A 57,534-nucleotide genomic window follows, 5' to 3' on the forward strand; every position below is an offset into this window, starting at 1 on the left:
CCGGCAGCGTCACCGACATGCTGGCCAAGTTGGCCGAGGGCATCGCGGTCGACGGAATGGAGGCGCTGCTGCCGGTGATGGCGGGCTCGGCGCCCGAATGCCGGGCGGCCAGCGCCGCGGCCCGTTCCCGGACGTCGTCGGTCAGCAGCAGTTCGCGGCAGGCCACCGCGATGACCGTGTCGACCTCGATCTCGGGAATGGAGCGCTGGTCGGCGACGGCGAACATCCGCATCTCGCTGACCTCGTCGCCCCAGAACTCGACGCGGACCGGGTGTTCGGCGGTCGGTGGGAAGACGTCGAGAATTCCGCCACGGACGGCGAACTCGCCCCGCCGGCCCACCATGTCGACCCGGGTGTAGGCCAGCTCGACCAGCCGGGCGACGACATCCTCGAAAGCGATCTCCTGCCCCACGCTCAGGGTTACCGGCTCGACCAGCCCCAGCTGTGGCGTCATCGGCTGCAGCAGCGAGCGCACCGCCGTCACCACCACTTGCAGTGGCGGGCCCAGCCGTGCGTCGTCCGGGTGGGCCAGCCGGCGCAGCACGGTCAATCGGGCGCCGACGGTGTCGACGCCCGGTGAGAGCCGCTCGTGCGGCAGGGTCTCCCACGACGGGAAGGCCGCCACGGCATCGCCGAAGACGCCGCGCAGCTCGGCGGTCAGGTCATCGGCTTCGCGCCCGGTCGCGGTGACTACCAGCAAAGGACCCGACCGCGCCAGCGCACTGGCGACGAACAACCGTGCGCTGGCTGGACCCACCAGGTGAAGCTCAGCCGGTCGTTCGGCCGCGCTTTCGATCAGCTGCTGGAAGGCCGGCGCGGTGAGCGCCAATTCAACGAGCCCCGCGATCGGGGGTTCTGGGCGAGCAGGCCCCGGTGCGGTCATGATGAATCCATTCTAGGGGCGCCAAGATTCGTCAATTTCGAGCCCGGCGCCGTCAAGGGGTCGTAAGGAAAACCCCGACCGCCTCGGCGCGGGCGCACCGTGGACTCATGACATTGCTGGACATCCTGCCGTCCATCGGTGACGCGGCGCCCCCGCTGTGCGCCGGCGCCGGACGCCACGCCCCGGCCGGCGTGGCCGACGAGGCCGATTTCCGGGAGCGCGCCCGCCGTTGGCGCAAAGCGCTGCGGGGTGCGCGCGTCGTCTACTTCGGCCGGTCGCCGCTGACCGCCGAGGTCGCGCGCTTCGTACGCGAACAGGGCCTCGGCATCGGCGTCCGCTCGGACGGCGAGCTGGCGGTCGCCCTCGCCGCGGGGACGGACCCGGCACGCATCGTCGCGCACCCAGGATCGCCCGAGTTGTTGCGCGACGCGGTGGGCGTCGGCGTCGGGCGCATCGTGCTGGACTCGCCCATCGAGGCTCCCCACGTCGCCGGCCGGGCGCGGCGCGGGCCGGCGCGCACCACCTTCGACCTGGTGGGCCTGCACTGCCGGCCGGATCCTTCGGCCACCCGGGCCGGCGCCGCGGCCCGCTACGACGAGGCGATCCGCCGGACGATTGCCGCCATGGCGGACGTCCGCGCCCGGCACGACATCATCCTCACCGAACTTCACTTGGGTGGTGACCAGGCCGACCCTTACGTCGTGGGCGGATCGGAACCCGGTGCCGACGAGCTGGCCGCCATCATCGAGGACGCGCTCGACGAGGCCTGCGCCGCAGAGCATTTCCCCCGGCCCGTCGTCGCGGTGGGTGTGACGCTGACCGCATGAACCCGCCGGGCCGAGCCCCTACTGGTCCTGCAGCCTGGGGTCGGCCTCCAGATGGGTCAGCCCGTTCCACATCAGGTTGACCAGGTGCGCGGCGACCACTTCTTTCTTGGGCTCGCGGGTGTCGAGCCACCACTGCGCCGTCATCGACACCGAGCCCACCAGCGCCTGCGCGTACAGCGGCGCCAGCTCCGGGTCCAGGCCGCGACGCGCGAAGTCGCCGGCCAGGATGGAACTGACCTGGCTGACGGCGTCGTTGAGCAGGCTGGAGTAGGTGCCGGAGCTGATCGCGGCCGGCGAGTCGCGGATCATGATCCGGAAGCCGTCTGTGCGCTCCTCGACGTAGGTGAGCAACGCCAGCGCGACCCGTTCGACGCGCACCCGGGACCGGTTGTTGGTCAGCGACGAGGTGATGCCGTCGAGCAACGCCGACATCTCCCGGTCGACGACCACGGCGTACAACCCCTCCTTGCCGCCGAAATGTTCGTAGACGACCGGCTTGGACACGTTGGCGCGCAGCGCGATCTCCTCGATCGAGGTGCCCTCGTAGCCGCGTTCGGCGAACAGCGAGCGTGCGATGCCGATGAGTTGCTGTCGGCGCTCGCTGCCGGTCATCCGCGCGCGCGGCGCGCGCACCTCCTTGTCCGGCTCCTTATCGAGAACAGCCACGTCAATCAGCGTATAGCGTCGACAGGCCCGAAAAGCCGGTGTATCACTCGGCGCCGCGGTCGGCCCGCACACCGTCTAAAGTCTTGGGTTGGCGCGGTCTGCCGCCCGGTCCGTCGTGGTGTAATCGGCAGCACCTCTGATTTTGGTTCAGATAGTTCAGGTTCGAGTCCTGGCGACGGAGCACGGCTCGCGAGTGTGGGGCCTATGGACGAATTCGCGGCAGTTTCCATACCTAGGGCCCACAGTCGGCGAGTCGACCTAGGCGAGTCGACATAGGCGCCAGCCCTGGGCGCGGTCTTTGCGTCAACATCAGATGAAGTGCCACGCTTGACGGCGTGTCGTCCTACGGAGACGGCGTCCCCGCCGGGGTTGAGGAGAGTTGATGGCGTCTCGTGGTGATACCGCGGTCCTGGTGCTCGCGGCCGGGCCCGGCACCCGGATGCGTTCGGACACCCCCAAGGTGCTGCACGAGATCGGCGGGCGCAGCATGCTGTCGCACCTGCTGCACGCCATCACCAAGGTCGCGCCGCAGCACCTGGTCGTCGTCCTGGGCCACGATCATCAGCGCATCGCGCCGCTGGTGGCCGAATCGGCCGACGCCCTCGGCCGTGGCATCGAGGTCGCCCTGCAGGACCGGCCGCTGGGCACCGGCCACGCGGTCCGCTGCGGGCTGTCCGCGCTGCCCGACGACTACGCCGGCGTGGTCGTCGTCACCTCCGGCGACACGCCGCTGCTGGACCCCGACACCCTGGCGGGCCTGATCGAGACGCACAACGCCGGGGCTGCCGCCGCGACCGTGCTCACCACGACCCTGGACGACCCCACCGGCTATGGCCGCATCCTGCGCACCCAGGACGACGAGGTCACCGCGATCGTGGAGCACGCCGACGCAACGCCGTCCCAGCGGGAAATCCGCGAGGTGAACGCCGGGGTCTACGCCTTCGACGTCGCGGCGTTGCGCTCCGCGCTGAGCCGGCTGAGCTCCGACAACGCCCAGCAGGAGCTCTACCTGACCGACGTCATCTCGATCCTGCGCGGGGACGGGCGGGCCATCCAGGCCCAGCACGTCGACGACAGCGCCCTGGTCGCCGGCGTCAACAACCGCGTGCAGCTGGCGCAACTGGGCGCCGAGCTCAACCGCCGCCTCGTCGCCGCCCATCAGATGGCCGGGGTGACCATCGTGGACCCGGCGACCACCTGGATCGACGTCGACGTCACGATCGGGCGCGACACCGTCATCCACCCCGGCACGCAGCTGCTGGGGCGCAGCCAGGTCGGGAGCCACTGCGTCGTCGGCCCCGACACCACACTCACCGACGTCACCGTCGGCGACGGTGCGTCGGTGGTGCGCACGCACGGCACGTCGTCGTCCATCGGTGCGGGGGCCACGGTCGGCCCGTTCACCTATCTGCGGCCCGGCACCGTGCTGGGCGACGAAGGCAAGCTCGGGGCGTTCGTCGAGACCAAGAACTCCACGATCGGCACGGGCACCAAGGTTCCGCACCTGACCTACGTCGGGGACGCCGACATCGGCGAACACAGCAACATCGGGGCGTCGAGCGTCTTCGTCAACTACGACGGCACGTCCAAGGCCCGCACCACCGTCGGCTCGCACGTGCGCACCGGGTCGGACACCATGTTCGTCGCCCCGGTGACGGTCGGCGACGGGGCGTACACCGGCGCGGGAACCGTGGTCCGCGACGACGTCCCGCCGGGCGCGCTGGCCGTGTCCGCGGGCCCGCAGCGCAACATCGAGGGCTGGGTACAGCGCAAACGACCGGGCAGCGCGGCCGCCGAGGCGGCCGAGAAGGCGGCCCGAAAACCGTCCGGGGCCGTCGAAGGGAAATCCGAGCCCGAACAGACACCGTGATGTCGGTTTCTGGTAACCCGGCCACTTTTCCGTACGATTCGCTACGTACGATTGGCCATCCACTTTTGATCCGAACGGCGAGGGCAGTGCGTTGAGCCACGACTGGACCGACAACCGCAAAAACCTGATGCTCTTCTCCGGCCGTGCGCACCCGGAGTTGGCCGAGCAGGTGGCAAAGGAGCTCGACGTCCACGTCACCGCTCAGACGGCGCGCGAGTTCGCCAACGGCGAGATCTTCGTGCGGTTCCACGAGTCGGTGCGCGGGTGCGACGCGTTCGTCCTGCAATCACATCCGAATCCGGTGAACAACTGGCTGATGGAACAGCTGATCATGATCGACGCGCTCAAGCGGGGCAGCGCCAAGCGGATCACCGCGGTCATGCCGTTCTACCCGTACGCCCGGCAGGACAAGAAGCATCGCGGCCGCGAACCGATCTCGGCGCGGCTGGTCGCCGACCTGCTCAAGACCGCGGGCGCCGACCGGATCGTGACCGTCGACCTGCACACCGACCAGATCCAGGGATTCTTCGACGGGCCGGTCGACCACATGCGCGCCCAGAACCTGCTGACCGGGTACATCCGCGACAACTACCCCGACGGCAACATGGTGGTCGTCTCCCCCGACTCGGGCCGGGTACGCATCGCCGAGAAGTGGGCCGACGCATTGGGTGGCGTTCCACTGGCCTTCATTCACAAGACCCGCGATCCGCGGGTGCCCAACCAGGTGGTGTCCAACCGGGTCGTCGGCGAAGTGCAGGGCAGGACCTGCGTGCTCATCGACGACATGATCGACACCGGCGGCACCATCGCGGGCGCGGTCAAGTTGCTGCGCGACGAGGGCGCCGGTGACGTGATCATCGCGGCCACCCACGGCGTGCTGTCCGACCCGGCCGCCGAGCGGCTCGCCGCGTCCGGCGCGCGGGAGGTGATCGTCACCAACACGCTGCCGATCGGCGAGGAGAAGCGTTTCCCCCAGCTCACCGTCCTGTCCATTGCGCCGCTGTTGGCCAGCACCATTCGCGCCGTCTTCGAAAACGGCTCCGTGACGGGGCTTTTCGACGGGGACGCCTAGATGGCTGTACAGCCTGCCGAAGCCGTCATCTACCACAATCCCCGGTGCAGCACCTCCCGTAAGACGCTGGATCTGTTGCGCGACAACGGCGTTGAGCCGACGATCGTCGAGTACCTGAAGACCCCGCCGTCGCGCACCGAACTGGCTCGCATGATCAGCGATTCGGGGATCGACGTGCGGACCGCGGTACGCAAGAAGGAATCGCTGTACGCAGAGCTCGATCTGGCGGATGCGACCGACGATGAGTTGCTCGACGCCATGGCCGAGCATCCGATCCTGATCGAGCGGCCGTTCGTCGTGACGGCGAAGGGCACCCGGCTGGGCCGGCCGGTCGAGAAGGTCCGCGAGATTCTGTGAGGCGCGCGTGCGCGGCCGCGGCCATTGCGCTGACGCTGCCCGCGGTGGCGTGCGGCCCGAAAACGCCCGACTATCAATCGATCTGGTCGACGACTCCGACGACCACGACCACCACGACGCGGGTGGCGAAACCCGTCCCGCTGTCGCAGTATCTGCAGAACATCGGCGTGACCGGCCAGCAGGTCGCGCCGGGCAACCTGCCCGACCTGACGGTGTCGATCCCGACTCCCTCGGGCTGGACGGCGGCGAACAACCCGCACATCGCGCCCGAGACGGTGATGATCTCCAAGGGCGGCAAGTATCCGACCGCCCGGCTCGTAGTCTTCCTGCTGCGCGGCGACTTCGATCCGGCCCAGGTGATCCAGCACGGTAACGACGACGCTCAGCTGTTCGAGAACTTCAAGCAGCTGGACGCCTCGTCGACGCCCTACAACGGCTTCCCCTCCTCGATGATCCAGGGCAGCTACGACCTGGACGGCACGCGGCTGCACAGCTTCAACCGGATCGTCATCGCGACCGGGTCTTCGCCCGCCCACCAGCGGTATTTGGTTCAGCTCACCATCACCGACCTCGCCAACGAGGCGGTCGCGCAGTCCACCGACATCGAGGCGATCATGCGGGGGTTCGTCGTCGCCGCGAAGTGATTTCAGACCGCCGGGCTTCGCCGAGATTGCCACCACGGTCGTGATCGCCGCCGCAACCACCGCCGCGGCGGCAATCTCGGCGCGATCCCGCTGAGCCGGCCGGATTAGGCTCGTCAGCCATGACCAACTGGACCGCCGCAGACCTACCCTCGTTCGCCGGGCGCACCGTCATCGTCACGGGCGCCAACAGCGGGCTGGGCGCGGTGACCGCCCGCGAACTGGCGCGGTGCGGCGCGACGCTCGTCATGGCCGTCCGCGACGTCCGCAAGGGCGAGAAGGCCGCGCTGCAGATCCGGGGCTCCCACACCGGCCCCGTCGAGGTGCGCTCACTCGACCTGCAGAACCTCTCTTCGGTGCGCGAATTCGCCGGCGGGGTCGACAAGGCCGACGTGCTGATCAACAACGCGGGCATCATGGCCGCCCCGTACCGGCAGACCGTCGACGGCTTCGAGAGCCAGATCGGCACCAACCACCTCGGGCATTTCGCGCTCACCAACCTGTTGCTGCCCAAGCTCACCGATCGCGTGGTGACCGTGTCGTCGATGGCGCACTGGGCGGGCCGGATCAGCCTCGACGACCTGAACTGGAAGACGCGGCGCTACTCGCCGTGGCTGGCCTACAGCCAGTCCAAGCTCGCCAACCTGCTGTTCACCAGCGAGCTGCAGCGCCGGCTGGACGGGGCCGGTTCCGCGCTGCGCGCGCTGGCCGCCCACCCCGGCTACTCGCACACCAACCTGCAGGGGGCCTCGGGCCGCAGGCTGGGTGACGCGATGATGTCGGCGGTCACCCGGATCGTCGCCACCGACGCCGACTTCGGGGCCCGCCAGACGTTGTATGCCGCGTCGCAGGACCTTCCGGGCGACACGTTCGTCGGGCCGCGGTTCGGGCAGACCGGCCGCACCCAGCCGGTCAGGCGCAGCCGGCGGGCACAGGACCGGGCGATGGCGACGGCGCTGTGGGGACTGTCGGAGCAGCTCACCGGCACCGAATTTCCGCTCTGAGGTGCGCATGCGCTAACCTGACCGGGCGTCACGGCGAGGGTGGCTGGCCAGCCAGCACCGTTATCGACGGAGACCGACGAACTGTCGCGACCCTGGCCGTGCCCACACTCAGGCACCGAGCACACAGGAGCGACACGATGGCCAAGTCCGCGGGCAACCAACTCACCGCCACGGTACGAACCGAGACCGGCAAGGGCGCGTCCCGCCGGGCCCGCCGCGAGGGCAAGATTCCCGCCGTCCTCTACGGCCACGGCGCCGAGCCGCAGCACCTGGAGTTGCCGGGTCACGACTTCGCGGCGGTGTTGCGCCACGCGGGCACCAACGCGGTGCTGAGCCTGGACATCGACGGCAAGGAACAGCTGGCGCTGACCAAGGCGCTCGACATCCACCCGATCCGCCGCACCATTCAGCACGCCGACCTGCTGGTCGTGCGCCGTGGCGAAAAGGTGGTCGTGGAGGTCAACGTCGTCATCGAGGGCGACGCCGCACCCGGCACCCTGGTCACCCAGGACACCAACACCATCGAGATCGAGGCCGAGGCCCTGTCGATCCCCGAGCAGCTGACGGTGTCGGTGCAGGACGCCGAGCCCGGCACCCAGTTCGCCGCCGGGCAGATCGAGCTGCCGCGGGGCGTCAACCTGATCTCCGACCCGGAGATGCTGGTGGTCAACGTGGTGGTCGCGCCGACCGCCGAGGACCTCGAGGAAGAGGGCGCCGGCGAGGCCGCCGCGGGCGCACCCGCCCCGGCGGAAGAGGAAGCCGGCGAGGCCACAGATTCCGGGGCCCCCGCGGGCGAGTCCGAGTAGGCGGACCGCAACGTGGCCGAGCCGTTGCTGGTGGTCGGCCTGGGCAACCCCGGAGACAACTACGCCCGCACCCGGCACAACCTCGGGTTCATGGTCGCCGACCTGCTCGCCGACCGGTTGGGCTCGAAGTTCAAGGTGCACAAGCGGTCCGGGGCCGACGTGGTCAGCGGTCGACTGGCGGGGCACTCGGTGCTGGTCGCCAAGCCGCGCTGCTACATGAACGAGTCCGGCCGCCAGGTCGGGCCGTTGGCGAAGTTCTATTCGGTGCCGCCGGCCGACATCGTCGTCGTCCACGACGACCTCGACCTCGACTTCGGCCGGATCCGGCTCAAGATCGGCGGCGGCGAGGGCGGCCACAACGGCCTGCGCTCGGTGGCGTCCGCGCTGGGCACCAAGGAGTTTCAGCGCGTCCGCATCGGGATCGGCCGGCCGCCGGGACGCAAAGACCCGGCGGCATTCGTGTTGGAGAACTTCTCGGCCGCCGAGCGCGCCGAGGTCCCCACCATCTGCGAGCAGGCGGCCGACGCCACCGAGTTGCTGATCGAGCTGGGGCTGGAGCCGGCGCAGAACCGCGTCCACGCCTGGTAGAGCCGCCCCTAGGTGACCAGGGTCGCGGAGTGCGACCGGCGCAGCTTGCCCGACGGTGTCTTCGGGATGGTGCCCGGCCCGAGCACCACCACGTTGCGCGGCCGCATGTCGACCTCGGCCACCACCTCGCGGGCGACCTGGTGCTCGATCCGGCGCACCTCGGCCGGGTCCTGCCAGGCGTTGGATTCGACGGCGACGGCGAAGGTCTCGCGTGAGTGGCCGGCGTCCAGGCGCACCGCCACGGCGCACCCGGGCCGCACCCCCTCGACACGGCCGGCGGCCCGCTCGATGTCGGTCGGATAGATGTTACGGCCCGCCATGATGATGACGTCCTTGACGCGGCCGCACACCACGACGTGGCCCTCTTCGGTCATGTAGCCGAGGTCGCCCGTGTCGTACCAGCCGTTCTCGTCCTGCGCCGGGATGAAGCCGCCCATGGTCAGGTAGCCGGGCGTCAGCGACTCCCCGCGCAGTTCGATGACGCCGACGCCGCGTGGCGGCATCACGTCGCCGTTCTCGTCGATGATGCGCGCCTCGAGGTCCTGCAGCAGCGGGCCGAGCGTGGCCAGCCTGCGGGTGTTGCCCTTGGTGGCGGGCACGGCCCGGCGCAGCGCGGCCAGCAGGTCGGCGTCGACCTCGTCGACGACCAGCCCGGCGTTGCACTCCGAGAACGACACCGCCAGCGTGGTCTCGGCCATGCCGTAGGCCGGCAGGATCGCCGAGGGCCGCAGGCCGAACGGCTTACCCGCGTCGAGCAGGTCCTCGACGTCGGCGGGTTCAACCGGCTCGGCGCCCGACAGCGCGAACCGCAGGGTGGACAGGTCGAAGTCGCCGGGCTTGGCGTTGCGGCGCAGCCGCTTGGCGAGCAGCGCGTAGGCGAAGTTGGGCGCCGCGGTCATGGTGCCCTTGTACTTGTCGATGAGCTTGGCCCACAGCAGCGTGTCGCGCAGGAAGTCCATCGGCGTGACCTTGACCAGCTCCGCGCCGAAGTACATCGGGATGGTCAGGAAGCCGACCATCCCCATGTCGTGGAAGCAGGGCAGCCAGCTGACCATGACGTCCCTGTCGACGTCGTACTGCGCGCCGATGAACATTGCCTCGGCGTTGGAGTAGATGTTGCGGTGGGTGATCTGGACGGCCTTGGGAGACCCGGTGGAGCCGCTCGTCAGCTGCATCAGCGCCAGGTCGTCCTCGCCGACCTCGATGGGGTCGACCGGATCCGAGGCCAGCAGGTCGGCGACGGTGAGGACCTTGATGCCCTTCTCCTCGAGCACGGGGATGGCCACCAGGAAGGGCTCGGAGACGATGACGGCCCTCGCCTCGATCATGCCGATGACGTTCATCGTGTCTTCCGCCCACACGGCCAGGTCGGTGCGCGGGGTGGGCTGGTGCAGCATCGTCAGGCTGGCGCCGCGCATCCACAAGCCCTGCGCCGTCGGGGCGATCTCCACCGGGAAGCCGGCCAGCACACCGACCGCGTCGCCCAGCCCGATACCGGCGGCGGCCAGGCCGCCCGCGATGCGGCGGGCGCGCTCGTGGACCTCGCCCCAGGTGTGGCGGACCGGTTCGTGGGGTTCACCGGTGACCATGCCCGTCGTCGCGTTGCGGGCATTGCGGTACATCTTCTCGGTAAACCTGCTCACACAAACCTCCTCGGTTCCGGCGCTCGCCACAACGCCCGGGATCTCATATTCCGCTCCCCGGGTAACGCTTGGGAGCAGGCACGCAAACACAGTCGGGCGGCAGTTAGGTCTCGAATCGGCGATGGGTCGACGGCCAGGCATCCGGCCATCCGGTCGGCGCGAATCGAGCCCCGAAAACGCCGGTGGGCCCGAAGTATCAGTCGTCCGCCGGAAACCCCGGCGGACGACGAAAATAAGTGTTCTTGCTCAGCGCTACCCGTCACCGCGGATTATCTTAAACTCCTCTTAGGGAACAGCCCAAACGAATGCCCGATTTGGGGCGATTTTCACACTTCGGTGGGGGCGGGCACGACCCGCGCGCCGGCCACCGGCCCGCTGGCGACGCGCACCGTGCGGCAGACTCCCACGCCGGACACCTCGGTGCCCACGTCGACCGCCGAGGCCGCCGAGGAGCACAGGAAGGCGCACGTCGGGCCGGAGCCGGACACGATGCCCGCCAGGGCGCCGGCCTCGACCCCGGCGCGCAGGGTGCGGCGCAGTTTGGGATTGAGGCTAACCGCGGCGGCCTGCATCTCGTTGCCCAGCAAGGACGCCAGCTGGTCGGCGTCGCCCGCGGCCAGCGCCGCCAACACCGGTCCGGGCCCGGCAAGCCGCGGCGGGTGCCCCGCCTCCCGCAGCCGGTCCAGCTCGGCGAACACCGCCGGCGTGAGCAGCTCGCCGTCGGCGAACGCCAGCACCCAGTGGAAGGTGTTCCGGGACAACACCGTGGCCAATTCCTCGCCGCGGCCGGTCCCCAGCGCGGTGCCGCCGTGCAGCGCGAAGGGCACGTCGCTACCCAGCCGTGCGGCGAGCATCCGCAGGTCGCGGCGGGGCACGTTGAGCTCCCACAGCGAGTTCATGGCGACCAGCACGGCCGCCGCGTCGGCGCTGCCGCCGGCCATCCCACCGGCCACCGGGATGGATTTGTCGATCATGATCGAGACGTCGGGCGCCCGGCCCACGTGCTCGGCCATGAGTTCGGCGGCCTGCCAGGCGAGGTTGCGCTCGTCGGTCGGCAGTTTGTCGGCGCCCTCCCCGACGACCTCGAGGGAGAGCACGTCGGCGTTGCGGACCGTCACCTCATCGAGCAGGGAGACGGCCTGGAAAACGGTCGTCAGCTCGTGGTAGCCGTCCTCGCGGCGGTCGCCGACCTCCAGATACAGGTTGACCTTCCCGGGCACCCGGACGGTGACCGACCCGGTGGGCACCCACTGGGCGGCGGTGTTGCCGTCAGTCATCGTCACCCATCGCAGCAGACTATCGCTGCGACCGGCCGACTACACGCATTCGCCACCCGGAAGAAGCCGCAGTCAGCTCGGGGACGGCTGCTGTTCGGCCGCGGGCGGGCCGGGCGCGGGCGCGGTGCCGGAAGATTCGGTCGATCGCCGCAACAGCCGCACGAAGTCGTCGATCGACAGCGTCTCGCCACGGCGGGCCGGGTCGATGCTGGCGGCCAGCAGCCGGTTCGCCGACTCGTTGCCCGAGCCGGCCCACTCCGCGAACGCGTTGCGAACGGTCTTGCGCCGCTGCGCGAACGCGATGTCCACCAACTGGAATACCTGGCGCCGGAAGGCTTCGTCGGTGGGCCACTGCGCAGTGGCGTAGCGGTCGATGCGAACCAGTCCCGAGTACACGCGGGGAATCGGCCAGAAGACCGTCGGCGACACCATGCCACACCGCCGAACCGTTCCGAAGAAGCGGACCTTGACGCTGGGCACGCCGTAGTCCTTGCCGCCAGGCTCGGCGGCCAGGCGTTCGGCCACCTCCGCCTGCACCATCACCGTCACGGTCCGGATGGACGGGAACTCGGCGAGCAGGTGCAGCAGCGCCGGGACCGCCACGTTGTACGGCAGGTTGGCGACGACCGCGTTGGGCGCGGCGGCCAGCTCGTCCGGCCGCAGGGTCAACACGTCACGGTTGAGCACGGTCAGCCGCTGGATCTCGCTGTTCGAATGCTCGGTGACGGTCTGCGGCAGGCGGTCGGCCAGCACCGGGTCGATTTCGACGGCGGTGACGGTGGCGCCGCGGTCGAGCAAGGCCAGCGTCAGCGAGCCCAGGCCGGGGCCGACCTCGAGGACGTGGTCGGCCCGGCCGACCCCGGAGGTCGAGACGATCCGGCGGACCGTGTTGGCGTCGTGGACGAAGTTTTGACCGAGGGATTTCCGGGGCCGAAAATCAAGTTCTTTGGCAAGCCGCCTGATCTCGGTGCGACCGAGCAGCCGGATGGTCAGTTCGCACCAGCTCTTCCGCTGCACACCGGCCAGGCGCCCCAGCCCTGGCGCTGGCGGGTCACCTCGGCGACCGCGATCTGTTCTTCTCGGGTGGCCAGGTCCGCGCGCGAGGCGAAGCGCAGCCCGCCGTTGCGCTCCCAGGTGCCCTGGTCGAACTGCACGCCGCCGTAGTAGCCGTTGCCGGTGTTGATCGCCCAGTTTCCGCCGGCCTCGCAGCCCGCGATCGCGTCCCAGATGGATCCGTTGGTCACCGGTGGGACATCGGTGCCGGGCCTGGTGCCCACCCGCACCACCGCCTCACGGGCCGGGGTGATCACCGTGTTGGCGATCGGCAACCGCCCGGTCTCGACGCCGTTGACGGTGGCCACCGCGAAGGTGACGTCCTGGGTGCCCGGGGCGCCCGGGTCTTCGACCACCTGGCGGCTCATGTTCATGTCCGGGTCCTCGACCCGGCGGGCGTTCGGCGGCAACGGCATCCGCTCGGTGACCCGCTGGATCCGGTTACGGGTCACCTGGATCTCCATGCCGTCGACGATGGGCGACGACGCGCTCGGCACCGCCTGATCGCCCTCGAGCAGCGGCGCGCCGGCGGCGCTCAGCAGCCCCGCCACATTCGGTGCGGGCAGGTGGACCGTGCGGGTCGCGCCGCCGTCGTTGATGCGGACGGTCTTCGCGCTGACGACGGGCAGGGCCATTCCGGCCAGCGGGACCCGGCTGCCGCGGGAGGCCGCGGCCGGGGCGGTGTCGGTCATGGCGAGTTGGGCCAGCGCCTCGTCGACGGTCGACGCCGTCGTCCACACCTGCTTGGTGTCGCGGCCGTCCAGCGAGATCTGCAACGGCCGGCTGCGGCGCAACACGATGTTGGCGGCGTCGTGCACCTTGACGTCTCCGGCGGGGTACAGGTCGTCACGTTCGTCGACGGGGAAGCCGTTCTCCTGCACGATGTCGATCACCCGCGACTTCATCGTCGTGACCCGCATGGCGATTCCGTCGACGGTCAGCGTCACCGTCTTGCACGCGGAGACCGCGAATCCGCCGGCGAACGCCAGGACTACGAGCAGCCCTCCGACGACAAGCCGCAACATCGGCGACGGGCTCTGATGAAGTTTTGTTAATACAGTCAACGTGCGTCTATCCCGACCACAGCAAGCACTCCAACGACCTAATCAGCACCAAACGACAAATTAGGGCCCGGAGGCCCCACCCTTTCGATCACAAGACGGTAACGAACCGGCCAATGTTGAGCAACTCCTGCGCGACTTTGTTACCGCGATCGCGCCGGTCCGCGGGTCAACCGGGAGGCAGTCCGTAGATCCGGCGGGCGTTGTTCGTGGAGGCCAGCGCCAGCTCTTCGGCCGGACGACCTACCAGTTCAGCGACCGCCCGCACAGTATAAGGAAGGCAGTACGGCTCGTTGGGCGACCCGCGGTAGGGATGCGGCGTCAAGAAGGGCGCATCGGTCTCCACCAGAAGCTGCTGCAGGGGTATCAACGGAATGGCGTCCCGCAGCTCGCGGGCGTTGCGGAAACTCGCCGTCCCGGACAGGCTGAGCAGCCACCCGGCGTCCACGCATCGCCGGGCCATCGCGGCGCCCGACGAGAAGCAGTGGAAGATCACCGCGTCGGGGGCGCCCTCGGCGGCCAACACGTCGAGCACCTCGACATCGGCCTCGCGGTTGTGGATCATCAGCGGTTTTCCGCACCGCTTTGCCAGGTCGATATGCCAGGCGAAGGCGTCGCGCTGCGTGCCCGGCTGCGCGCACCCGTCGAGGCGGCCGGGCCAATACAGGTCCAGCCCGGTCTCGCCGACGGCCACCACCCGCGGATGCGCCGCCAGTCGTTCGATCTCGGTACGCGCGTCGTCGTCCAGCGCGTCGGCGCGGGTCGGATGCAGTCCCACCGCGGCGTACACCCGCGGATCCCATTCGGCGGCTCGCGTCACCCAGCGCGCCGAATCCAGGTCGTCGGCGATGGTGACCACCGCGCCCACCCCGACCGCCGCGGCGCGGTCCACGATGGCGCGCACGTCCCCGGCGTCTCGCGCGCCGCAGGCGTCGAGGTGGGTGTGGGCGTCGATGAGGGGCGCCAGCGGTTCAGGCGCGGGCGGCGCTTCTCGTTCACCAGAGCGGTTGGAACTCACGGCCACACAATAGGGTGGACTCTCGATGAGGCCCTACTACGTCACCACGGCGATCACGTACCCCAACGGTGATCCGCACGTCGGGCATGCCTACGAGTACATCGCCACCGACGCCATCGCCCGGTTCAAGCGGCTGGACGGGTTCGACGTGCGATTCCTGACCGGGACCGACGAGCATGGCCTCAAGATGGTCGAGACGGCCGCGGCCGAGGGCATTCCCACCGCGGAGCTGGCGCGGCGCAACTCCGACGCGTTCCAGCGCCTGCAGGAGCGGCTGAACATCTCGTTCGACCGGTTCATCCGCACCACCGACCCGGACCACCAGGAGGCCTCCAAGGCGATCTGGCGGCGGATGCAGGCCGCCGGGGACATTTACCTGGACACCTACTCGGGCTGGTATTCGGTGCGCGACGAGCGGTTCTTCGTCGAATCCGAGACCGCGATCGTCGACGGCACCCGGATCGCCGTCGAAACCGGCACCCCGGTGACGTGGACCGAGGAGCAGACCTATTTCTTCCGGCTGTCGGCGTATGCCGACAAGCTGCTGGCCCACTACGACGCCAACCCCGATTTCATCGGGCCCGAGGCGCGCCGCAACGAAGTCGTCAGCTTCGTCTCCGGCGGCCTGCGGGACCTGTCGATCTCGCGCACCTCCTTCGACTGGGGGGTGAAGGTGCCCGAACATCCCGATCACGTCATGTACGTCTGGGTCGACGCACTGACCAATTACCTGACCGGCGTCGGCTATCCGGACACCGAATCCGAGCTGTTCCGCCGTTACTGGCCGGCGGACTTGCACATGATCGGCAAGGACATCATCCGGTTCCACACGGTGTACTGGCCGGCATTTCTGATGTCAGCCGGGATCGAATTGCCGCGCCGGGTTTTCGCGCACGGCTTTCTCCTCAACCGCGGCCAGAAGATGAGCAAGTCGGTGGGCAACATCGTCGACCCGGTCGCCCTTATCGACACTTTCGGCGTGGACCAGCTCCGCTACTTCCTGTTGCGGGAGGTGCCGTTCGGTCAGGACGGCAGCTACACCGAAGACGCGATCGTCACCCGGATCAACTCCGACCTGGCCAACGAGCTCGGCAACCTGGCCCAGCGGTCGTTGTCCATGGTGGCCAAGAACCTCGGTGGGGTCGTCCCCGAACCGGGCGAGCTGACCGCCGCGGACGCGGACCTGCTGGCAACCGCCGACGGGTTGCTGGAGCGGGTGCGCGCCAGCTTCGACGGGCAGGCCATGCATCTGGCGTTGGAGGCGATCTGGCTGATGCTCGGCGAGGCCAACAAATACTTCTCGGCCCAGCAGCCGTGGGTGTTGCGCAAGAGCGAGTCCGAGGCGGATCAACTCCGGTTCCGGACCGTGCTGTACACCACCTGCGAGGCGGTCCGCATCGCGGCTCTGCTCGTCCAGCCGGTGATGCCCGACTCCGCCGGCAAGCTGCTCGACCTGCTCGGGCAGCCGGCGGACCGGCGGGCGTTCGACGCCGTCGGCGCGCGCCTGGCCCCGGGCACGAAACTGCCGCCGCCCACGGGCGTGTTCCCCCGTTACCAGCTTCCCGAAGGCGGGTGAGCGGCCCCGGACACCGAAACGTGGTGGCCGGAAAAGAGGTGGCGCGCGGACCGGCGCATCCGCATCTGCGCAAAGGCCTCGTGTATAGCCTATGTTATGCGCCATAATCGGCCGGTGGAGCGACGACGTAATCGGCAGCACGCTGACTCGCCGATGACGGCCTTGAAGCAGTTGCCGGCATTGGTTGTGCTAGAGCGGATCCCGATCCCCGTGCTGGCCATCGAGAACGACGGCCGCATCCTGTTTTCTAACGCCGCGTTCGCCGAGATGATGGGTTACGAGCCGGAGGAGGTGTTGTCGCTCCGGTTCCACCAGATCTTCCATCACGCACCGGACTCGGATTCGTTGTTATCGGTCGTTCACTCGCTGGCCAACATGGTCGTCGAGTTGGCCCACAAGGACGGCTCGGTGGTGCGCGCCCTGATGAGCAAGTCGGCGGCGATGCGGGCCGACGATCAGTTCGTCCTCGCGGCCTTCCAGGACCTGACCGAGCAGTTGTGGAAGGAAGACCGCTAGCCGCGTCGAGCAGGTGCCGGCGGACCGACGGCGAACTTCTTGACGGCCGCACGCCCGGTCCGTGACAGCGATAAAGCTAACGGCGCCGCCGTAATTCGCGCCTGGTGCGCCACAAGATCACCCCGCCGCCGACGATGGCGACGGCGATCCAGCCTGCGCCGAACCACCACAGCCAGCCGAGGTCGGAGTGGCCCTGCGATGCCGCGGCCGGACCCGCCGCTGGGGTGTGCTCGACGGTCACCGGATCCTGCCCCCCAGGTGCGGACACCACCGCGACGCCGTTGAGCCGTTGCCAGCGTTTGTTATCGCCGTTCAGCCATCGGAGCAACTCGTCGAGCTGCGCGGGCGCCCCATTGGACGTCGCCACCAACAGCGACCTGCCCCGGTTGAAAACCGTTTGGAGAGAGGCGAACCGGAGATCGGGGTCCAGCGTGATCTTGGCGGGCTTGCCGTCGGATTGGACGGCGTTGACGGTGATCGGCCCGCTGGGCCCCGCGGACACGGGGAGCGCGACGTTGGAGTGATTCCATCCGTCGGCGGCGATGACGATCGCCGGGTCCGACGAGTCGATCGCCTGTTGCACACTCGTAACGGTGGTGTAGAGCGGTACGGAGCTGATGCGCTGCAGGCCGACCACGAGGCTGATCGCACGCACCGTGTCGCTCATCGAGTGGGCCTCGATGCCCACCTGCGTCCGGGGCATCAACGACTGCGGCATCGATTGAAAGCCGTCCGGCACCGGCGGGGCGGCGGGGCTGCTCTGGATTGTGCTGTCGCCGTTGATGTTCAAGGTGAGGAGCTGGCTTCCTGGCCCGGCGGTGTAGAAGTCACCGCAATGCCCGGTGTTGGCCGCGACGTCGAGAACGAGGTCAAGGCTGGTGTAGCGCTGCAGGAGTCGGTCCGGCACGTCGATCCAGCGGTCGATGGTGCCGTGGCCGTCGGTGGGCCAGTGATCGATGGTTTCGGGGCCGATGGTCACGGCGATCTGTCCGCCGATATTCCCCGGGGTCGGAGTGTAGGAGCCCAGAATATGCACGCGCACGTCGTGCACGGATCTGGCGAATCGGGTCTGGTCGACTCCGATCGACACCCGCGGTTGCAGCGACGTGGAGTTGAGAACGGGCTGCGCCAGCTCGCGCAACGTAACGTTGTTCCCGGGCTGCTGCATGCTGGGTTTGAGTTGTTCCACCGCGGCCTTGGAGGACAGGGCGAGCTGCGACACGTCATTGAACAGCACCGCCGTGTTCGATTCGTCGGACTGACCGAGCGGGCCCGACATCAGCAGCCACGGCACGCCGGCCGCACCCTGCAGGGAAAGTCCGTTGTCGGGGCCCTCTTTGACGACGATCTGACGTTCCAGTGGTTGCGGCGGCGTCGGCGGCGCGGCCTGCCCTTCGGCCAACGGGATCACGGCTATCTCGGGGGTCTGCCTGCCGTAGTGCGCGGCGGCGGAGGCGGCCAGTTGGATCGCCGTGTCGGACTCGTTGGGCGATGGCGACTGCGGCAGGTAGATGGAAAGCTTTCGGAGCACCGGCGGCAGGAAGTGCGCCACCGTGGTGGGCGGCAGTTCGACCCCGGTGTAGGTGACCGTGCCGTTGGTCAGGCGCAGCGGGCTCCACGGGTACAGGCAGTAGCCCTCCAATGGCACCAGGTAGGAACGCAGCGTCACCGTCAGCCACTTGTCGTTGACTTCCGCGCCCGCCAGAGGGATGACGATCGGCGCCTGGTCACCGGAGGGCAGATTCAGCCGGGCGAGGGTCCGCTCTCCCTGCGTCACCGTGAGCGACCCGGACCGCAGATTGATCGGCATTTCGACGGTGGCGTTCAGTGCCGTCGGTGTCAGCCCGTGCAGCACCGGCACCGTCAGCTGTTGGGTGCTCGTCACCCCCCAGAACTCCAAAGTCGGGGTCGACCCGATGTCGGTCAGCGACAGGGTCGGCGAGTCCGCCGTCGTGGTCGGGTCGCCGGGCGCGCCCCACGACGCGGGTGCGCTCAGCACCAAAAATCCGGACACGACGGCCAGCGCCACCACCTTGCCCAGACGTCTCGGGTACATCACCGGAACAGTATGCATTGTCGAAAGCGCGTCAACCCCGGTTATCCGGTCACCGTCTCGACGACCGCGAAAAAGCGTGCAGCACTTCCGGCCCGAACGTGGGCGCCGCCGGAGCCTAACCGATCAGGGGCTCCGTGTCGGCGTCCGCACGGGGTAGCACACCCGGGGCGTGGCGCATGACTTCGCGACCAAGGTATTGCCGGAAATAGGGAAGCGACGACTCGGTGACGGTGCCGGGCAGCAGCAGTTCCAAGATCTGACGCAGGCGTCCGGCGATGTCACCCGTGACGGCCCCGTCAGGGTCGCGGCGAGCTATCGCATTGGATACCAACCGCGTTCCGAACATGGATCCCACGAGGAACTCGGACAGCACTTCGGGGTCGACGTCTTTGCGTAGGTCGCCCTCGCTGATCGCTCGCCGGGCCTGCTCTTCGATCATCGCCGCCAGGCCCGCATAGAAGCTTGCGGCGGCCTCGTTCAATCCGCTTAAGGCAGAGGCCAATTGCTCGGCCGTGCGAACCGTCTTGTCCGAGTTCAGCACTTCGACGATGGTGAAGGCGCCGTGTAGCAGGTTCTCCAGCCCGGGCGAGGACGGCCCGCATACGTTGCGGAACGCGGTGAGAAGCGTGTCGGAGCCTTCCTCGAGGATGTCCGACGCCAACGACTCCTTCGAATCGAAGTGGTGATAGAGGGCGCCCTTGGTCATCCCCGTACGCTCGATGATCGCGCCCCACCCCGCGGCGGCATAGCCGACGTCGCCGAAAACCTCTATCGCGGCATCGATAATCTTGCGCCGAGTCGCCTCGGATCGGATCTGACGCGCCACTGTCTCTGCACCTCCGGAGTCACGTCGGATGCGCGGAGCCGCTGGTCTGGCCTCACATCGACCACCAAGACGTCCCAGGTTAGCAGCCGGGGCGACGGCGGGCGGGCGATGTGGTCAGCCCCACTACGGTCACCGCGCATCCCCCTCGGTCGAACTGGCGTTGACGGCCAGCGCCGCACGCCGCCTTAGGAATTGGCGGAAGTAATCGGCGCGATCGGCTTGCAGGATGCCCCCCAGGACGAGCACCCAGCATCTCTCGAGGTCGAGCAGGAATCTTTCCGGCTCGTCGAGATTACTGGTCTTGCGCAGCCCCATGTGCAGGGACACCATCAACCGTCCCACGTCGCGGGGATCGCACTGGTCGTCGATGTCGCCCTCGTCGATGGCCTGCTGAACCACGTCCGACAAGGCGTCCACCCATCCGTTCATCAACGTGTCCCGCAGTCCCGCGGACGACCCGACCGACTCGATCAGATTCAGGCCGGCCCTGACCAGGTCGGTCTTGATGTCTTGAACGGCGATCAGATACGAGAAGTCGATGAGGGTTTCCAGACCCGAGAGGCCCCTGGTCAGCAGGTCACCCACGGCGACGGTAGCCGCGGCGATCTGCTTGTCGATGAGCTCCGCCGCAAGCGCGTGTTTCGACTTGAAGTGGAAGTACATCGCGCCTTTGGTCAGCTGAGCCTCGGCGAGAATGTCATCGAGACCGACGTCGTGGTACGGCCGGCGCGCGAACTGATGCGAGGCGGCCCGCAGAATCTGTCGCCGCGTCGCGTCGGCGCGTCCATCGCTCGAATGGGTCGTCATCGGAATTCTCGTCCGCCCGGACGGTCGCGACCGGGGCGCGGCGGCGCGAACCCGGCGGTGCTGCCGGGCCCTCCGACGACGCCGCAAATGTCGCGGGCAATCGTGCCGGGGGTGGCAACCCGGACCTGGTCGATCGCCATCAGGTTGATGAGCAGGGCATACACCTCGGTTCTCAGGCGGTCTGAATCGACACCGACCGGCCACCCCCGGGCGGTTCGTGGGCCAGGTCCGAGGTTAGCAGCCGAAGGTTCCCGCTTGAGGCGTCATAAATACCAGTAGTGCAGATCACAATGTCTTTACAGACCAGAAGTATGTTTCTTGAGCTATTATCAGGGAGTCAGTTTGTACGGCGACCTGCCCAAACCCAACACTTATGCGTTTGAGCAGCAAATACATCCCGATTCCGGGCCACCCGTAGGGCGTAAGGAGCAGCACATGCCGGTCGTGACCACCAGCCCACGCGGGCTGGCGGCGCCAGCAGGTCGCACGCCCGATAGGGGACCAAGTGCCCTCCGTGTCGCATGCGAAATACCCTTTGGGACCATACGAGGCACGATACATACTTTCGGTATGTCACAGTTCGGATCGCCTGCGTTGGAGTATGTCGCGGCCCCCGCACGTCCGCACGCCTCCCGCCGAGTGGTCGCATGCGGCGTTGCGGACCGCAGTCGAGGCCGGGGCCTGACGTGATTGATTTCGGTGCCTTTCCGCCGGAGTTCAACTCCGCGCGGATGTATGCCGGCCCCGGGCCGGTTTCACTGGTGGCCGCGGCCGTGGCGTGGGACGGCCTCGCCGCCGAATTGCATTCCGCCGCAAGCTGTTACCGGTCAGTGATCGCGGGCCTGACGACCGGGCGCTGGATGGGCCCGTCGTCGCTGGCCATGGCGTCCGCCTTCGCCCCCTACATGGCGTGGATGGCCGGGGCGGCGGCGCGCGCGGCGGAGGCGGCCGGCCAGGCCAGGCTCGCCGTCGAGGTGTACGAAGCCGCCTTCGCGATGACCGTTCCCCCGCCGGCCGTCGCCGCCAACCGCGTGCAGCTCGCGACGCTGGTCGCCACGAACTTCTTCGGCCAGAACGCGGCGGCGATCGCGGCCACCGAGGCCGAATACGGGGAGATGTGGGCGCAGGACGCCGCGGCGATGTACGAGTACGCCGCGGGTTCGGCAATCGCGTGCGAAATGACCCCGTTCACCCCGGCGCCCAACGTCACCGACCCCGCAGGTGTGGTCAGCCAGAGCAGCGCGGTCACCCAGGCCGAAACGTTGGCGGCGACGCATACCTCGCTGTCGCACGTGATGTCCACGGTGCCAAACACCCTGCAGGGGCTTTCGTCGCCGATGACCAGCGGGACGGTGACTCTGACCGACGCGGGTACCAGTGCCGGCAGCGCGGCCGGCACGGCGACCACCTCGGCCGGTTCGTCGCTGATGAACAGCCTCGCCTCCAGCCTGCCGAGCGCGCTTCCCACCTACTTCATGGCGGGCGCGACCCCGCTGTACGGGATGTCCTCCATTCTCGGCATGGCCCAGACCGCCCAGGGCTTGGCGAACGGGGCGATGCAGGCCGCGGGCACCGCTGCCGCGGGGGCCGCGAGCGCGGCGAGCACCGGCGCCGGGGCGCTCGGATCCCTCGGATCGCTCGGATCGGGTGTCGTCGGCAGCCTCGGCAGCGCGGCCTCGCTGGGCCCGCTGGCGGTGCCGGCGAGCTGGACCAGCGTGATACCGGCGGCACACAGCGCCGCTTCCGCGTTGCCGACCATCAGCCTCGCCGGCGCCAACACGCCGCCCAGCATCATGGGCTCGCTGCCGCGCCTGGCCGCCGCGTCGGGCAAGAACCTCGGCCCCCGGTACGGCGTCATCCCGACCGTGATGACGCGGCCGCCCTCCGGTGGATACGCGTAGGCCATGACTCGACCGAAGACGACCCGTTACCCAAGGAGCGGTGAATGAAGTACACGCCCACCCAGATCGCCGGCGTGACGATCATTGACCTCGAACCGCAACGTGACCATCGCGGCTTCTCTTCGCGTTCCTTTTGCGCCGACGAATTCGCCAGCCGCGGGCTGAGTTTCGACGTCACCCACACGAACATCTACTTCAATTACACCCGCGGCACCGTGCGCGGCATGCACCACCGGGTGCCGCCGTACGCTCAGACCCAGGTGGTCCGCTGCACCCGCGGCGCGATCGCCGCCGTTGCGGTCGACATCCGCCCCGGGTCGCAGAGCTACGGCGACCACGTCATGGTCGAGTTGAGCGCGGACAACTACCGGGCGCTGTTCCTGCCGCCGTTCGTCGCCCACGGGTTTCAAACGCTGATCGACAACACGGAAGTCAGCTATCAGGTCAGCGGGGAGCCCGCAGCGTCCGACGCCCAGGGATTCCACTGGAACGACCCAGAATTCGGGATCGTGTGGCCGCTGCCGGTCACCGTCATCTCCGAGCAGGATGCCAGTTGGCCGTCGCGAACGCCGACCTTCGCTTCGATCGAGAGTGCAGCGTCATGTCTAACCCGTTGATGACCCAGGAATTGGTGGACGTCGTGCACGCCGAACCCGGCCCGACCAAGCGGAAACCGGCCGGCATCACCTCGTTGCCCAACCGCCGGTCCGGCGCCCTGCCGGCCACCGCGGCCACGGCGCCCTCCCCCGGCGGTAACGTCATCCGGCGTTGGCAGCACCAGTATTCGCACCACCTGCGCATCAGCGACACGGTGATCGTGTGCGCATCGGTACTGCTGGCGCAGTACGTCCGATTCGGCGAAATCGCCAACACCTCGGGTTACTCGGACGTCGCGATGACGATGCTGTCGTTCCTCTTCGCGGCGCTGTGGCTGTCGTCGCTGGCGGTATTCCAAACGCGCTCACCGCGAGTCATCGGCGCAGGCATCGACGAGTACCGCCGGATCGGCAGCGCATCGTTCTGGACGTTCGGAATCATCGCGATGGTGACCTTGCTCGCCAAGGTGGACCTGGCCCGCGGATATCTGGCGATCGCGCTCCCCGTCGGAACCATGGGCCTGCTGGGGAGCCGCAGCCTGTGGCGCAAGCACATCCGGCAGCTGCGCGCGAACGGCCTGTGCCAGACGACGGTGCTGGCGATCGGGGACCGGAAGGCGGTTTCCCACCTCGCCCACGAACTGTCCCGCAACCCCCTGGACGGATATCTCGTGGTGGGCGTTTGCATCCCGGGCTACGGGCCACCGCGCGGCAACACCATCACCCTCGGCGGCCGCGCAGTGCCGATCCTCGGTGACGTCTCCCACGCGGTGGCCGCCATTCAAACCTGTGGCGCCGATACGGTGGCGGTCACGCAGACCGATCACTTCGGGATGCACGGGATCCGGGAGCTGATGTGGCAGCTGGAGACGATGGACGTCGACGTCGTGGTCTCGCCGGGCGTGATGGACGTCGCGGAAGCCCGCCTGACCCTGCGCCCCACCGCGGGGATGCCGCTGCTGCACGTCGAGAAGCCGCAATACGAAGGCACGCAACGCTTTCAGAAGCAGGTGTTCGACTTCTTGTTCTCGCTGGCGGCCCTGGTCGCGACGGCGCCCATCCTCGTCGCGGCCGCCGTCGCGGTCAAGCTCACCAGCAAGGGCCCGGTGTTCTACCCATCCGAGCGGATCGGCATCGACGGCAAGCCCTTCCGGATGCTGAAGTTCCGGACCATGGTCGACGGTGCCGACACCCAAATCGAGCACCTGTTGGCGCTGAACGAAAGCGCCGGCGGCGTGCTGTTCAAGATGCGCGAGGACCCACGGGTCACTCCCGTGGGGAGGATTCTGCGCAGGTTCAGCATCGACGAGCTGCCCCAGTTCATCAACGTGCTCAAGGGTGACATGAGCGTGGTCGGCCCACGCCCCCCGCTGCGCCGGGAGGTCGAAAACTACGACGGCGACGTCAAGCGGCGACTGCTGGTGAAACCGGGAGTCAGCGGGCTGTGGCAAGTGAGCGGCCGATCGGACCTCTCGTGGGAAGAGTCGGTGCGGTTGGACCTGTCCTACGTCGACAACTGGTCGATGTCGGGTGATCTCATGATCATCGCCAAGACGGTTAAGGCCGTTCTCACCAGTCACGGCGCATACTAGGGAGTCATGACTGAGCCGACGACGCCCGAGGCGGTCGTCCCGTCGGTGCCGCTCTCCCGGATGGCTCACGCCTTTTCGATCCAACTGATCTGCCGCGCACTGGGAATGCTGGCCTCGGTGGTCTCCGTGGCGATGACCGCGCGCTACCTGGGTCCCGGTCGCTACGGCCAGCTCTCCATCGCGGTCGCGTTCGTGGGAATGTGGAACAGCTTCGCCGATCTCGGGGTCGCCACCGTGATCGTCCGCCGCGTCACCTCCGGCCGCGGCGACCTCGAACGACTGGTGCGCGTCAACAGCGGACTGGCCCTGATCTACTGCGTCCCGCTCGCGGCGCTGGCGGCCGGCTCGGGGTTGCTCGTCTATCACGACTACGACGTGCGGGTCATGCTGGTGGTGCTGTCCGGGGGCCTGTTACTGCAGACCATGACGACCCGCTTCGAGCCGGTGTTTCTGGCCACCGTGCGGTTCTCCGCGGTGGCCATCTCCGACGTCACGGCCCGCACGGCCACGCTGGGGATGGTCGCGGTCCTGGTCTCGGCGCACTCGAACGTCATCTGGTTCGCGGTGGCACAGCTCATTCCGCCCGCCGTGCAGCTGGTGATCCAGGGCGCCGCGGCGATGCGGCACATCTCGGTGCGCCCGGTGTTCGCGCTGCGCGAGGCCGCCGATCTGTTGCGGGAAACCCTGCCCCTGATCGGATTCCTGGTCGTCGGAATCCTTTACACCCGCGCCGACGGGGTGATCCTGTCCCTGCTCAACACCCACTCCGAGGTGGGCGTGTACGGGCTGGCCTTGACGATCGCGTTCAACACCATCGTGGTGTCACTGGTGTTCCTCAAGGCGACGCTGTCGACGGGCACCGAACTGTACGCGCGCGACGTGGCGGCGTTCGCCGCCTTCCTGCGCCGCAGCGTCGAGCTCATGTACTTCGCGGCGGTCCCCGTCGCGGTGGTCGGCGCGCTGCTGGCCGGACCGTTGATCGCGCTCTTCGGCGATAAGGCGTTCGTCGCACGCGGAACGCCGACGCTGGCGCTGCTGTTCGTCGCCGCGGCGCTGCGCTTCGTCGGTGGCACCCTCGGCCAGGGGCTCGTCGCCAGCCACCACCAGAACGTTCTGCTGTGGCTGACGGTCGCCACACTGGTGGTCAACGTGACGCTGAATCTGGTCCTCGACGGCCGCCTCGGCGCCGTCGGGCCCGGTATTGCCCTGGTGTGTACGGAATTCTTCAACATGCTGTTCAGCAGCTGGTGGCTGCACCGCCGGTGCGGTTACCGTACGCCGGTGACGTTCTTGCTGCGGGTGCTGATCCCGACGGCCGCGAGTGTCGCCGTGACACTGCTGCTCGCGGGTCAGCACGTCGTGCTCATTCTCCTGGCCGCCGCCGCGGCTTATCTGGCCACCAGCGCCGCGGTCGGCCCGCTCAAATGGTCGTCGTTGGCCGCGCTGCGCAGCAAGCAGCTGGCGTGATCGGTCGCGTGAATTCTCCTCGCGTCCTTTGGCTCTCGCCATGGACACGACCGGCGGTGCGCGTGCAGTCCGAAGCGCTGATTCGCCACGGGGCCGACGTGCTGCTCGTGACCTCTGACCGACACCCGGAGTCGGACGCCGCCCGTGACTACGAGGTGGTGCTCGAGCCGCGATTCCTCTCGGCCAAGACCTGGCCCCCGACGCTCAAGGCCTGGCGGCTCGTCCGCAAGTTCCGGCCGGACGTCGTGATCGCCGAGCAGGTCCGTGATCCACGCTGGATCGCGCTGGCCGGCCGGACGCCGCGCATCCAGGTGATCCACGACGATCGCCCCCATGACCCCGGCGAAGCGCTGCCGGCGTACGAACTGGCTCTGCTCGATCGCTGGGGCGCCCGCTCGGCTGCCACCATCGCCTATTGCGATTACGTCGCGCGCGCGGTCGCGACCCGACGCGACGTGATCGGCACACCGGTACACGTTGTGCCGCTTGCCAGCGATCTCGATCTCGATCGGGTCCCTCCTTTCGTGGATGCCAAGGGGCGTCACGACTTTGTCATGTTCGGCCGGCTCAATCCCTATAAGAATGTGGACGTGGTGTTGCGCGCCTGGCAGTGCCACGTCGAAGGCGGCGGCTGGCGCGGCGACGACCTCATACTGATCGGCGACGGGACGCTGGACGCCGACAAGCTGCCGGCCCACACGCAGTGGCGCCGCGGCGGATACCGCTACCGCGATGTCGTCACGACCCTGGCCGCCGCCAAGGGCTCGATCGCCCACTACCGGCGCGCCACTCAAAGCGGCGTGCAGGTCCTCTCAATGCAGCTGGGCGTCATGCCGATCGTTTCCACCGAGGGTGGGCCGCCCGAGTATCAACCCCCGGACTGCCCCCCGATCGGCGTCGATGACGTCGCCGGACTGGCCGCCGCTTTCGACCTTCTGGCCGACCCGGTCACCGCGGAGCGGCACGGAGCCACCGCGGCGCGTCACTACGAACGGCATTGCGCCGTCGACCTTGTCGCCGATCGCTTCCTGGAGGTCATCGCCGAAGTGATGGGCCGTCAACGTTGACCGGATACCGAGCACACCACGCGTATCCGAATGCATGGACGCGAAAGGGATAGGAACGTGAGCACGTATCTGGTCACCGGGGGCTGCGGATTCATCGGGTCGTCGGTCGTCAACTCGTTGCTGGAGCGGGGCGCAGACGTCTTCGTCATGGACGACCTTTCGCTCGGAAAAGACCGCTGGCAGAAGGCGCCCCGCAAGCCCACACTGGTCGTCCGTGACATCCTCGACGCCGACGCGTGTGACGAGGTGTTCCGGGACATCAAGCCGCAGAACGTCATTCATCTGGCAGCGCAACACTTCGTCCCCTGGTGCGAGGAGCACGTCCACGAGGCGTACACCCTGAACGTGCACGGCACGTTGAACATCCTGGAGTCCTCACGCCGGCACGGGGTCCAAGCCTTCTTCTTCGCATCCACCGGCGACGTCTACCATCCGAACTTCCTGCCCCACAGGGAAGTTGATCCGACCGGACCGGTTTATGTCTACGGCCACACCAAATATCTGGCCGAGCAGCTGTGCATGCGCTACTTCGAGTCCACCGGGTGCTTCCGGACGTTGGTGATCGGGCGGCTGTTCAACGCCGCCGGACCGCGCGAAACCAATCCGCACATGCTCGCCGAGGTCACCCGCCAGATCGCAGAGGGCAAGCACGAGGTGGAAGTCGGCAACCTCTGGCCGCTGCGCGACTACGTGGACGTCGACTCGATGGGCGCCGTCATCGTCGACACCGTCTCGCGGGTAGAGGGATTGGAGATCCTCAACATCGGATCCGGCACGGCGATCGAGGTTCGGGAGGCGTTGAGCATCATCGCGTCCGTCCTGCCGTTTCCCGTTGCCTTCACCTCGGTGCCCGAACGCCAGCGCCCCAACGACCGACCATTCCTGTGCCCGGATACGCAACGGTTGCGCCGCACCATCGGCCGCGCGGCCGAGCCGTTCAGCCAGGCCACGGCGCGAAAAATCTTCGCCGAGTACCCCGACTTCAAGCTCGAGAGTGGCCGCGGTGCGCCCTGACTTCACCCGCCCCCTGCGCGTTGCCCTGGTCGGCGACTACCCCACCGAGGAAGGCGCGGCGGTGCAGAACGGGGTGCAGTCGGTGACGTACACCTTGGCGCAGGCACTGGCTGCCCGTTCCGACGTCGAGTGCCACGTCGTCAGCGCGATGAACGGCGTGACCACAACCTACCGCCGGGCCGGCGCGCTGCACGTTCACTACGTCAGGCGCCTGAACCTCCCGCGGTTGGTCACGCTGCGCGTCAACGATGTGCCGCGCCTGGCGGCGGCAATCCGTTCGATCAATCCCGATGTTGTCCATGGGCAGGGCCAGGACCGCCACGCGCTCGGCGCGTTGGCGAGCGGGGCGCCGACGGTCATCACGCCGCACGGCGTGCTCTTCATCGAGAGCCGGTTACTGCAACGAAACCGGTGGGACGCGTTGGGTGCCCTGAAGAAACGGGCTGTCGCCAACATGGAGCGGGAGGTGTTTCGCCGCGCCCGGGACATGATCATCATCTCGCCGTACCTGGCGCAGGTTTACGGGTCGATGCTCACGGCGCGCTGCCGATTCATCGAGAACCCGATCCAAGACGACTTCTTCCGCATACGGCGCGCACCGGAACCCGGCCGAATGTTGTTCGTCGGCACCGTGGTGGCGCGCAAGAGGGTGGACCATCTCGTGCGCGCGGTCGGCGAGGTCGCCAACGACCATCGCGCCGTTGCAGACCGGCCGTGGCGGGCGGGCCTACAACTCAGGGTCGCCGGCCCCCTCGCGGACCCGAGTTGCGAACGCGAAGTCCGGCGGGCGATAGAAGAATGCGGCCTACGGGACCGGGTGAGGCTGCTCGGACCCATCAGCCACGAAGAGCTGCTCGATGAATACGCGCGCGCCCAGGTCCTCTTGATCGGCTCGCGCGAAGAGACCACTCCGCAAGCCGTCGCACAGGCCATGGCGTGTGGGCTGCCGGTGATCGCCTCCCGCGTCGGCGGCATTCCGGACATGCTCGAGGACGGCCGCACCGCGCTCCTGTTCTCGCCTGGCGATGTCGCGGCCTGCGCCGACCACATCCGCCGGATGCTCGACGACGACACCTTCAGAACAGGCATCGAACACCGGGTACGCGTCGAGGCGGAGAAGCGTTTCGACCCGAAATCGGTTGCGGAGCAGACTGTTCACGTCTATCGGGAAGTCATCGCCCAAGATCGGCCGATCTGAAATAATCGATCGTCAGTTTGACGCCTTGGCTGAATGGAACCACCGGGCGCCAGTCGAGTCTCGACTCGGCGAGGGTGATGTCCGGCTTGCGCTTCTTCGGGTCGTCCTCCGGCAGGGCCCGGAAGACGATCGGAGACGACGATCCGGTCATCTCCTTGATGATGCGGGCGACCTCGAGGACGGTCAGCTCGTCCTGACTACCGAGGTTGACCGGCCCGGTGAAGGACGATTCGCTGGTCGCCATCTTCACCAGCCCGTCGATCAAATCGTCGACGTAGCAGAAGCTTCGGGTCTGGCTGCCATCGCCGAAGATGGTGATCGGTTCGCCACGTAGTGCCTGCACGATGAACTGTGAGACGATCCGCCCATCCTCGGGATCCATCCTGGGGCCATACGTGTTGAAAATGCGGACGACCTTGATCCGAGCGCCGAAGCGGCGCGCGTATTCGAGCATGAGTGTTTCGGCAACCCGCTTACCCTCGTCATAGCATGCGCGTGGGCCGAAGCAGTTGACGTTCCCCCAATAGCTCTCGGTCTGCGGATGCAGGGTGGGATCGCCATAGACCTCGCTGGTGGAGGCCTGCAGCATGATCGCCTCTTTGTCGAGCGCCAGCTCGAGGACGTTTCTCGTACCGAGGTAGTTGGTGTCCAGGGTGAACACGGGATCGCGCTGGAACGCGAACGGCGAGCCCGGGCAGGCCATGTTGAAGACGAGGTCCAGCGGTCCCGCCACGGTGGCCGCGTCCAGCGGCCGCGTGACATCGTGCTCAAAGAAGCTGAACCCCGGGTCACCCTCGAGGTGGGTGAGGTTTTCGCGCCTGCCGGTATAGAAGTTGTCCAGGCCGAGCACCTCGACGCCGTCGCGGCGAAGGCGATCGCAGAGGTGGGATCCGAGAAATCCGGCGGCGCCGGTGACCAGGGCTCTCATCCACCCAGCCTAGTGGCGGCCCATGCCGTAGTACTCGAAACCCTCGGCCCGCAACCGCCTGGGGTCATAGATGTTTCGACCGTCGAAGACGACATGGCCCCGCATGGCCGACCTGACGCGCTGCCACGACGGCCGCTGGAACTGCTTCCACTCGGTGACCAGGACGAGCGCGTCGGCTCCCTCGACAGCCTCGTACATGTTCCCGGCGTACTCGATCGAATCGCCCAGCGCCTCTTTGGCCCGCGCACCCGCCTCCGGGTCGAAGGCCCGCACCGTCGCGCCGAGCTCGAGCAGCCGCCGCACGATGACCAGCGAGGCGGCCTCGCGCATGTCGTCGGTCTGCGGCTTGAAGCTCAGGCCCCACACGCCGACCCGCAGGCCCGTCAGGTCGCCCGCGGGCCGTCCGTCCCCGAAGTGGGCGACGATTTTGGCGACCAGCGTTGCCTTCTGCTCCGTGTTGACCTCGTCGACGGCGCGTAGCAGCCGCATGTCCGTGCCCAGCCCGGCGGCGGTATGGATCAGGGCCTGAACATCTTTCGGCAGACAGGACCCGCCATAGCCGACCCCGGGGAACAGGAATTCATAGCCGATGCGCCGGTCTGCCCCGATGGCCTCCCGCACCGCGCTGATGTCGGCCCCGGCCTTCTCACAGAGGTTGGATATCTCGTTGATGAATGAAATCTTGGTCGCCAGAAAGCAATTGGCCGCATACTTGGCCATCTCGGCGCTCTTGATATCCATGACGATCAGCGGGTGGAAGGTGCGCAGGTACGGCTCGTAGAGCTCCCGCATGATGTCCACCGCGCGTTTGGAGTCGCTGCCGAGTATCACGCGGTCGGGCTTCATGAAGTCGGTGACCGCGGTGCCCTCCTTGAGGAACTCGGGATTGGACACCACGTCGAACTCTTGCGAGGTCTTGGCGGAGATGATCTCGCGGACCCGCTCGGCGGTGCCCACGGGGACGGTCGACTTGTCGACGATGACCTTGTAGCGATCCAGGTATGCCCCGATGTCGCCGGCCGCCGCGTGCACGTAGGACAGGTCGGCCTCGCCGCCTTCGCTCATCGGCGTCGCGACGGCGATGAAGACGACGTCGGCGTGTTCGACCGCCCGCCGGCGATCGGTCGTGAAATCGATGGAGCCGTTCTCCCGGTTCCGGGCGATCAGCTCGGCGAGGCCGGGTTCGTAGATCGGAACTCCGCCGGCCAGAAGCTCGTCCACCTTGGCCTGGTCGATGTCGACACACACCACGTCGTTGCCGCTGTCGGCCAGGCAAGCGCCCGTGACCAGCCCGACGTACCCGCATCCGATGATCGAAATCTTCACGACGACACCTTCGCTTCCCGACGATCGCCCCAATAGTCCCGCAAGCGAGCGGTCCACGCGCACGTTTCATCTAGCTTCCTCAACGATCCCGGCATTCTATTTCCCCGATTCTCTGACCCCGAAAAAAACCGGAATCGGCAGCCGACTCCTGGCACGCCACCGGCTCGGGCCAGCGGGAATCTTTGTCCAAATGGGATTTTGGCGACAGCCAGGTCGGATAGGGTGTGGTGCGTGCCTAACGCGGATGCCAAGCGCGACCGGGTGCCATTCGCGGCAACCCGAAGGCTTCTCCAAAACCTCGGTCATCGCGTCGGCGGCACGGCAAAAACGAAAGTCCGCCTGTCGCTGATGAAGGCCGGCCGTCGAGTGACGGCCAGCCGGCTGGCGAATCTGCGTTCCGTGCTCAGTTACCTCGAGCTCGGCCATTGGCTGGCGCACGATTTCTCGAATGCCACGGTAGATGTCGTCGCCGACCAATTTGCGTTGTTCGACCGAGCGCTGGCCAAGGTCCGCGGACAACGGCCCCTGTACCTCGAATTCGGTGTGTTCGAGGGCCGCTCGATGCGGTGGTGGTCGCAGCACCTCCCGCATCCTCAAGCGAGGCTGATCGGTTTCGACAGCTTCGAAGGCCTGCCGCAGGACTGGCGGCCCGGCCTGGGAGCCGGCCACTTCGACGTCGGCGGCGAGCCGCCGAAGATCGACGATGCCCGCGTCTCGTTCGTCGTCGGCTGGTTCGACGACAGCCTCCCGAAGTTCGACGTCCCCGAGCACGACCAGTTGATCATCAACGTCGACTGCGACGTGTACTCCAGCGCCGCCACGGTGCTGAGTTGGGCGGAGCCGCTTCTCCAGCCCGGTACGCTGATCTACTTCGATGAGTTCCCCGACCGCGATCACGAGATGCGGGCCTTCAAGGAACTCATGGCCCGCTCGCCACGGGAATTCCGCCCGCTGGCCACGGCGCGCGGTCATCACTGGCTGTTCGAGGTCGTCAAGTGAGGGCACCCACGACGGCTCCCGGTTCCGCTGTGCGAATACGTTGGGCGATAACCGAATTCAGCCTCTGATTGATCAGTCGTCGGCAGTCCCGGGCCGCTCCGCTCGAGCACCGATGAGCCGCTCGGCGAGCCGCACACCCAGCGCAATCCCGAGCAGGGTCGGGTTGGCCTGGCTCGACGTCGGCAGCACCGAGGTGCTCGCGACGTACAGCCCGCGCACCCCGTGCACCTGAAGATCCGGGTCCACAACGCCGCCGTCGGCGGTCGCAGACATCCGAGTTGTACCGGCCTGATGAAAGCCGGCGTAGCCCTGCATGAAATCGTGTACCGAGGCCTCGACGTCGTCGGCGAGCCACTCCACGTGTCCGACGCCGTGGCGGCGCAGCTGCTGGTCGATGAGATCGATTGCCTTGCGCACGCTTTCGTAGTCGGCGTCGGAGAAATACATATGGGTGCGTATCCGGCGCATGCCGAGGGCGTCGCGTTCGTCGGTCAGCTCGATGCGGCTGTCCCAGTGCGGAAGATGCTCGCCGTGGTAGTGCAGTAAGTACCGATTCCCCGCCCCCTTGACGAAGAAGCCCGGCGCCTTGCGGCCCCGACGCAGGAACCGCGCGTAGGAGAACCGGACCGCGAATCGCAGGGAACCGAACAGGTCTCGGACGATGTTGCGCAGGTGCGCGGCGACGCGCGGCGGCCCCGCGGTCTTGGTGTGGGCCTCGCGGATCGCCGCCGCGAGCAGGAAACGCCCCAACGGGGAGATCAACGTCAGGTAGACGCCCGACAGGATTCCGCTGCCGTGCGCCGGATCGCTGATCGGCGGATTCACCATCCAGACGGCGGCATTCGGCATCCCGAGTTCGCGCTGCAGCTGTGGAGTGAACGTGAAACGGCGGCGGAGGTAGACGCCCTCGCGGTCCCGCTCGTGTTCGTAGATGACGTCGTCGCGGGTGAAGTGCACACGCGCGACCCGGGCCTCGACGTGGGACATGTACCAGCGCCCGAGGTGGCCGCCCGCGTTGCCCAGCCCGCCCGGATGATGACGGTCCGACGCGAGCAGCAGGCGGGTGGCCTCCAGGCCGCCGGTGGCAAGGATGTAGTCCGTCGCGACGACTCTGCCCTCCCGTCCATCGAGTGTCCTGACGACGAGATGGTCGACGGCGTCACCGGCCTCGGTGGTCACCACCTCGGTGCACGTCAGACCGGTCCACACCGTCAGGCCGGGGGTGTTGCGCAACTCGGCGCGGTATTCGCGCCCGAAACGCGTTGGCAGCGACCAGCGTTCGAGGTCGGTGGTGCGCACCTGTTCATCGGGCAACCCCACGACCAGGTCCCGCTGCGCCAACTCCGGGATGTCCCGCGCATTGAATACCGCCTGCCCGCATCCCGCCCAGTCGCAGGCCCGCTGCAGATAGGGCTCGACATCGTCGAACCCTATCGGCCAGGGCGACTCCGCGGTGATGGGCCGATCCTCGAAGTCGATGGCGTCGAACTTGACACATCGTCCGCCCCACAGCGCCGAGGTTCCGCCCACCTGCCGGCGAACGGCGACCTCACTGCGTGAATGAAAGTAGTCGTCCTGGTGCGAGTCGAACGCCGCCAGCTCCTGTGCCGCGCGGTTCGCACGTTCCAAACCACTTTCGATCAACGCCACCTCGACGCCCGCAGCCGCGAGCTCCAGCGCGGTCGCGATGCCAATCGGGCCGGCCCCGACCACCACGACATCGGTTCGGATCGTCATGTTGGGGGCGAACTGCGCCGGACCGCGAATCACGCGGCCGGGCCACGTCGAAACTGCTGGGCGAGAGCGAGAAAACGCGTCAGGAGCCCCGCGTCCGGCGGCGACGAGACGGCTTCCGCCGCGTCGGCAACCCGCCGCGGGTCGGTGCTGCTGTAGAGGATCGCGCGACAACCCGTGGCCGTGGCCGACGACGCGAGGATCAGCCTCGGCAGCACACCGGGGGCCAGCGGGTCCACCTCGAGTGTTTCCCGCCAGCGTTCGGCCGTTCGGGCATCCGCCGACAGCGCTGCGGACAGTGTCGTGTACGCCCGATCGAAGACCCCGAACGCGAGATCAGCAGGTCGTGGCGGAGGATCGAGGAGGTCGCCGCGGACCTGGCTGATGCCCCGCGGTGCGAATGCACCGGCAAAATCCACCTCGAGCCCCTCATCCTGGGACACACCCCAGGCGCGAATCTTGCCCTGCCGGTGGGCCCGTTCGAAGAACTCGCCGAGTTCATCGCCGGCGACGGTGTCGAAAGGCCTCGGGCCGTGGACGAACAAGATGTCGACGTAGTCGACGCCCAGCGCCGCCAGGCTCTGGTCCAGGCTGCGGGTCGCGACCGCCGCGTCGTAGCGCCGGGGGGTCAGGTCCGGTTCCTGTTGCCGCTTGACCGCGCGCCGCAGCGCCGGGGCTTGGCGCAGCAGCGCCCGGGCGGGCGCCTGGAAGCGGCCGAGACGCCGGGCCGCCCCGCCGACGTCGATGCCGAACTTGGTGGCCACCGTCACCGCGTCGCGATTCACGGTGCGCAGGAACACCCCCAGCTCGGACTCCGCCATGCCGAGGCCGTACATCCGCGCGGTGTCGAAGTGCGTGATGCCGTGTTCGACCGCGCTGCCCAGCACCGCCATCCGCTCCTTGCGGAACGGCGCCTGCATCAAACCCCCACACCCGAACCCGACCGCGCTGACCTTCAGCGCCGGTCCGCTGAGCTCAATCTGCTCCAACGCCGAGGCTCTCGTAGATCCGGCGAAGCTCGGCGCCGATGACCTCCGGGCTGCGCGTCGCCGCGATGTGCGCCTGCCCCTTGAGCCCGTCGCGCTCCGCCAGCTCCGGATCGCGCAGGTACCGACCGATAGCCGCCGCCAACGCGGGCGGATCATCAACCGGGACAAGCATTTTCGGGTCAGGCACAATGCCCGGCGTGCCGGAGACGGGCGTCGCGACCACAGGGCGGGCGCCGGCCAGGGCCTCGGTCACGATCAGCGGCATCGCCTCGGCGCGCGACGGCAGCACCACCACCCGCGCGGACCGGATCAACTCGGGGATCGCGTCCGGATGTACCGCGGGTTCCACCGAGAAGCGCTCCAGCTGCGGAGGCGTGTAGTCGTCGATGGGTCCGACCACCCGGCATTGGCCTTCGATGCCCTCGTCGAGCAGCAGCTGCCATGCCGCGGCGAGCGTATCGACCCCCTTCCGCAGGCCGATGGTCCCGGCGAAGAGTGCGACCGGCGGTGTCGTGCTGGCCCCGGGCGCGTCCCAGTCGATCGGCGCCGGGTTCACCGAGATGGTGCTGGGCACCCGCGGGGCCAGCTCCGCAACAGTGGCCCGGGCGTCCTCCGAGAACACGATCAGATGGTCGGCGCGGCGCAGGGTGGCGCCGATATAGCGGCGGTGCCGAAGGGCCTCCCTGGCGACGTCGGCGCCCTGCAGCGTCGCGACAATCCGCAAGCCCCGCGCCTTGGCCAGTCGAATCAGCGATCCTTCGCGCAGCCACGCCCCACCGTCTGAGATGTGGAAGTGCACGATGGTCGTGTGGGGTGCGCGGGCCAGCACGGCCGCCGCGCGCGCCGTCAGCACGAAGTTCTTGGCGTGGTGCCGCCCTTCCCACGTCGACAGGACGCGGATGTCGTCGGCGCCCATCTTGTGGTCGCGGATGACTCGAATCACGGTCTGCGTCCCGCCGAAGCTGTAAACGCCCGGCCCGACGTGAATGACGGAGATCATCGCAGCCCGGAAATGGGATAGCACAGCGGCGCGTGGCGGAGGTGGTCGCGCAGACAGACATTTCGCATTCGGCTAACTCCCAGAGTGATTGGCCACGGCGTCAAGGTACACCGGCCGTCCGCTCGACGTGCCCACTTCAGCGGGCCCCGGATGATGCCGTGAGCGCGGCCGAGTCGGGGCTGACCGCGGGGTTGGTGTCGCGTTTTCTGTCGCGTAAGCCGGCGAACCCCATCGCCGAACCTAGCGCGATGCCCAGCGCGAAGGAGTCCGATGGCATCTCGGGCAAAGGCCACACCCAAGATATCGCGAGGAGGCCGGCGCTGACCGCCATGCTGACCTTCGCCGCCGCGGTCCGGCAGCGCACCGCCTTGATCAACGGGATCAGCGCGAAGACGACAAACGCCGTCATGCCGACCACACCCGCTTTCGCCAGCCACCACAGATAGAAGTTGTGTGAGTAGGCGGGATAGAACTTCGCGGAAAACTCGTCGTCACCTTTCGGCGGCTGATACGCGTAACCCAGGCCATGGCCGAATACGGGCGCCTGAGCGATCGAGCGGTTCAGCAGGGCGTTCTCCCGCAGCCTCTCCAGCGCCGATTCGTCCACGGCGAGCGCGCTGGACGAAACCCCGCCGAGCACCCGCTCGTTGAAGGCCGTCAACTGGTCGGCGAGCCACGCGCCGGCTTGCGAACCGTGCAGCAAGAACAGCAATCCCGGCAACGTCACTGCGATCACCGCCGCGAAGATCGCGGCAACGACCGCGGTCCGGCGCACGGTCGGGATGCTCAGGCTGACCAACACAGCCGCCCCCGCCGCCACGGCCATCGAGATGAGCGTGTTGCGCGAGAACGACAGCAGCGAAATGATCAGCGCAGGCGGGCCGAGGGTCAACAGCGTGGCAGGTCTCAGGCAGCCGATTATGGCGGCGGCCACCAACGCGCTCAGCGTCGCGGTGGCCGGGGATTGCGTGGTCAGGATGATCCGGACAGCCTGATCGGCGCCGGTCGCCGCCCCCAAACTTTCGGCCCTGCCCGCCAGCCGGATGGCATGCAGCGAACTCACGACCGCCATGCCCGCCGAAAACCACAGGATGCCGGCGGTGACGCGGATCGACCACTTGATGTAGTCGCCGTACACCACCAACATCGCCAGCACGAAACCCACGACGATTTCGAGCATGGACAGTGATTCGCGCAGCACGATGACGGCGTCCTGCCCGTTCTCGAATCCGGCCGCGGTCGACATCACGATCGCGACCAGGAACACGCCGGGCAACCAGAAATCGGAGAATCGCGGTTTCACGATCGGAATCAGGTAGCCGATCGCCAGCATCGCGGCCAACAGGTACAAGTAGATGACCGCGGGGCCGACGACTTTGCCGACGTGCAGGCCCTGGGGCAGCGCCGCGAACGCCCCCACCAACGCCACCCATGCCATCGCCTCGGGTCTCACCCAGTAGACGACCAGGCAGAAGGTGGCGGCGATCAGCATGATGCCCTCGGTGGTGAGTCGCACCGAGAGCACGCCGAACACGAAACATCCGAACAGGAACAGCGCCAGCGAAGCTGCGCTCATGGCCATGCGGTGCCGACTGCGCAGGTAGAAAATCACGTCGACGGACTGGCCTTCGTGCGGTAGGCCTGGGCGGCGGCCCGGCGGTGCAGCGACAGCCTCGCGTCGGTCAGCACCGTACCGACGAGCTCCGCGTTGGCCGCGCGCAAAGTTGCCAGCGCATCCTTGAGTTCGTCGGTAGTGGTGCGTCCCGCCCGGACCACCAGCACCGTCGCTTGAACGGCGCCGGAGAGCAAGACCGCGTCGGCCGTCGCCAGCACCGGCGGTCCGTCGACCAGGATCCGGTCGAACCGCGACGACAACTCCCCAAGCACGGCGTCAAGCACTTCCGGCGGGTAGGCGGAGCACGGCAAGGTCTCCCGGCGGGCCGCGCGTGCTGCCAGGACGAACAGCCTCGGGAAGGGTGTCGGCTTCACGGCTTCGGCCGCGATCTCGGGGTTCGCCAGCGCGTTGGCCAAGCCCTCTCCCGATTCGACCTTCAGCGAACCGGCGATCACCGGCCGGCGGGTGTCGCCCTCGACCACCAGTACGTCGTCGCCGACTTCGGCGAATGCCCGGGACAGGTTGAGGACCGTCGTCGTGGTTCCCTCGCCGCCGAACGGTGACGCCACCAGCACCCGGCGACCGTCGGGGCCGATCGCCCTCCGCACCCGGGTACGCATGTCCCGCACGGCGTCATCGAACGTGCCGTCGGTGCCGAACCGCGGAGCCCCGCCGCGCCGGCGCGGCAACTCGCCGAGCGTCGGCAGGCCCGACAGCTCCTCCAGGTTTTCGCGGGTGCGCACCGTGCGATCGCTGGCCTCGCGGGTGAGCGCCACTGCCATGCCGAGAAGCACGCCGGCGACCAGGCCCATCGCCATGTTGCGTACCGGTGCCGGGGTGACCGGGTGATCGGGCACCTGGGGCGGCTCCACCACCCGCGCCCGCGCCACCGGCAACGGCTTTCCGTTCTGCTCTTGCACGCCCGGGGTTTCCCGGGGCTGGCCCGGCGGCGCCGTCGCATCCGTGGGTTCGGGCCGGGGGCCCGCGTTGGGGGCGTCCGGACGCGAGACCGTGCCCAACGTGGGGATGATCGCGGCGAATTGGTCGGCCAGCGCCCCCGCCAGCGCTGCCGCCCGCTTCGGATCTGTGTCTTTGACGGTGATGGTGAACAGCTGAGATTTAGCGGTGTACTTCACCTGGGTTTGGGTCAGCAGGTCGTCGGCACTGATCGGTAGCTGAAGCTGTTTGATCGCGCGGTCGGCCACCGTCCGGCCGCCGGCGATCTGGGCGTACGACGACAGCCGTTCCTGCGCTGTGAGCGTGCCGTTGTACAGCTCGGTCAGGTCGGTGGCGCCGGAGAACGAGATCAGGACCGTGGTGGACGACTGGTAATGCTTGGTCTGCAATGCCGTGATGGCCGCCGCGCCGACCGTACACGCCAGCACCGCGGCCGCCGCCAGCTTCCAGTGCGCGACGAGAATCCGGACAAAGGTACGGAAATCCATCGACCAACGGCCTTTCTGAAAACTTCGGCGGGTGCGAAAGCATCCATCCGGTCGGTTATCGGATGGGCTAAAACATTGAACATTATTGAAGCATCGTCATGCGGCGTTTGCCCGAAAAGCGATTCTCCAGGGCCATCCGTTGCAGTTCGAAAACCCGGACGTGACAATCGCGGCGCTCTGTCACGCTCGGGGGCCGGCGGTCAGCACATCGCGCGATATGTTGACCGTTGCCAGTGGGTAGCCGCCCGAACCGTCACGTCCGTTGCGCGCCAACTGCATGGGCGGGTAGTTCACCACGTGCGATGCGTCCGGCTTGTGCTGTTGCCATTCCACCGATGCCCGCAGCGTGTAGTTGCCAGGCGCCAAGCCGGCCACGTCGAGCTTGACCGACTCGGTCGACGACGCCGGGACCGGTTCGTTGCCGGGGTTGCCGCCGGCGTCGTTGTGGACCAGCGTCTTCAGGTTGACGATCGTCGGAAGCGTGCGGACCACCGCGCCCGAGAAATTCACCAGTTGATAGCGGGGAGCCCACTTCTCGATCGCGGCGGCAGAACCGTAGTTGGTCCACGTCACGGCGATCGTCGCCACACCGTCGTGTATCGGTTGCGGGCTCGGACGCGCTTCGACCGAGTACCGATACCCGGCGGCGACGTTCGCCTGCGCCCACAACAGGTACAGACCCGGGTCCATCGGGGTCGACGATTCCGCGTCAGCGAAGTCGCAACTCGACGTCATCGCGACGTGATACTTGATGACGTCGTGTAGGGCCTTCTGGTAGTAGGACCGTGGCGAGGTGCCGCTCGGCAACAGGCACCATTCGGTGATGACCGGCGCGGTGAGCAACCGATCTTTGAGTTGGGCGATGACCGGATCCTTCTGCTGCACATAACGCGAGCCGTCCAATTCGACCCACCCGGGCAACGGCGCGATCACGCCCAGGCAATCGGCCCGCACACCCACCGGCGCGGCCACTTTCTTGGTGACTTCATCGGAAAGCATTTCGCGCACAATCTCCGGATTCAGCAGCGTCGTGATCAACTGCGTCCGCCGGAACGCGCTCACAGTCGCCGCCACCAGCTGCCTGATCGACGCGATCGTGATGCTCTGATCACGGAACTGGCTGTAATAGCCCAGCTTCGCGACACTTTCGTCGGCCGAAGGACCGGGGGCGCCCAGCGTATCGCGCAAATACGCGATGTGGTTCTCGCTCCAATCCCCGTAGCCGGAGAACTCGAAAACGCTGAGCCGCTCGTCGCCGTCATACCGTCGCCCAAGCGCGGCCAGCAATTGTCCGAAGGCGTCGAGGTATCGGGGGTCGTTCCACTTCGGCACCACCTGCACCACCCCGGGCGTCCACCAAAACCGTTCCGGTCCGGCGTAGTCGGTGGCGGCCGATCGCATCCAGTCGGGGATCGCGATGTTCGTGTTGTTCGGAAACACAGTGTCACAACAGGAGTGGTAGGCGACGATGCGAAGGGTCATTCGCATGTTTCTGCCGGCCAACTTGTTCAGCGCGTCATCGATCACGCTGAAGTCGAATTTCTGGTCGTCCGAGGCGTCGGGGGGCAGCGTGCTGGGATCCGTGGGCTGCAACTGCCGCCACGTGACACGCAGGCTGGCGTCATCCGATGCGGGCCAGGCCGGGTACCGGTGCTGCGCGGGATTGGCCTGCGGGAACAACGGGATCAAAAGATCTTCGTATTGGCCGCGCAGCGGATTCTGTACGTCCTGGACGGCCAGCGGTATCGCGGGGCTGATTATCGCGGTCACCAACTCGGGGTTTCCGCGGCCACCACACCCGTTCAACAACAGCGTCACGCAAACGGCGACGAGCACGGTGGTCTTGCGCAACGTCCCAGCCGCGTTGGCGAACACGGACGTCGGCGGGGTCGGCATTCCGCTCGCCGAACGTGGGCCCTCCATCAGCTTCAAGGACTGACACCTCTCCGGTCGCTGGCGCTCTCCACCCAAAGCGCGCCACATGAAATCGGCAACGATGCAACGCTGCCCCACATCATCGGTCAATCATGCACATCTTCGATGCATATCCCGGCCACTGTTGGGTGGCGGCCGGCGTCAGCGGGTTCCTTGCCGGGCACCGCTACGTCGGGCCGCTCAAATTGGTATGGTCGCGCAATCCACTCGGCTGATCCCTCCGAGAATCGCTCAGGAGACCGCACGATGCCTTTGGTTCGATCGGCCACGCGTCGGCTGGCGCCCGCCGTCAAGGCACTGGCGCCGGGTTTCTTCTGGCGGCGGAAATACCGCATCCTGCAACGCCTCGGGGAAAGCCGTACCGACATCCAGTTGGCGGTTTCGTTGTGCGACCCGAACCGGATCTCGCTGGACATCGGCGCCGACGTCGGACAGTTCACGATCGCCATGCTGGCGTCGTCGCGATCGGTGATCGCGTTCGAACCCCGGCCCGCGCAAGCCCGCGATCTGGCCTCGATGTTCGACGCCGCAGGCGTTCCCGTACGGGTGGAGGCGGTCGCGCTGTCTGACACCGCCGGCGTCGGGACGATGAGGGTGGTCGAATCCGAGCCGGGCCGCAGCACGATCGACACCACCAATGTCCTGAGCGACGTCGACAACAGCGGGATCCGCAGCATCGAGGTCCCCATCAAGCGGCTCGACGATCTAGACCTGCAAGACGTCGGCATGATCAAGATCGACGTCGAGGGCCATGAACTCGCCGTGTTGCGCGGCGCCACAAAGACACTCGCGCGTGACCGGCCCGCAATCATGGTGGAGGCCGAGCAACGCCATTACCCCGGCGCGGTTGCCGAGATCAGCGAGTTGTTACGCCAGTCCGGCTACTCCGGGTATTTCGAACTCGACGGCGTTCGACGGCCGATCGACGACTTCGACCCGCGCACGCACCAGGACCCATCCAACGTCGGCGACCGGGAGAACGACTGGGCGCCTCGCGGCGTCTACGTCAACAACTTCGTGTTCATTCCCCAGGGTCGGTAGGCCCACGCGATGCTAGATGCCGCCCGTCGGCAACGCCTTGCGGTCGGCCAAAAACGGCAGCGACAGCCAGCGTGCGGACAACAGGGCTTCCATCGCCTCGCCGGGGACAGGACGCGACAACAGGAAACCCTGCGCGCGTCGGCACCCGTGCTGGATCAAAGTCATTGCCGCCACCGGCGTTTCAACTCCCTCGGCGACGACTTCCAGACCGAACGCCTCGGCCAGACCGATGATCGCGCGAACGATCGCCAGGTCGCCGGCGTTGTTACCCAGGTCGCGCACGAACCCGGTGTCGATCTTGAGCATGTCGACCGGCAGGGACTTCAGGTGCGACAGCACCGCGTAGCCGGTACCGAAGTCGTCGATGGCCAGCTGGACCCCCACGTCCTTGAGCTCCGCCAAGGTTTTTCGCGTGGTCTCGATGTCGTGCACCACGGCGCGCTCGGTGATCTCCAGGCACACCGAGCCGGCGAGGCCGAACTCGTCGATGGTGGCGGCGACGTCGCGCACGAAACCCCGGGTGATGAGCTGGATCGGCGACACATTGATGCGCATGACGGCCCCTTGGCCGACGCCCTTGGCCCGCCAACTGCTGAACTCGGCGCACGCGGTGCGCATCACCCAGTGCCCCAACTCCGCCGCCAGGTTGGTCGATTCGGCGATCCCGATGAAGGAGTCCGGTTGCAGCAGGCCCCAGATCGGGTGCCGCCAACGGACCAGCGCCTCCGCGCCGACGATGGCGCCCGTCGACAGGTCGATCTCGGGCAGGTAGTGCAGGAGCAGCGCCTCGCTGCCGATGTCGCCTTGCAGGTGCAGCTCGATGTCGTTGCGGAACGCGCGCTTGAGGGACATGTCGTCGGTGGACACCGCGATCTGGTTGCCGCCGCCGCGCTTTGCCGTCAGCACCGCCTCGTCGGCGCGGCGGAGCAGGTCGGTGCAGTTGTCCCGTCCCGGCTGCCCCACCGCCAGCCCGATGCTGACCGTGCGGCTGATCACGTGGCCGCCGATGGCCAGCCGCTCGCACAGCATCGCCGAGAGACGCCGGGCGAATGACTCCGCGGCCTCCGGTGACATCGGCTGGTCGGGAACGACGACGAACTCGTCACCGCCCAACCGGGCGATCGTGCTGTCGGGGGCGCAGACCCGGATGCGTTGCGCGAAGACCCGGATGAACCAGTCACCGGCGGTGTGGCCGAGGTAATCGTTGATCGGCTTGAGCCGGTCGAGGTCGAGGTACATCACCGCGACGGGCCCGGCGCATCCCGTCGCGAGCCGTCCGGACAGATGCGCGACCAGCGCGCGACGGTTGTAGAGGCCGGTCAGGTCGTCGTGCTCGGCGAGATAACGAAGCTTTTCTTCAGCGGCGATGCGGGCCTGCAGCTGCGCGAACAGCGCCGCGACCGCCTCGAGCGTGTTGATCTCTTCCTGCTCCCACTTGCGGGCACCGACCTTGACGAAGCCGAGCAAGCCGGTGGTCGTCTCACCCGAGACCAACGGTGCGGCCGCCACCGAGGGCGAGGCGGCCACCTTCGCCCCGCCGAGCCTGCGCCGGAAATAGCGTTTGGACTGCGCCGGACGGATCACCACCGGTTTGTGCCCGTGCCCGCACTGGGCGAGGACCGACTCGGCGATGTCCAGCTGAGCGAAGGCCGTCGGATCCGGGTCCGCGGCGTCCGAGCGGGGCGGCCACTCGGCAACCAGCGCCGAGGCCCGGGTGTGCGGGTCGAGGTGCCGCAGGAAGCTGGCGTCCACGTCGAACTGTTCGACCAGTTGCGCGAGCACCTTTTCGCTCACCAGGGTGGCCGTGGCGGCGGTGGCCTCCATCAACTGGGTGGCGACGGAGGTGACGACCAGGTCCAGGCTGCGTGGCACGGTCTCCTCCGATACGGGCATACATCCCACGGGGCGGCCACCGTGGTGACGGTTGCCCGATCGGGGGACGGTCATGATGACGAACCCCGCCGGATGCGCGCCCAGCGCGTCGACGTACCCCTTCGGTTCGCGTGTGTGGCTGTCGGATGTTTTCGGACCAGGGCAGGTCACGCTCGGTTTTGGTCAGCAAAACCTACCACGCGGTACCCGCCCCATCCGGGCTAACGAACAACTTCCGGCGAGGGTCTGCCGGCCGGCGCGAACGAGGGCCGTCGGCCCGTCATCGAGGCGCTAGGACCCGTTGGCGGCCGCCGCGTCGCTCGCGATGTCGAGGGTGGCTATCGGATACAGGCCAGAGCCGTCCCGCCCGTCGCGGGCCAGCGCCATGGGCGCGTAGTTCACCACGTGGGAGGCGCCGGGCTTGTGCTGCTGCCAGTCCACGGATGCGCGCAGCGTGTAGTGCCCGGGCGCCAGGCCGGTCACGTCGACGCGCACCGACTCGGTGGCCGACTCGGGCACCGCCTCCTCGCGGGACGAGCTGGAGTCGTCGTGGACCAGCGTCTTGAGGTTGACCGTCGCGGGAATGGTACGGACCACCGCTCCGGAGAAGTCGACCAGTTTGTAGCCGGGTGCCCATTGCTCGGTGGCCGCCGCCGAGCCGTAGTTGGTCCAGACGACGGAGATGGCCGCCACCTTGCCCTGGATCGACTGCGAGCCCGGCTTGGCCTCCACCGAGTACCGGTAGCCGGCCGAGGCGTTGGCCTTGGCCCACAGGAGATACAGCTTGGGGTCCATCGCCGACGTCGCATCCCGGTCGGGGAAGTTGGAGCTCGACGTCATCGAGACGTGATACCTGACGACGTCGTGCAGGGCCTTCTCGTAGTACGACCGCGGGTCGGTCCCGTTCGGCAATCCGCACCACTGGCTGACCACCAGCGCCGAGGTGAGCCGCTGCTTGATCGCGTTGACGGCGGCGTCGTTGAACCGCACGTAGTGCGAGTCGCTGGACTCGGCCCATTCCGGCAGCGGCGCTTGCACGCCAAGGCAATCCGCGCGGATGCCGACCGGAGCGGAGAGTTTCTTCGTCACGTCGTCGGCGAACAACTCGCGGACGATCTCCGGATTCTCCCCGGTGACCACCAACTGCGTGTGGCCGAACGCGCCGACGTTCGCCGCGACCAGCTGCCCGATGGACGCCTTGGTGATGCTCTGATCGCGAAACTGGCTGTAATAGCCCAACTTCGAGAGGCTGTCGTCCGGCGTCGGCCCCGGCGCACCGAGCGCGTCCCGTAGGTAGGCGAGGCTGGTCTTGCCGGAGTCGCCGTACCCGGAGAACTCGAACACGCTGAGGCGCTCGTCGCCGTCGTAGCGCCGGCCGAGCGCGGCGAGCAGCTGCCCGAAGTTGTTGAGGTAGTCGGCGTCGTTCCAATTCGGGACCACCTGGGTGACACCGGGCGTGGACCCGTTCGGCGCCGGGGGGTAGCTGGTGGCCGCGGAGCGGATCCAGTCCGGGATCGCGATGTTGGTGCCGTTGGGATAGGAATCGTTACAACAGGATCTGTAGGCGTACACGCCGAGGATCAGCCGCATGTTTCGGCTGCCGACCTTGGCCAGCGCGTCGTCGATCGCGCTGAAGTCGAACTTGCGGTCGTCGGGCGCGTCGGGCGGCAGCGTGTGCGGGTCGACGGGCTGCAACTGCCGCCACGAGACCCGCAGGCTGGCGTCGTACGACGCGGGCCAGGCGGCGTACCGCTGCTGAGCGGGATTGCCTTGCGGGAAAAGCGGATTCAAGCCTTCCTCGTATTGGCCGCGCAGCGGGTTGGGGATCTCTTGCGCGCTGGGCGGGATGGCCGGACTGACCATCGCGGACAGTGGACCGGGATCGCTCTTGCCACCGCATCCGCTCAGCACCACCGCCGCGCACACGACAGCGGCCAGCGCGCTCTTCCTCGTCTTCACGGTTGCTTCTCCCAACACACACCGATGCACACTGAAGTGGCCCCATACTGCCTGGGTTATCTGGTGCGCGTATACGACGCGGGGCTGGTCACGAATTGGCGTAGCGCAGCCTAGCACGCACCACCCGTCCCTCCCCCGGTCCGCCGCGGGCCGGCCCGACCCCGCAAGCGGCACCCGTGAGGCGCGTCACAATGTGGGCGGCCCTGTCACGCTCGAGGACCCCGCGGTGTCTCAAGGGCATCAGGCCCGCGAGAACAGGAGACAGCAAATGACCGAGGTGATCGCCCAGAAAACCCATGTCGTCGTGGTCGGCGGCGGATACGCCGGAACCCTGGCCGCAAACCGGCTCCGGCAACGTCGCGACGTCGACGTCACCCTGGTGAACCCGCGCCCCGTCTTCGTGGAGCGAATCCGGCTGCACCAGTTGGTCGCCGACACCGGCCCCGCGACCGCCGACTACGCGACCCTGCTCGCCGACGGGATCCGGTTGGTCGTCGACGCCGTCGACCGCATCGAGGCCACCGACCGGCGCATCCTGCTGTCCTCGGGCCGCGAGCTCGGCTACGACTACCTCATCTACGCGGTCGGCAGCACCGGCGCCGCACCCGCTGCGGTGCCCGGGTTCGCCGACTTCGCGTACCCGATAGCCGACCTGGAAAGCGCGCAGCGGTTGCGCTACGCGCTGGCCGACCTGCCGCTGGACGCGCCCGTGATCGTCGTCGGCGGCGGGCTGACCGGCATCGAGACGGCCGCCGAGCTGGCCGAACGGGGCCGCCAAATGACCCTGGTGTGCGGCGCCACGCTCGGCCCGTCGCTGAGCAGGCGCGGCCGGCGTTCCGTCGCCAAGCGCCTGCGCGGCTTCGGGGTCAACGTGCTGGAATCGGCGACCGTGACCGAGGTGCGATGGGACGCGGTGGTGCTCGGCGACGGAGCAGTGCTGCCGAGCGCGGCGACGGTCTGGACCGCCGGATTCGCCGTGCCGGACCTGGCCGCGCGCAGCGGGCTGAGCACCGACGCGCTGGGCCGGCTGCTCACCGACGAGACGCTGACCAGCGTCGACAACCCCTACGTCGTCGCGGCGGGCGACGCGGCCGCGCCGTCGGGCCAACCCTTACGGATGAGCTGCCAGGCCGCCGGCCCGCTGGGTGCGCAGGCCGCCGACACCGTGCTCAGCCGCATCGACTTAACCGCTCCGGCCCGGCTCAATCAGGCGTTCGTCGGCCAGTGCATCAGCCTGGGCCGCACCTACGGCACGCTGCAGTTGGCCCACACCGACGACACTCCGGTGAACCTGGCGATCGGCGGCCGGACCGCTGCGTCGATCAAGGAGGCCATCTGCAAGGGCACCCTGTGGGCCATTCGGCGCGAGGCCGCCAAGCCCGGCTCGTACCGCTGGCTCAAGGGCGGCAAGCGGCCCGCGCAGGAGTCCGCCGAGGTCGCGCTGCAATGACGCACGCGCCCGCCGGCAACGAGCACGCCGAACGGTTCACCGTGCTGCGGCCGCTGCTGTTCACCATCGCCTACGAGATGCTCGGTTCGGCCACCGAGGCCGACGACGTCCTGCAGGACAGCTACCTGCGGTGGGCGGCGGTCGAACTGTCGACGGTGCGTGACACCAAGTCCTACCTGGCTGCGCTGGTGACCCGGCAGGCGCTCAACGCGTTGCGCGCCGACGCGCGCCGGCGCGAGGAGTACGTGGGGCCGTGGCTGCCGGAGCCGCTGCTGCTCGACGAGCAAGATGCCTCGACGGATGTCGTTCTGGCGGAATCCATTTCGATGGCGATGTTGGTCCTGCTGGAAACGCTGAGCCCCGACGAGCGGGCGGTGTTCGTGTTGCGCGAGGTGTTCGGCTTCGACTACGGCGAGATCGCCGAGGCAGTCGGCAAACCGGCGCCCACGGTACGCCAGGTGGCGCACCGGGCGCGCGAACACGTGCGGGCGCGGCGGAAGAGGTTCGAGGCGACCGATCCGCAGCGCAACGCGCGGCTCACCGCCCAGTTCCTCCAGACGGCCGCCAGCGGTGACGTCCAGACGCTGATGACGATGCTCGCCCCCGACGCCACCTGGACGGCCGACAGCGGCGGCAAGGTGTCCGCGGCACGCCGGCCGGTGGTCGGCGCCGACCGGGTGGCCAGGGCCATCGTCGGCCTGATCCGCAAGGCGAGCGAGTTCGCGGAGTTCCGCATCGAGATGGTGACCTGCAACAGCGCCCCGGCGGTGCTGCTCTACCTGGGCGATCACCTCGAGGGGGTGATCACCCTGGAGATCGCCGCGGACAAGATCACGAACTTCTACGTGACGCGCAATCCGGACAAGCTGGCGGCGCTGGCGACCGCGCGCGACGTCAGCCGCGGCTAGGCGGGCGCTCTTCTGTCAAGCTAGGGCGGTGCGTATCGACCGGCTCGGCGACCTTGGCGCCGCCCCCGCGGTGCTGCGCGCCGTGGGGGACGCCACCGCCCGGCTCGGGCTGCCGCCGCCGGCCGCGCTGACCGGCGAATGGTTCGGCGCGCTGGCGGTCATCGCGCCGAGCGTGCCGGTGCGGCCCGTCGATGCCGACGCCGCCTTCGCGGTCCAGCCCGGCCCGCAGTCACTCGATTCGGAAGCCGTGGGTGGCGGCTGGATCGGTTACCTTTCCTATCCCGATCCCGGCGCCGGCGGCGAGCCGAACCGGATCCCCGAGGCCGCGGGCGGCTGGACCGACTGCGTGCTGCGGCGCGACCGGGACGGCCGGTGGTGGTACGAAAGCCTGTCCGGCGCGCCGATGCCGGACTGGCTGGCCGCCGCCCTGGCAACGGGGCCGCCGCCGACGCGCGACTGCCGCATCGACTGGGCCTCGGCCGATCGGGCGCCCCACCGCGACGGCGTGCTGAACTGCCTGGAGGCCATCCGCGCCGGCGAGGTGTACCAGGCGTGCGTGTGCACGCAGTTCATCGGAACGGCCAGTGGCGCCCCCCTGGACTTCTTCGCCGACGGCATCGCCCGCACTGCCCCGGCGCGGGCCGCCTACCTCGCCGGGCCGTGGGGCGCGGTGGCGTCGCTGTCCCCGGAACTCTTCCTGCGACGGCGCGGGACGCTGGTGACGTCCAGCCCGATCAAGGGCACCCTGCCGCTGGATGCCTGGCCGTCGGCGCTGCGGGCGTCGGCCAAGGAGGTGGCCGAGAACATCATGATCGTGGACCTGGTGCGCAACGACCTCGGCCGGGTGGCGATCGTCGGCACCGTCACCGTGCCCGAGTTACTGGTGGTGCGACGCGCCCCGGGCGTGTGGCACCTGGTGTCCACCGTGTCGGCACGCGTCCCGGTCGAGCTGCCGACGTCCGCGCTGCTGGACGCCGCCTTCCCGCCCGCCTCGGTCACCGGAACACCCAAACACCGTGCGCGCCAGCTGCTCTCGCAATGGGAGCCGCATCGCCGTGGAATATATTGCGGCACAATCGGTTTGGCTTCGCCCTTGGCGGGGTGCGAACTGAACGTGGCCATCCGGACGGTGGAGTTCGACGCTGCGGGCGGCGCTGTCCTCGGTGTCGGCGGAGGGATCACCGCCGACTCCGATCCCGACGCGGAATGGGCCGAATGCCTGCACAAAGCGTCCCCGATCGTGGGGCAGCCGCGGATCGCGGCCGCGTTCTCGGCGGGCTGACCCTCAGGCCTGGCGCGACCGCAGGACGGCGTCGTAGAGCTGGCGCGAGCGCACCCCCGGATTGGCGGCGGCCACCTCACCGCAGGCGTCCTTCACGCGCGCGCCGCCGTCGACCAGCTCCTGCACCCGCCCGAGCAGCGCGGGCAGGTCGGCGCGCGGGGTGGCGCCGGCCAGCACCACGGTGATCTCGCCGAGCACCCCGTCGTCGGCCCACGCGGCCAGCTCGTCGAGCGATCCACGCACCACCTCCTCGTGCACCTTGGTCAGTTCCCGGCAGATCGCGGCCCGACGGGCGCCGCCGAGCTGGTCGACGGCGTCCTGCAGGCACGCGGCCAGCCGGCGCGGCGATTCGAAGAACACGCAGGTGCGCCGCTCGTCGGCCAGCGAGTCCAGCCAGGCCCGCCGCGCGGCCTTCTTGCGGGGGGCGAATCCCTCGAAGCAGAACTTCTCCGCCGGCAGGCCGGACAGGGCGAGCGCCGTCATCACCGCCGACGGGCCGGGCAAACACGTCAGCGGCAGGCCGGCGTCCACGCACGCCGCGACCAGCCGGAAGCCGGGATCGCTGACCAGCGGCATCCCGGCATCGCTGACCACCAGCACCGTCGCGCCGGCCTTGACGGCGGCGATCAGGGGCTCCACCCGGGCCGCCTCGACGCGGTCGAACAGGCTGACCACCCGGCCGGTGATCGTGACGTCCAGGGCCTTCGCCAGCGTCCGCACCCGGCGGGTGTCCTCGGCCGCCACCACGTCGGCGCGGGCGAGGGCGTCGATCAGGCGGGGCGAGGCGTCCGACGGCTGGCCCAACGGGGTCGCGCCCAGCAACAGGCGGCCGGTGGTCATGACGGACAGCCTACGATCGACACCGATGTCCGCCCCGCCCCGCGAAACCCCGGTCGCCGGCCAGGAGCGCGTCGTGCCCGTCGTCAGCCCGGGGCCGATGGTCCCGGTGGCCGATTTCGGGCCGACCGATCAGATTCGCGGCTGGGTCGTGACGGGCGTGATCGCCGTGCTGGCCGCGATCAGCCGGTTCCTCAACCTGGGTTCGCCGACCGATGCCGGCACGCCCATCTTCGACGAGAAGCATTACGCGCCGCAGGCCTGGCAGGCGTTGCACAACCACGGGGTCGAGGACAACCCCGGGTTCGGCCTGGTGGTCCATCCGCCGGTCGGCAAGCAACTGATCGCGATCGGTGAGGCGGTCTTCGGCTACACCGGCGTCGGCTGGCGATTCACCGGCGCCCTGCTCGGCGTGGTGCTGGTCGTGCTGGTGATGCGGATCGTGCGGCGGATCAGCCGCTCGACGCTGGTCGGCGCCATCGCCGGCGTGCTGGTGATCTGCGACGGCGTCAGCTTCGTCACCGCCCGGACCGCCCTGCTCGACGGCATCCTCACCTTCTTCGTGGTCGCGGCGTTCGGCGCGCTGATCGTCGACCGGGACGAGGTGCGCCGGCGCATGCACGTCGCGCTGCTCGAGGGCCGCGCCGCCGAGACGCTGTGGGGCCCGCGGCTGGGGGTGCGCTGGTGGCGGTTCTCTGCGGGCGTCCTGCTCGGATTGGCGTGCGGGACAAAGTGGTCGGGTGTGTATTTCGTGCTGTTCTTCGGCGCGATGTCGTTGGCCTTCGACGTCGCGGCGCGGCGCCAGTACCAGGTGACCCGGCCGTGGGCGGGGATGTTGGGCCGGGATCTGATCCCCACCGTCTACGCGCTGGTGCTCATCCCGTTCGCCGTCTATCTGGCCAGCTACGCGCCCTGGTTCGCGTCCGAGACGGCGATCGATCGGCACGAGGTCGGTCAGTCCATCGGCCCCCGTTCGGTGGTCCCGCTCCCGGACGCCATCCGCTCGCTATGGCACTACACCGCCATGGCGTTCAAATTCCACAAGAGCCTGACGAACGCCGCCGGTAACCACCACCCGTGGGAGTCCAAGCCGTGGAGCTGGCCGATGTCGTTGCGGCCGGTGCTGTACGCGATCGACCTGCAGAACGTCTCCGGATGCGGCGGGCAGTCGTGCGTCAAGGCGGAGATGCTGGTGGGCACCCCGACCATGTGGTGGCTGGCCGTGCCGGTCCTGCTCTACGCCTGCTGGCGCACCTTCGTCCGCCGCGACTGGCGTTATGCCGTTGTGCTGACCGGGTATTGCGCCGGGTGGCTGCCCTGGTTCGCCGACATCGACCGGCAGATGTACTTCTTCTACGCGGCGACGATGGCGCCGTTCCTGGTGATGGGGATCGCCCTGATATGTGGGGACATCCTCTACCCGCCCGGCCGGACGCGCGGTCTCACCCAGGAGCGACGCACGCTGGGGCTGATCGCCGTCTGTTGTTACGTCGCGTTGGTGGTGACCAATTTCGCCTGGCTGTTCCCGGTGCTCACCGGGCTGCCGATTTCGCAGCAGACGTGGGACATGGAGATCTGGCTGCCCAGCTGGCGCTGATGGCTTTGCCCGCCGTTCGTCGCCGAGATTGCCCTGAGGGCTGCGCTTCGCACGCTGTCCACAACCCTGGCGGCAATGTGGACGCGAGATCGGTCGTGGCGTCCATGATGGGCGCGTGGCGGGGACCTTTATCGGAAGCGAAGCGATAGCGGGCGGTTCGCTCACGCGCGGCCAATTGCGTTGCCGCTACCGGCGAATCCATCGCGACGTGTACGTGCCGAAGAATGCGCCCAGGTCGCTTCACGACAATATCTGGGCGGCCTGGCTGTGGTCGGGCAGGCGGGCGATCATCGCCGGCCGGGCGGCCGCCGCGCTGCACGGGGCGAAATGGGTCGACGACCTCGCGCCCGTCGAGATCATCGGGCCTTTCCACCACCCGCCACCCGGCGTCATCATCCGCCGCGAACGCATCAGCGCAGAGGATGTCGTCGACCTCGATGGGCTACCGATCACCAGCCCGACGCGTACGGCATTCGACCTGGGGCGCCATCTGCCGCGCGGTCTCGCGGTGGCCCACCTTGACGCGTTGTCGGCCGCGACCGGCCTCGCCCCGGCCGACGTGGCTCCGCTCTTCGCCCGCAACAAGGGGGTCCGGGGCGTTCGGCGATGCCGGGCAGCCCTGTCCCTGATGGACGGGGGTGCACAGTCGCCGAAGGAAAGCTGGCTGCGCCTCGTGTTGATCGACGCCGGCTTGCCGCGGCCCACCACGCAGATCAGGGTGACCGACGGTCGGCTGGTCGCCTACCTGGACATGGGGTGGGAAGAACCGATGGTGGCGCTGGAGTACGACGGCGAACAGCACCGCACCGATCGCGGCCAGTATGTGAAAGACATTCGCCGGGCCGAGATGGTGGCAAGCCTCGGCTGGACCGTGATCAGGGTCATCAACGAGGATCGTCCCGGCATCATCGCCCGACGGGCCCGCGAGGCGCTGGCCCGCCGTTCGTCGCCGAGATTGCCGTGAGGGTTGCGGTTCGGCCCCCAGCGACGACCATGGCGGCAATCTCAGCGCAACGGCTACAGCGGATCGCGGGCGACCGGACAGGACATGCAGCGGGGGCCGCCGCGGCCGGTGCCCAGCTCGGACCCCGCGATGGTCAGCACCTCGATGCCCGCGTCCAGCAGGCGGGCGTTGGTCTGCGCGTTGCGCTCGTAGGCGACGACGACCCCCGGCGCCAACGCCAGGGTGTTGTTGCCGTCGTCCCACTGCTCCCGCTCGGCGATCACGGGGTCCAACCCCGTGTCGATCACCCGCAGCCGGTCGATCTCCATCGCCTTGGCGGCGGCCTCCAGAAACGGCGCCTCATCGCTGATCGCCACACCGTCCGGCGTGCGCTCGATGGTGAACGCCGACAGCGTGTCGACCACATTGGCGTACATCACCACGGTGTCGGTGTCGACCATCGTGCACACCGTGTCCAGGTGCATCTGCGCACGCCGCTGCGCGATCGGCACGGCGAGCACCTTGTGGGCCAGGTCGTCGTCGAAAAGGCTGCGGGCCAACGCTTCCGCGCCCGCCGGGGTGGTGCGTTCACCGACGCCGACCGCGACCACACCGGGAGCGAGCAGCAGCACGTCGCCGCCCTCGACCGGGGCGGTGCGCGACTCGTAGGCGCGCCGCACCCCGGTGAACCGCGGGTGATGCGCGTAGATCAGATCGGTCAGCGACGCCTCGCGGACCCGGGCGCGCAGCGCCAGCGTGGGAATGACCACCCGCGGGCCGATCCATATCGACGAGTCGCGGGTGAACACCAGGTTGGGCAGCGGCTCGATGACGAAGTCCGCCCCCTGGTGCATGCGCAGCACCAGCGACACGTCGGTCCGGATGTCCGAGGGCAGTTCGTTGAACGTCATGCCGGCCATCAGCACCTGAGCCAGCCTGCCCGGGTCCAACCCGCGCAGGTAGGACGAAAGCGCTTGCGCCAGCGGCACTCCGAGCCTCCGCGCGTCGACCGCGGCGGCGACGCCCTGCATCCGCGCCGCCCCGCTGTGGGTCAACGCCTCGGCCAGCAGGTCCGACAACAGCAGCACCTCGACGCCCCGTGACCGCAGCAGCGCGGCGAAGCGGTCGTGTTCGTCCTGCGCGCGCGCGACCCAGGGCAGCCCGTCGAAGAGCAACTGATCCATGTTGCGCGGATTGAGCCGCCGCAGCTCGCCGCCCGGTCGATGCAGGATCACGACCCGCAGCGTGCCCACCTCGGAATTGGTGCCCAGCTCAACCACGCCCACAAGGAAAACGGTAGCCGCTCGGACGGCCGGTCCCCTCTTCATCGAACGGATGTGCGATAGACTGGCCGCCGTGGAGATCGCGGTACAAGGCTCCCTGTTCGCACACACCGAGCGCAGAGAACTCGGTGACGGCGCCTTCATCGAGATCCGCGCGGGTTGGCTCACCGACGCCGACGATCTGCTCGACGGCCTGCTGTCGGGCGTGCCCTGGCGAGAGGAACGCCGCCAGATGTACGACCGTGTGGTCGACGTGCCGCGGCTGGTGAGCTTTCACGACCTGACCGTCGAGGACCCGCCGCACCCGCTGCTGGCCAGGCTGCGGCGCCGGCTCAACGACATCTACGCGGGCGAGCTCGGTGAGCCGTTCACCACCGTCGGGTTGTGCTGCTACCGCGACGGCTCGGACAGCGTCGCCTGGCACGGCGACACCATCGGGCGCAGCAGCTCCGAGGACACCATGGTGGCGATCGTCAGCCTGGGCGCCACCCGCACCTTCGCCATGCGGCGGCGCGGTGGCGGGCCGTCGTTGCGGCTGCCCCAGGCGCACGGGGACCTGCTGGTGATGGGGGGCTCGTGCCAGCGCACCTGGGAGCATGCCGTACCCAAGACGACCACACCGGTGGGCCCGCGCATCAGCATCCAGTTCCGGCCGCGCGGCGTCCGTTAGGCCCGCCCCATTCGCTAGCCGCGGACCGACTTCACCGCGCTGACGAGCAAGTCGCGGGCCCGTTGCGTATCGACCGGCGCGACCGGCTGCCCGGGGACCACCAGCGGATTGGCGGTGACGATCACCTGGTAGTCACCGAATTGGGCCGAATAGTCGTAGAGCTCGCCCGTGCGGGCACCGCCCGGGGCCAGCGCCTGCAGGACGCGGTGCACCCCCAGCGTGCGGGCCCCGTCGATGTGCGGCGCGTCGACCACCTCGAGGCCGCCACGCAATTGCGGTCCGGTGAACGCCACCTTGGCGCACTCCTTGCCGGGGTCGTTGAACGGCAAGGCTTTTGAGGTCTCCACGGCGATCACGACGAATCGGTTGCCCTTGCCCTCGGCGGAGACGGCGGCCATGTTGCCCTGCAGGTCGGGGGGCATCTCCGGTCCCGTCGCCGCCTTGGCGCAATTGGCCGGGTCGAACGTGAGGCCCTCCGGGAGCTTGCGGCCGGAGAGCACCTTGGGATCGATCCCCCGCTCCCCGATGTCGGTGACCTTGAACTCCGGCCCGAAGCTCGACTTCACGTCGGCGACCTTCTTGATGTCGACGTTCGCCGAGCTAGGCGCCCCCGACGAGCATCCGGCGAGCACACCCACCGCCGCGACCGTGACCGCCACTTTGAACACCGTGGCTAATCTACCGAAGGCCGGCGCGTCAGCTGCGCAACGTGGACACCGTTTTGACGAGCAGATCGGCGGCGAATTGCGGCGGCAGCGCTGGGACCACCGAACCCGGATCGGTGGTCAGCGTGGTGAACGCGTAGAAGTTGCCCAGGTATGCGATGAAGGTGTATGTGCGCGAATCAATCTCGGTGCCCGACTCGACGGACGATTTGACGTCGGCCACCATACCGAGGGTTTGGGCGCCGTCGATGCGGGGAGCGTCGGTGAGGTGCACGCTCGCCGTGCTGCGTGCGACGGTCATGGTCCACTGGCCGCACGCGGCGACCACGTCGTCGGGCCGGACCACCGGCCCCGGCAAAGCCACCACCACCGCGTCGACGATGCCGCCGCTGCCCGAGGCGGACACCCCCTGCGCCGACTGGTCACGTCCGTTGCCGGGGTCGGCCAGCGCCCCGCATTGCGGCGGCCGCACCTTGGTGTCCGAAGCATTGGGCCCCAGGCTCCAGATCACTTGCGGGGACGCCCCGCTGGGGATGCCCGTGGTCGCCTCGTAACCGGGCGGCAGCTCGCGAACCACCCGCTTGATGTTGGCCGGGTTGACCGCCGTCGGCGGTGGCGCCTTCGTGGGCGTCGGCGACGCGGCGGGCGCCGGTGCGTGGGTGCACGCGGCCACCAGCAACGCCAGCGCGGGAGTTGTCACCGCGCCAAACCGGAACGGCCGCATGCTCGTTCGTAGCACCGGGTGCGGCGTCAGCCGACCACCTCGATCATCTGGCGGGCGACGTGCTCGATCTGGGCGGCCACGTCGCGCCGGAATCCGTGGTCACGCCGGCGCGGGACGTCGATGACGGTGGTGATGACGCCGACGTCCTCGCGCTGCCAGATCGCGCCGTGATGGTCCATGATCGTCCGCATCGGCAGGTTATCGGAAAGCATTCGGGCCGAGAATCTTTCGACGCCGGCGACCCGGGCGGCAATGGACAGGGCGTTGATCAGAAAGGTGCCGATCCCGCGGCCCTGATAGGCGTCGGCGACGGTGAACGCGATCTCGGCGACGCTGCGGTCGCCTTCGGCGCGCACGTAGCGCGCGTCGGCCACCGGGTTCCCTGAGTCGATCACCACCCAGACGAAGTGGTCGACGTAGTCGACCTCCGAGAGGTAGTGCATCAGCGCCGGGGTGGGAAGGCGCGGTGTCATGAACCGCCGGTACAGCGTCTCGCTGGAGAATTGGATGTGCCCGTGCACGGTTCGCTCGCTGTCGCCGGGCAGCACCGGCCGCAGCATCAGGTCTGTTCCATCGCGGACACGAATGGGGATCGGCGTGATGAACGCGGCGAGACGCTGGCGCACCGTGCGCAGCAGCCGCTCCATGACCCCGGGGATGTGGACCATACGGACGAAGGCGTCGTTGTCGCCGATCCACCCGGTCAGCGGGCCTGCGGTGGTGACGGTAGCGGTCCGCGGGATGTGCCGCAGCAGGGCGATCTCCCCGATGAGCATCCCGGGAAAGGCGTGCTCCACGATGACCACGCCGTCATCGCCGACATGGGTGATCTCCACGATTCCCGAGGAGATGAGCAGGAAGGAGACCGCCTGCTCGCCCTGCTGCATCAGCACCTGGCCGGGCGCGGCGCGCAGCGGTTGCAGCGACGCGGCCAGCGGCGCCAGATCGGC

48 protein-coding genes, 1 tRNA gene and 2 pseudogenes are annotated in these 57,534 nt (G+C 68.3%); 26 read left to right on the top strand and 25 right to left on the bottom strand.

Annotation, left to right across the window (positions count from 1 at the left end):
* A pseudogene (locus A5713_RS10295) lies at window positions 1-883 on the bottom strand (transcription-repair coupling factor); the annotation flags it as partial.
* A gap of 107 nt (window positions 884-990) precedes the next feature.
* Here A5713_RS10295 and A5713_RS10300 point away from each other — a divergent pair.
* Window positions 991-1,689, top strand: a pseudogene (locus A5713_RS10300) (diaminopimelate decarboxylase); the annotation flags it as partial.
* 39 nt (window positions 1,690-1,728) lie between these two features.
* Here A5713_RS10300 and A5713_RS10305 read toward each other — a convergent pair.
* Window positions 1,729-2,322 carry a TetR/AcrR family transcriptional regulator gene (locus tag A5713_RS10305; protein ID WP_142393504.1) on the bottom strand — a complete coding sequence of 198 codons (594 nt, stop codon included), beginning with the start codon at window positions 2,320-2,322 and terminating at the stop codon, window positions 1,729-1,731.
* A 163-nt stretch (window positions 2,323-2,485) separates the two neighbouring features.
* Between A5713_RS10305 and A5713_RS10310 the strand changes: the two genes are divergently transcribed.
* From A5713_RS10310 to pth, 8 genes are all read left to right on the top strand, one after another.
* Window positions 2,486-2,557: transfer RNA gene (locus tag A5713_RS10310), tRNA-Gln, on the top strand.
* Between the two features lie 201 nt (window positions 2,558-2,758).
* Window positions 2,759-4,246, top strand: a complete 1,488-nt coding sequence (glmU, locus tag A5713_RS10315) for a bifunctional UDP-N-acetylglucosamine diphosphorylase/glucosamine-1-phosphate N-acetyltransferase GlmU (protein WP_067920295.1) — start codon at window positions 2,759-2,761, stop codon at window positions 4,244-4,246.
* A 91-nt stretch (window positions 4,247-4,337) separates the two neighbouring features.
* Window positions 4,338-5,318: a ribose-phosphate diphosphokinase gene (locus A5713_RS10320; protein ID WP_067920297.1), complete on the top strand. Its 981-nt coding sequence runs from the start codon at window positions 4,338-4,340 to the stop codon at window positions 5,316-5,318.
* Window positions 5,319-5,675, top strand: coding sequence for an arsenate reductase (glutaredoxin) (arsC, locus tag A5713_RS10325; protein WP_067920299.1), 357 nt, complete (start codon window positions 5,319-5,321; stop codon window positions 5,673-5,675).
* Entirely contained in the window at window positions 5,672-6,319 is a 648-nt protein-coding gene (locus A5713_RS10330; RefSeq protein WP_068095250.1) for an LpqN/LpqT family lipoprotein, read from the top strand. Before arsC ends, A5713_RS10330 begins: the two co-directional genes overlap by 4 nt.
* Before the next feature lie 119 nt (window positions 6,320-6,438).
* A complete protein-coding gene (locus tag A5713_RS10335) occupies window positions 6,439-7,320 on the top strand; it encodes an oxidoreductase (RefSeq protein ID WP_068095252.1) in 882 nt (293 codons plus the stop codon).
* Window positions 7,321-7,457: 137 nt separating this feature from the next.
* Window positions 7,458-8,126 (top strand): 50S ribosomal protein L25/general stress protein Ctc, encoded by a 669-nt coding sequence (locus A5713_RS10340; protein ID WP_068095254.1) that lies wholly within the window; start codon window positions 7,458-7,460, stop codon window positions 8,124-8,126.
* 12 nt (window positions 8,127-8,138) lie between these two features.
* A complete protein-coding gene (gene pth, locus A5713_RS10345; protein ID WP_067920308.1) occupies window positions 8,139-8,714 on the top strand; it encodes an aminoacyl-tRNA hydrolase in 576 nt (191 codons plus the stop codon).
* Window positions 8,715-8,722: 8 nt separating this feature from the next.
* Here pth and A5713_RS10350 read toward each other — a convergent pair whose 3' ends face one another.
* The 5 genes from A5713_RS10350 to A5713_RS10370 all read right to left on the bottom strand — a co-directional run bounded on the left by A5713_RS10350 (window position 8,723) and on the right by A5713_RS10370 (window position 14,772).
* Window positions 8,723-10,357: a fatty acyl-AMP ligase gene (locus tag A5713_RS10350; RefSeq protein WP_067920360.1), complete on the bottom strand. Its 1,635-nt coding sequence runs from the start codon at window positions 10,355-10,357 to the stop codon at window positions 8,723-8,725.
* Window positions 10,358-10,683: 326 nt separating this feature from the next.
* Complete coding sequence (locus tag A5713_RS10355; protein WP_197509130.1) at window positions 10,684-11,640, bottom strand: 4-(cytidine 5'-diphospho)-2-C-methyl-D-erythritol kinase; 957 nt, start codon at window positions 11,638-11,640, stop codon at window positions 10,684-10,686.
* A 66-nt stretch (window positions 11,641-11,706) separates the two neighbouring features.
* A complete protein-coding gene (rsmA, locus tag A5713_RS10360) occupies window positions 11,707-12,660 on the bottom strand; it encodes a 16S rRNA (adenine(1518)-N(6)/adenine(1519)-N(6))-dimethyltransferase RsmA (protein WP_068095256.1) in 954 nt (317 codons plus the stop codon).
* Window positions 12,624-13,751 (bottom strand): resuscitation-promoting factor, encoded by a 1,128-nt coding sequence (locus tag A5713_RS10365; RefSeq protein WP_197516352.1) that lies wholly within the window; start codon window positions 13,749-13,751, stop codon window positions 12,624-12,626. The genes rsmA and A5713_RS10365 overlap by 37 nt, the downstream gene beginning before the upstream one ends.
* Before the next feature lie 166 nt (window positions 13,752-13,917).
* A complete protein-coding gene (locus tag A5713_RS10370) occupies window positions 13,918-14,772 on the bottom strand; it encodes a TatD family hydrolase (protein ID WP_068095258.1) in 855 nt (284 codons plus the stop codon).
* Between the two features lie 19 nt (window positions 14,773-14,791).
* Between A5713_RS10370 and metG the strand changes: the two genes are divergently transcribed.
* Together metG and A5713_RS10380 are read left to right on the top strand one after the other, a co-directional pair.
* Entirely contained in the window at window positions 14,792-16,342 is a 1,551-nt protein-coding gene (gene metG / locus A5713_RS10375) for a methionine--tRNA ligase (protein ID WP_068095259.1), read from the top strand.
* 153 nt (window positions 16,343-16,495) lie between these two features.
* Window positions 16,496-16,858 (top strand): PAS domain S-box protein, encoded by a 363-nt coding sequence (locus A5713_RS10380; protein WP_067920319.1) that lies wholly within the window; start codon window positions 16,496-16,498, stop codon window positions 16,856-16,858.
* Between the two features lie 76 nt (window positions 16,859-16,934).
* On the opposite strand, the gene A5713_RS10385 is transcribed toward A5713_RS10380, so the two are convergent.
* The 3 genes from A5713_RS10385 to A5713_RS10395 all read right to left on the bottom strand — a co-directional run bounded on the left by A5713_RS10385 (window position 16,935) and on the right by A5713_RS10395 (window position 20,547).
* Window positions 16,935-18,932: a hypothetical protein gene (locus A5713_RS10385; protein ID WP_068095261.1), complete on the bottom strand. Its 1,998-nt coding sequence runs from the start codon at window positions 18,930-18,932 to the stop codon at window positions 16,935-16,937.
* 97 nt (window positions 18,933-19,029) lie between these two features.
* Window positions 19,030-19,740 carry a TetR/AcrR family transcriptional regulator gene (locus tag A5713_RS10390; protein ID WP_068095263.1) on the bottom strand — a complete coding sequence of 237 codons (711 nt, stop codon included), beginning with the start codon at window positions 19,738-19,740 and terminating at the stop codon, window positions 19,030-19,032.
* A gap of 129 nt (window positions 19,741-19,869) precedes the next feature.
* Complete coding sequence (locus A5713_RS10395; protein ID WP_067920325.1) at window positions 19,870-20,547, bottom strand: TetR/AcrR family transcriptional regulator; 678 nt, start codon at window positions 20,545-20,547, stop codon at window positions 19,870-19,872.
* Window positions 20,548-21,233: 686 nt separating this feature from the next.
* Here A5713_RS10395 and A5713_RS10400 point away from each other — a divergent pair.
* The 7 genes from A5713_RS10400 to A5713_RS10430 all read left to right on the top strand — a co-directional run bounded on the left by A5713_RS10400 (window position 21,234) and on the right by A5713_RS10430 (window position 29,382).
* Window positions 21,234-22,448, top strand: coding sequence for a PPE family protein (locus tag A5713_RS10400; RefSeq protein WP_068095265.1), 1,215 nt, complete (start codon window positions 21,234-21,236; stop codon window positions 22,446-22,448).
* 44 nt (window positions 22,449-22,492) lie between these two features.
* Window positions 22,493-23,065, top strand: a complete 573-nt coding sequence (locus A5713_RS10405; RefSeq protein WP_067920329.1) for a dTDP-4-dehydrorhamnose 3,5-epimerase family protein — start codon at window positions 22,493-22,495, stop codon at window positions 23,063-23,065.
* Between the two features lie 65 nt (window positions 23,066-23,130).
* Complete coding sequence (locus A5713_RS10410) at window positions 23,131-24,636, top strand: sugar transferase (protein ID WP_067920365.1); 1,506 nt, start codon at window positions 23,131-23,133, stop codon at window positions 24,634-24,636.
* A 6-nt stretch (window positions 24,637-24,642) separates the two neighbouring features.
* Window positions 24,643-26,103 carry an oligosaccharide flippase family protein gene (locus A5713_RS10415; RefSeq protein WP_068095268.1) on the top strand — a complete coding sequence of 487 codons (1,461 nt, stop codon included), beginning with the start codon at window positions 24,643-24,645 and terminating at the stop codon, window positions 26,101-26,103.
* A gap of 8 nt (window positions 26,104-26,111) precedes the next feature.
* The gene (locus A5713_RS10420; protein ID WP_068095294.1) at window positions 26,112-27,170 is read left to right on the top strand and encodes a glycosyltransferase family 4 protein; all 1,059 of its coding nucleotides are present in this window, start codon (window positions 26,112-26,114) and stop codon (window positions 27,168-27,170) included.
* Window positions 27,171-27,227: 57 nt separating this feature from the next.
* Window positions 27,228-28,184 carry an NAD(P)-dependent oxidoreductase gene (locus A5713_RS10425; RefSeq protein WP_068095270.1) on the top strand — a complete coding sequence of 319 codons (957 nt, stop codon included), beginning with the start codon at window positions 27,228-27,230 and terminating at the stop codon, window positions 28,182-28,184.
* A complete protein-coding gene (locus A5713_RS10430; RefSeq protein WP_068095272.1) occupies window positions 28,165-29,382 on the top strand; it encodes a glycosyltransferase family 4 protein in 1,218 nt (405 codons plus the stop codon). Before A5713_RS10425 ends, A5713_RS10430 begins: the two co-directional genes overlap by 20 nt.
* Here A5713_RS10430 and A5713_RS10435 read toward each other — a convergent pair.
* Window positions 29,357-30,310, bottom strand: coding sequence for a UDP-glucuronic acid decarboxylase family protein (locus A5713_RS10435; RefSeq protein WP_067920337.1), 954 nt, complete (start codon window positions 30,308-30,310; stop codon window positions 29,357-29,359). The two genes, A5713_RS10430 and A5713_RS10435, sit on opposite strands and share 26 nt — an antisense overlap.
* Before the next feature lie 9 nt (window positions 30,311-30,319).
* Window positions 30,320-31,636, bottom strand: coding sequence for a UDP-glucose/GDP-mannose dehydrogenase family protein (locus A5713_RS10440; RefSeq protein WP_067920339.1), 1,317 nt, complete (start codon window positions 31,634-31,636; stop codon window positions 30,320-30,322).
* Window positions 31,637-31,867: 231 nt separating this feature from the next.
* Here A5713_RS10440 and A5713_RS10445 point away from each other — a divergent pair, with 231 nt between their 5' ends.
* Complete coding sequence (locus A5713_RS10445) at window positions 31,868-32,635, top strand: class I SAM-dependent methyltransferase (RefSeq protein ID WP_156751833.1); 768 nt, start codon at window positions 31,868-31,870, stop codon at window positions 32,633-32,635.
* 72 nt (window positions 32,636-32,707) lie between these two features.
* Here the strand turns inward: A5713_RS10445 and A5713_RS10450 are convergent, their stop codons facing one another.
* From A5713_RS10450 to A5713_RS10475, 6 genes are all read right to left on the bottom strand, one after another.
* Window positions 32,708-34,405 (bottom strand): GMC oxidoreductase, encoded by a 1,698-nt coding sequence (locus A5713_RS10450; RefSeq protein ID WP_068095275.1) that lies wholly within the window; start codon window positions 34,403-34,405, stop codon window positions 32,708-32,710.
* Window positions 34,402-35,328 carry an aldo/keto reductase gene (locus A5713_RS10455; RefSeq protein WP_068095296.1) on the bottom strand — a complete coding sequence of 309 codons (927 nt, stop codon included), beginning with the start codon at window positions 35,326-35,328 and terminating at the stop codon, window positions 34,402-34,404. The genes A5713_RS10450 and A5713_RS10455 overlap by 4 nt, the downstream gene beginning before the upstream one ends.
* 16 nt (window positions 35,329-35,344) lie before the next feature.
* A complete protein-coding gene (locus A5713_RS10460) occupies window positions 35,345-36,358 on the bottom strand; it encodes a glycosyltransferase family 4 protein (RefSeq protein WP_068095277.1) in 1,014 nt (337 codons plus the stop codon).
* 136 nt (window positions 36,359-36,494) lie between these two features.
* Complete coding sequence (locus A5713_RS10465; protein ID WP_067920347.1) at window positions 36,495-37,970, bottom strand: O-antigen ligase family protein; 1,476 nt, start codon at window positions 37,968-37,970, stop codon at window positions 36,495-36,497.
* On the bottom strand, window positions 37,967-39,418 hold the full coding sequence (locus tag A5713_RS10470; RefSeq protein ID WP_068095279.1) for a polysaccharide biosynthesis tyrosine autokinase: 1,452 nt from the start codon (window positions 39,416-39,418) through the stop codon (window positions 37,967-37,969). Before A5713_RS10470 ends, A5713_RS10465 begins: the two co-directional genes overlap by 4 nt.
* Window positions 39,419-39,598: 180 nt before the next feature.
* Window positions 39,599-41,314: a hypothetical protein gene (locus tag A5713_RS10475; protein ID WP_231980336.1), complete on the bottom strand. Its 1,716-nt coding sequence runs from the start codon at window positions 41,312-41,314 to the stop codon at window positions 39,599-39,601.
* Between the two features lie 285 nt (window positions 41,315-41,599).
* Between A5713_RS10475 and A5713_RS10480 the strand changes: the two genes are divergently transcribed.
* Window positions 41,600-42,394, top strand: coding sequence for an FkbM family methyltransferase (locus tag A5713_RS10480; protein WP_068095281.1), 795 nt, complete (start codon window positions 41,600-41,602; stop codon window positions 42,392-42,394).
* A 12-nt stretch (window positions 42,395-42,406) separates the two neighbouring features.
* On the opposite strand, the gene A5713_RS10485 is transcribed toward A5713_RS10480, so the two are convergent.
* Window positions 42,407-44,266, bottom strand: coding sequence for a bifunctional diguanylate cyclase/phosphodiesterase (locus A5713_RS10485; protein WP_068095299.1), 1,860 nt, complete (start codon window positions 44,264-44,266; stop codon window positions 42,407-42,409).
* Between the two features lie 291 nt (window positions 44,267-44,557).
* Window positions 44,558-46,225: a hypothetical protein gene (locus A5713_RS10490; RefSeq protein WP_231980334.1), complete on the bottom strand. Its 1,668-nt coding sequence runs from the start codon at window positions 46,223-46,225 to the stop codon at window positions 44,558-44,560.
* 268 nt (window positions 46,226-46,493) lie between these two features.
* Here A5713_RS10490 and A5713_RS10495 point away from each other — a divergent pair, with 268 nt between their 5' ends.
* From A5713_RS10495 to A5713_RS10505, 3 genes are read left to right on the top strand one after another with little or no spacing between them, the layout of a single operon-like run.
* Window positions 46,494-47,675: an NAD(P)/FAD-dependent oxidoreductase gene (locus tag A5713_RS10495; RefSeq protein WP_068095283.1), complete on the top strand. Its 1,182-nt coding sequence runs from the start codon at window positions 46,494-46,496 to the stop codon at window positions 47,673-47,675.
* Window positions 47,672-48,583, top strand: a complete 912-nt coding sequence (locus tag A5713_RS10500) for an RNA polymerase sigma-70 factor (RefSeq protein ID WP_067920356.1) — start codon at window positions 47,672-47,674, stop codon at window positions 48,581-48,583. Before A5713_RS10495 ends, A5713_RS10500 begins: the two co-directional genes overlap by 4 nt.
* Window positions 48,584-48,611: 28 nt before the next feature.
* On the top strand, window positions 48,612-49,865 hold the full coding sequence (locus A5713_RS10505) for an aminodeoxychorismate synthase component I (protein WP_068095285.1): 1,254 nt from the start codon (window positions 48,612-48,614) through the stop codon (window positions 49,863-49,865).
* A 3-nt stretch (window positions 49,866-49,868) separates the two neighbouring features.
* On the opposite strand, the gene rsmI is transcribed toward A5713_RS10505, so the two are convergent.
* Complete coding sequence (rsmI, locus tag A5713_RS10510; RefSeq protein ID WP_068095286.1) at window positions 49,869-50,705, bottom strand: 16S rRNA (cytidine(1402)-2'-O)-methyltransferase; 837 nt, start codon at window positions 50,703-50,705, stop codon at window positions 49,869-49,871.
* A gap of 25 nt (window positions 50,706-50,730) precedes the next feature.
* On the opposite strand from rsmI, the gene A5713_RS10515 reads away from it, so the two are divergent.
* Both A5713_RS10515 and A5713_RS10520 read left to right on the top strand, forming a co-directional pair.
* A complete protein-coding gene (locus A5713_RS10515; RefSeq protein WP_068095288.1) occupies window positions 50,731-52,299 on the top strand; it encodes a dolichyl-phosphate-mannose--protein mannosyltransferase in 1,569 nt (522 codons plus the stop codon).
* Window positions 52,300-52,414: 115 nt separating this feature from the next.
* On the top strand, window positions 52,415-53,263 hold the full coding sequence (locus A5713_RS10520; RefSeq protein WP_068095290.1) for a DUF559 domain-containing protein: 849 nt from the start codon (window positions 52,415-52,417) through the stop codon (window positions 53,261-53,263).
* A 53-nt stretch (window positions 53,264-53,316) separates the two neighbouring features.
* Here A5713_RS10520 and arcA read toward each other — a convergent pair whose 3' ends face one another.
* Window positions 53,317-54,570 carry an arginine deiminase gene (arcA, locus tag A5713_RS10525; protein ID WP_369804393.1) on the bottom strand — a complete coding sequence of 418 codons (1,254 nt, stop codon included), beginning with the start codon at window positions 54,568-54,570 and terminating at the stop codon, window positions 53,317-53,319.
* Window positions 54,571-54,598: 28 nt separating this feature from the next.
* Here arcA and A5713_RS10530 point away from each other — a divergent pair, with 28 nt between their 5' ends.
* A complete protein-coding gene (locus tag A5713_RS10530; RefSeq protein ID WP_197509308.1) occupies window positions 54,599-55,195 on the top strand; it encodes an alpha-ketoglutarate-dependent dioxygenase AlkB in 597 nt (198 codons plus the stop codon).
* 14 nt (window positions 55,196-55,209) lie between these two features.
* Here A5713_RS10530 and A5713_RS10535 read toward each other — a convergent pair whose 3' ends face one another.
* The 3 genes from A5713_RS10535 to A5713_RS10545 all read right to left on the bottom strand — a co-directional run.
* Window positions 55,210-55,863 carry a DUF5642 family protein gene (locus A5713_RS10535; RefSeq protein WP_067925200.1) on the bottom strand — a complete coding sequence of 218 codons (654 nt, stop codon included), beginning with the start codon at window positions 55,861-55,863 and terminating at the stop codon, window positions 55,210-55,212.
* 28 nt (window positions 55,864-55,891) lie between these two features.
* On the bottom strand, window positions 55,892-56,584 hold the full coding sequence (locus tag A5713_RS10540) for a DUF5642 family protein (protein WP_068095292.1): 693 nt from the start codon (window positions 56,582-56,584) through the stop codon (window positions 55,892-55,894).
* 26 nt (window positions 56,585-56,610) lie between these two features.
* Window positions 56,611-57,534, bottom strand: a 924-nt coding sequence (locus A5713_RS10545) for a GNAT family N-acetyltransferase (RefSeq protein ID WP_197516353.1), incomplete at its 5' end; no start/stop codon positions are given.

It is taken from the genome of Mycobacterium sp. E2497, assembly GCF_001668695.1.
Taxonomy (GTDB): domain Bacteria; phylum Actinomycetota; class Actinomycetes; order Mycobacteriales; family Mycobacteriaceae; genus Mycobacterium.

Bases quoted from the DNA above. Each gene is read 5' to 3' on its own strand.
- A5713_RS10385 (WP_068095261.1), bottom strand. From the start codon at position 18,932: ATGCATACTGTTCCGGTGATGTACCCGAGACGTCTGGGCAAGGTGGTG.
- A5713_RS10335 (WP_068095252.1), top strand. From the start codon at position 6,439: ATGACCAACTGGACCGCCGCAGACCTACCCTCGTTCGCCGGGCGCACC.
- A5713_RS10405 (WP_067920329.1), top strand. From the start codon at position 22,493: ATGAAGTACACGCCCACCCAGATCGCCGGCGTGACGATCATTGACCTC.
- metG (WP_068095259.1), top strand. From the start codon at position 14,792: ATGAGGCCCTACTACGTCACCACGGCGATCACGTACCCCAACGGTGAT.
- A5713_RS10380 (WP_067920319.1), top strand. From the start codon at position 16,496: ATGACGGCCTTGAAGCAGTTGCCGGCATTGGTTGTGCTAGAGCGGATC.
- A5713_RS10500 (WP_067920356.1), top strand. From the start codon at position 47,672: ATGACGCACGCGCCCGCCGGCAACGAGCACGCCGAACGGTTCACCGTG.
- A5713_RS10340 (WP_068095254.1), top strand. From the start codon at position 7,458: ATGGCCAAGTCCGCGGGCAACCAACTCACCGCCACGGTACGAACCGAG.
- A5713_RS10415 (WP_068095268.1), top strand. From the start codon at position 24,643: ATGACTGAGCCGACGACGCCCGAGGCGGTCGTCCCGTCGGTGCCGCTC.
- A5713_RS10515 (WP_068095288.1), top strand. From the start codon at position 50,731: ATGTCCGCCCCGCCCCGCGAAACCCCGGTCGCCGGCCAGGAGCGCGTC.
- A5713_RS10460 (WP_068095277.1), bottom strand. From the start codon at position 36,358: ATGATCTCCGTCATTCACGTCGGGCCGGGCGTTTACAGCTTCGGCGGG.
- rsmI (WP_068095286.1), bottom strand. From the start codon at position 50,705: ATGACCACCGGCCGCCTGTTGCTGGGCGCGACCCCGTTGGGCCAGCCG.
- arsC (WP_067920299.1), top strand. From the start codon at position 5,319: ATGGCTGTACAGCCTGCCGAAGCCGTCATCTACCACAATCCCCGGTGC.
- A5713_RS10395 (WP_067920325.1), bottom strand. From the start codon at position 20,547: ATGACGACCCATTCGAGCGATGGACGCGCCGACGCGACGCGGCGACAG.
- A5713_RS10305 (WP_142393504.1), bottom strand. From the start codon at position 2,322: ATGACCGGCAGCGAGCGCCGACAGCAACTCATCGGCATCGCACGCTCG.
- arcA (WP_369804393.1), bottom strand. From the start codon at position 54,570: ATGAAGAGGGGACCGGCCGTCCGAGCGGCTACCGTTTTCCTTGTGGGC.
- A5713_RS10475 (WP_231980336.1), bottom strand. From the start codon at position 41,314: ATGCCGACCCCGCCGACGTCCGTGTTCGCCAACGCGGCTGGGACGTTG.
- A5713_RS10470 (WP_068095279.1), bottom strand. From the start codon at position 39,418: ATGGATTTCCGTACCTTTGTCCGGATTCTCGTCGCGCACTGGAAGCTG.
- A5713_RS10495 (WP_068095283.1), top strand. From the start codon at position 46,494: ATGACCGAGGTGATCGCCCAGAAAACCCATGTCGTCGTGGTCGGCGGC.
- A5713_RS10480 (WP_068095281.1), top strand. From the start codon at position 41,600: ATGCCTTTGGTTCGATCGGCCACGCGTCGGCTGGCGCCCGCCGTCAAG.
- glmU (WP_067920295.1), top strand. From the start codon at position 2,759: ATGGCGTCTCGTGGTGATACCGCGGTCCTGGTGCTCGCGGCCGGGCCC.
- A5713_RS10435 (WP_067920337.1), bottom strand. From the start codon at position 30,310: ATGAGAGCCCTGGTCACCGGCGCCGCCGGATTTCTCGGATCCCACCTC.
- A5713_RS10540 (WP_068095292.1), bottom strand. From the start codon at position 56,584: ATGCGGCCGTTCCGGTTTGGCGCGGTGACAACTCCCGCGCTGGCGTTG.